The following is a 57,671-nucleotide window of genomic DNA, read 5'->3' as shown; positions in this document are numbered from 1 at the left end:
GTTGCAGCGCTACTTCGGCGGCGACTTCGAGGTGTTCGAGACCGCGGCTTGACCCCTCGACGTCACTTTCGTTGGGGCGCAACGCACCACGCGGGCGTGGCGGTGCTGTCGTAGTCTTCGGTCGCGGACTGGGGAGCGGAGGCGAGTCATGGAGTTTCGGATTCTGGGGCCACTGGAGGTCTCCGACGGCGCGGCTTCCGTGCCGATTCGCGGACGTCATCACCCCAAGGTGCTCGGCCTGCTGCTGAGCGAGGCCGGGAAGGTGGTGCCCGCGAACCGTCTGATGGAGGGCCTGTGGGACGACACGCCCCCGGAGACGGCGTTCTCCCAGGTCCAGAACATCGTGGGCGCCCTGCGGCGGCAGCTCGGTGTCGGCGGGGCGCTGGTGGAGACGGTCGGACAGGGCTATCGGATCGCCGTCGAGTCGGAGCGGCTCGACGCGTCCCGGTGCGAGCGGTTCATGGCCCGGGCCCGCCGTGACCGCGCGGACGGGAAGCCTGAGGAGGCGCTCGCCCAGGTGCGGGCCGCGTTGGACGAGTGGCGCGGTCCCGCGCTGGCGGGCCTCTCGGGGCGCATGATCGAATCGATAGCCGCTCGGCTGAACGAGTACCGCGTCGCCATCGTCGAGGAGCGCGTCACCCTCGAACTGCAGCTCGGCGAACAGCGGGGTCTCGTCGAGGAGCTGACGGGTCTGATCGCGGAACACCCGCTGCACGAGGGACTCCGGGGCCACCTCATGCTCGCGCTGTACCGGGCCGGCCGGACGAGTGACGCCCTGGCGGTCTACAACGACGCGCGCGAACAACTGTCGCATATGGTCGGTCTTGATCCGGGGCGTCGACTGAGCGACCTCCAGGGGCGGATCCTGCGGTCCGACCCGACGCTCGACGAGTGCCGGAGAGCGACGGCCGTCCCGCAAACCGACACCGAGTCGAGCGCCGCCGACGGTTCGCGCCCGCCGGACTTCCTGCCGAGCGAGGTGAGCCAGTTCGTGGGCCGGGACGATCAATTGGCGAGCCTCGACGGACTCCTGTCCGCGCACGGCACCGGATCGGCGATCATCACCGCCGTGTCCGGCGGCGGGGGAGTCGGAAAGACCGCGCTCGCGGTGCGCTGGGCGCACCTTCCGCACGTTCGGGCGAATTACAAGGACGGAAGCCTGTACGTCCAACTTCAGGGCTTCTCCGCGCACACCCCGATCACGGCGGAGGACGCGGTCGACCAACTTCTCAGGCAGCTCAACGTTCCTGGATGGTCGAACCCGTCGAACCTCGACGAAGGCCTGTCCCTGTTGAGAAGGAGCCTGGACGGGCGGCGAATGTTGATCCTGCTCGACAACGCCCGCAACGCCGAACAGGTCCGTCCACTATTGACTGCGCTACCGTCCTGTCTGGTGGTCGTCACCAGCCGCGATCGCATGACCGGGCTGGCGGTGCGGGAGGGTGCGCATCAGATCTTCGTCGACAGACTCTCCATGTTGGAATCGATCGAACTGATCAGGGAACTGTTCGACGCGGACGTCGCCACCCGCAACCCCGAGGCCATCCGCGAACTGGCGGCGGTCTGCGCGAGGCTGCCCCTCGCCATCAGGGTGGCCGCGGCCGGATACCGCAACACCCATCCCGACACCCCACTGTCGACCTATGTGGAGGACATCGCAGCCGACCGGCTCGGAACCCTCGACGCCGACGGCGATCCCGACGTCGCGCTGTCCGCCGTACTGTCCTGGTCGCTGTCCGGCCTCGCCCCCGACGTCATCACCGCGTTCCACGAGCTCGGCCTCCATCCCGGCCCCAGCCTCGACCGTACCGCCGCCGCAGCCATCATGGACACCACCGACGTCGCGGCCGCCCGCATGCTCCGACGTCTACAGGCGGCGAGCCTCGTCGAGGAAGCCGCACCCGGGCGATACGTCATGCACGACCTGCTTCGCGACTACTCCCGTGAACACACGACCCTGCCCGAACCCGACCAGACCGTCGCCCGCGACCGTCTACTCGACCACTACTCTCGAGCTCTCGGCAGCGAGATCGTCACCGCCAACGCTACCCGTGCCGAAGCGAACTGGTTCAGCGGGGAACACGCGGCACTCATCGCGTGCCTCGCCATCCCCGGCACCGTCGGCCACAGAGTCCGATTCGCGCTGCGCCTCGGATACCAGCAGAAACTGTGGAACTTCAGCCTCGACTGCCGACCCACCTACGAACACGCCCGCGACCTGGCCACCCCCGGCACCGTCGAATACTTCCGCGCCGTCGCCGGCATCGGAAACGCCGCGACCTGGACCAGCGACTGGGACACCGCGTCCCGATGCCTCAACGAGGCACTCGGAGGCTTCACCGCCCTCGGCGACCTGAACCAACAAGGCTGGGTACTGCGCGACCTGACCGAACTGTCCACAGGGCGCGGCGAATACGCCGCGGCCCTGGAGTACGGCCACCGCGCGCTCACCGTGTTCCGCGAGGCGAAGGACCTCGGCGGCGAAGCCGACGCACTCGTGTCCCTCGCGTCTCAGGAACGAACCGCCGACCGCTGCGAATCGGCCCTCGAATACGGCACGCGGGCCGTCGAACTCGCGCAACGCCTCGGCCTGCACGACATCGAGGCCGAGACCAGATCCGTTCTAGCCGACAGCGAACTGAAACTCGGCCACGTCGAAGCCGCCCGAGAACACGCACTCGCCGCGCTCGCCATCAGCCGACGACGAGGAGAACGCGCGACCCAGGCGTCCGCGTGCCGCAGGTTGTCACGCGTCGCGTTCGCGATGCGGGACCTCGACGCCGCCCTGTCCTACAGCAGTGAAGCCGTGCGGCTGTTCGGGGAACTCGGGGACCGGATGGGACAGGGCGTCGCCTGGCATGATCGAGGCGAAATGCTATTCGCGCGCAAGGACTTCCAGGGCGCTCGGGAATGCCACGACCGGGCGAGGGACATCTGTCGCGAGCTCGGCAATCGCGTCGGAGAGGCGTCGACCGGCAAGGCGCTGGGGGACGTGCTGCTGGCCGAAGGCGACTCCGCGAAGGCCATGGAGTGCTACCGGGCGGCACTCGATCGGCTCGGAGAGGTGACGGTTCCCCGCCTACGAGGCAGAATCCACACCGGACTGGGTCGCGCGGCCGCAGCCGCCGGAGACGTTTCGACGGCGACCCGGGAACTGCGTCGGGCTCTGGAGATCTTCGAACAGACCGACGCCACCGACGCGATCGACGTACGCGAGGCGCTCGCCGAACTCACGTGTGCCGATTGATGGGTGCTCGCGTTTTCCGGCTTGGTGGGTCTCCCTTTCCGTTTCTGCGGAGCGCGTTCGTCTCGTACGCCGCCCCACCAAGCCGAAGGTGGTTGTGTTCGGGCGGAACTCGCGCGGTTCCACCAAGCCGAAGGTGGTTGTGTTCGCGCGGAACTCGCGCGGTTCCACCAAGCCGAAGGTGGTTGTGTTCGGGCGGAACTCGCTCCGGCCGCCGCAGGAGTTCGCCTGTCGGAAGACATGGAACGGGACGGCCGGGACGCCCCAGCGGGGTGTCCCGGCCGTCCCGGAGAGGAGTGTCGTCAGAGGACGTGCTTGAACGTCGCCCAGCCGTGTCCGATCTGGATGGGGCTGCTCAGGCCGGAACCGTTGTGCGGGTAGTACCAGAGCTTTCCGGTCGAGTCGACGCCGAGCACGTCGGCTTTGCCGTCGCCGCTGAAGTCGGAGGCGATCACGTGCTTGAACGCGCCCCAGCCGTTGCCGATCTTGGCGGGGCTGCTCAGGCCACTGCCGCTGTGGGCGTAGTACCAGAGGTCGCCGTTCGCGTCGACGCCGATCACGTCGGCCTTGCCGTCGCCGCTCCAGTCCGCGGCCACGACGTGCTTGAACGCGCCCCAGCCGTGTCCGATCTGGACGGGATTGCTCAGGCCGTTTCCATTGTGGGGGTAGTACAGGAGTTTCCCGGACGAGTCGACGCCCAGGACGTCCGCCTTGCCGTCGCCGCTCCAGTCCGCGGCCATGACGTGTTTGAACGTTCCCCAGCCGTTGCCGATCTGCTGAGCCGCCGACAGCTTGTAGCCGTTGTTCGGGTAGTACAGGAGTTTCCCGGATGAGTCGACGCCGAGAACGTCGGCGGCCCCGTCACCGCTCCAGTCGGCCGACATGACGTGTTTGAACGTTCCCCAACCGTTGCCGATCTGCTTGGCGGTGGACAACTTGTTGCCGTTGTTCGGGTAGTACCAGAACAGTCCGGACGAGTCGACGCCCAGCACGTCCGAGTGGCCGTCGCCGCTGAAGTCGGACACGCGCTCACCGTCGGCCCCGCGCCCGGCGCTGGCCTCGGCGATCATCGCGCGGGCCTTGGCCTCGGCCTGGTCGTAACGGTCGGGGTAGGCGGACCGCTGGACGCTCTGCGCGAGTCGGCCCGCGGTGTAGCCGGGGTTGTTGCGGTCGTTGGGAATCGCCTGGTCGAGGAACCTGTTCGTCGCGTGGTTGACGTCCAGGCACAGGGAAGCCGGGTCGCACCAGCCTTGGCTGGGGCGCTGCTGGAACACGCCGAGGGAGTCGCGGTCACCGCAGTTGAGGTTCTGCATGTGCGACTCGACCCAGCCGGCCTCGAACGTGGCGAGCAGGACCTTCGCGGTGACGCCACGGCTCTGCGCGATGTCGTAGATCTGCCGGATGATCGCGGGGTCGTGGTTCGGTGGGACGGCGCACTGGATGTCGAAGAACTCGGCGTTGGCGACTTCCGGCGCCGGTTCATTCGACGGGTCGGCCGTTGCCGGTGGGGCGCCAAGGCCGAGAGCGATGACCACGGTCGCCGTGGCCGCGACGGTGAGGGCACGTAGTCGGGCTTTGCGGCTACGAAGTGACATGGTGAATTTCCTCCAGGGGATGGTGGAATGCCGGGACTGCGGCTCGTGGCGTGAGCCGATTGACCACCGGTCGGCCGGGGCACCAGATACGGGCACCCCGGCCTTTCGGTCACATGACGTGCTTGAACGTCGCCCAGCCATGCCCGATCTTGACGGGCGTGCTGAGGCCGCTTCCGTTGTGCGGGTAGTACCAGAGGTTGCCGTTGGCGTCGACGCCCAAGACGTCGGCCCTGCCGTCGCCGCTCCAATCGGAGGCCATCACGTGCTTGAACGTTCCCCAGCCGTTACCGATCTGGACGGGGGTGCTGAGGCCGTTTCCATTGTGGGCGTAGTACCAGAGCTTGCCCGCCGAGTCGACGCCCAGGACGTCCGCCTTGCCGTCACCGCTCCAATCGGCCGCCATGACGTGCTTGAACGTTCCCCAGCCGTGCCCGATCTTCGCCGGGCTGCTGAGGCCGTTTCCATTGTGGGCGTAGTACAGCAGGTCGCCAGAAGAGTTGACGCCCAGGACATCGGCCTGGCCGTCGCCGCTCCAGTCGGCGGCCATGACGTGCTTGAACGTTCCCCAGCCTTGTCCGATCTGGCTGGGGGACGACAACCTGAGGCCGTTGTTCGGGTAGTACAGGAGTTTCCCTGATGAGTCGACGCCGAGGACGTCGGCGTGGCCGTCGCCGCTCCAGTCGGCGGCCATGACGTGCTTGAACGTTCCCCAGCCTTGTCCGATCTGGACGGGAGTGCTCAGGCCGGCGCCGCTGTGCGGGTAGTACATGAGCTTCCCGGCCGAGTCCACACCGAGGACGTCGGAGGCACCGTCGCCGCTGAAGTCGGACACCCGCTCGCCGTCGGCCCCGGGAGCGCCGCTGGACAGCCTGTTCTGGCTCACCGGCGCGTAACCGGTCGGATAGCTGGTGCCGGTCTCCACCGAGTTGGCGATCTCGCGGCTGATCTGGCTGTTGCAGTAGACGATGTTCCAGTGCAGGTGCGGACCGGTCGAGTTTCCGGTGCTGCCGGAGGTGCCGATCTGCTGGCCCTGAGCCACCCGGTTTCCGGTGTTGATGATCGTGGTGTTCAGGTGGGCGTACTGGCTGCACCGGTTGTTGCCGTGGTCGATGAGCGCCATGATGCCGCCCCCGCCGCTCGTCCACCCTTCGAAGTAGACGGTTCCGGCGGCCGAGGCGACGATCGGTGTCCCCGTGGGCATGGAGAAGTCGACCGCGTGCCGGTTGTAGTCGTCGTTGTGCGAGAAACCGCTACCCGGCGTCTGGGTGATCGTGTACGCCGATCCGGCCCGGTAGGGCAGCTTGAACGGCGCGCCGGGGGCCGCGTTCGCGGTTCCCAGCGGGACCATGATGCCGAGTCCGGCGAGAAGCAGGGCCAGGCCGACTGCGATTCTTCGACGCATGAGCGCCTCCTTGCTGGGTGGGGCGGGAGGTGTTCGGGCGAGTTACCGACAGCGCGAACCCACCTCCATGAGGGACAGACCGTCGGGCGAACGGATTGACATCAGAGAATGTCCCAACATGCCAGAGAATGTCAATAGAGCCATTGATCCACTTCACTGCCACTTAACAACGGCATTCAATTCGGACGTCGATCGACAGTTTCTCGGCGGAGCCCCGATGGCGAATACCGGTCGTTCGGGTCGCCTTCGGATTCGCCGGGACGACACGGCCGTGGCGGTCGGCGAGACGAGGCGACCTCCACATAGGTCTGGTGATGGACCTTCCCGAACGCGGCGATGACCTCGGTCAACGGCACGGTTCTTCCGTTGCTCGGTTCGGGCCCGGTCTCCAACGGTGGGCGGGTGGCGGACCGTGACCTATCCTCATCCATAGTGGGCGAAATGACGCTTTCGAGTGCCTCGCGCGGATAGGCCGCGTCGACCTCGCGTCGCATTCGTCCAATGCGTCGGGAAGCGCTTCGACGAACGCGGATCTCTGGTAGCCGACGTCGGGCCAACGCTGCTCGACGTCGGCCACGCTGAACTCGGAACGCCGCCACGTCGATTCGCGACGACAACCGACACGCGACGACCACCCCGGGCGGCCGGATCGGACTCAACGGTGGCGCCATCCGGGACCCTCATGCCGCCGCGACGTCGGAAGGCCCGGACCCCAACGGCATGCCGCCGGAACGGGGCCTCAGTCCGTTGGAACGACTGGGATCGCGGCTACCCGGTAGCCGTTCGGGTCGCGGAGGTAGGCCGGTTCGTTCGGTTCGGTGGGGCGTCCGCCCGCCGCCTCCCCGAGTCGGAGCGCGCTGACCCAGTCCCACGCCGCGGCGGCGTCCGACACCTGGATCCTGAGAACCGTGAACGCGTCGACGGCGCTCCTCGTTCGTTCCGCGGTGGACTCGACGAAGGTGAGCTCGTCGGAGATCCGCAGTTCGTCGTCGGACGGCCGATGGACCTTGAGCCCCAGGACCTGGTCGTAGAAGTCGGCCGTTCGAGCGAGGTCCTGTGCGGGAAGGCGCAACTGGACCGTCGCGACCGGCGGCGACGAGGGGTCGACGGTCGCGCGTGAGGGCGTCACGGGTTTCGGAAGGCGCACGTCGATGACCGCCGTCTGTCCATCATCGATGGTGACGGTCAGGCGTCGAACCTTCGAGGACAACGGCGAGACGGTCGCGATCGTCGCCGTTCGCCCGTCCGGTAGCCGAAGCGCGTCATCGGCGTCCATGTCCGCCGCCGAGTTCAGCAACGCGGACGCGAGGCGTCCGGCGTCTCGGGCGTCGCTCGCCGTCGTCGTGAGGTCGGGGAGGGTCGGGTCGTCGGCTTCGCCCTGTCGCCGTCGGCGGACACCGTCCAACGCGCAGGCCAAGGCATCGAGATAGGCGGAATCCTGGACACCCTCGGAGAGCGGCGTCGGCCAATCGTCGTCGGAGGTGAGGGCCGCCAGCGCGGCGGTCATCGACGCCAAGGTGTCGGTATCCGCCCCGACGAGGAAAGCCGAGCGCGCCAACGCGTCCACCGGAGATTCCGCTCGGGTGGCGCAATGGACGGCCGCTACTGCCGTGACATGCCCCGCGCCGTTGCGCGTCGGATCGAAGCAACCGAGTCCCGTCAGCACGGAACGGTCGGTGTCGACGCTCGACGGGCCGGCGGTCGCGACATGCCGGAGCAGGTCCCGTGTCTCGGTCCGTGCCTGCCCCCACACGTCCCGGAACGGCTCGCCGGTGACGTCCCTCCAGGTCTTGTACCACTGCGGATGAAAGGCTCCCATGGCGATGTCCATGTCGGACCAGACGGAGTCCTCTTCCAATGCTGCCACGAGCTCGGTCGACTCGACTCCCGTCAGCAGCGACCTCAGCGCGGCGGCGTACAGGGTCGCGCCGATGAGCGCGCGCGGATGGCCGTGGGTCGTGAACCCGTCGCGAAGGACACGGTGCGTCAGTCGATGCGGGTCGGTCTCCACTATGGCGTGGGGCAGGATTCGCATCGCGACGCCGTTCGCCCCCGCGTTGGCGTACTGGCGCACCTGCTTCGTGCGCGTCGCCGAGGTCGGCGGCTTCCACGGGGGGACGCCGGCCGACCAGCTCCGCGCCGCGGCGAGGACCGCGCGGCCACCGCCTCGCTGATGTAGTGGCCACGACGGTAGTTCGCTCGCCGTCCATCGTTGCCACCAGTCGTCGCCGAGGCAGGCGCGCCCCACCGCCGCGAGCAGTTGGGTGTCGTCGCTGTAGGAGCCCGCGGCGACCGGATCGTCGTAGCGGTGAAACCGGGACCCCGCCTGACGCGTCCACGCGAGGAATCCGGAGGTCGTGACGTTCGGAGTGGTGCCACGGCGGACCCGTTCCCACGGCCAGCCCATGGCGTCACCGATCGCGGCGCCGAGCACGGCGTTCCGGATCCTTCGGCGGTTCGACTGGCTCTCAGCGGTCGTCATGTCGCGCTTCCCTGTGGCATCCAATGTTGTTCCGGGACACGGCGTCCCGACCGAATCGCCGCCGTCAGCGGCTTCGCCTCGAAGAACTGTGGGGCGACGATCCACGGTGCCGGGCCGTCCACCCCGATCATGTTCAGCCGGGTGCGGAGCTTGACCGCCTCGGCGTCAGACCCGACGACTATCCCACGGATGTCCGACACCGATATCGATCCGGGTACCAGCACCTCGGCCTGGAGATCCGTTGGCGCGGAGGGCAGGTGCCGGGGACCGCGCGTGGATTTCCCTACCGTAGGGGCAAAGCAGGCGCGCAGGCCCTCCGCGCCGGGCTGGAGCAGGGCGCCGCGTTTGGTGGCGGCGTTGAGAGGGCTGAACAGTACTCCCGGGCGTGCCGCCAGCTCCGGATCGAGAAGGAGGCACACCCAACCCTCGTAGTTCTGGTGGTCGGGGCGCGTCTTCGCGGTGTTGAAGTAGAAGGCGTTCGGGTATTCGATGGAGCAGCACGTTTTGTCGCGGTGGCCGTCGTAACGGTTTCCGTCGGTGGGGGAGAACGTGCCGGAGGGCTCGGCTTCCAAAGCGGAGCGACTGCGTATCTCGCCGACGATGAGAATCTCGCCGAGAGCGCGCCTCGGAGTGAAATGGACGAGTCGCGTCAACCCGAGCCGCCGGATGTCGGCGAGGACGAAGAGATCGAGTGTCACTAGTCGGCACCCACCCGTCGATAGAGGGATTCATCGGCGGGAAACAGGGGCGACAGTTTCCCCGAGTACGTCACGAGGAGACGCGTTCGGGCCCGGGTGATGCCGACATAGAGCTTCTTGAGCTCGCGGCTCGTGAGTTCGTCCTCCTCGGAGGTGCCGACGCCGACCCTGACGTTGCCCTCCCCCCACAACGGCATGATGACGGTATCGAACTCGAGGCCTTTGGCAGAATGATAAGTGCCGCACCAAATGCCGGTACGATGTGTCCATATAGCCTTGTCCTTGAGGTGGCGCGCCTCCGGCAAGCTCTCCTTGATGAGTTCGACTTGTCGCTTGGTATGGGCAAGCACGACGACGCTCTCGCGGTTCCCGCGGGCCCTAGCGGCCTTGGCCACTCGCTCCAACTCCGCATCGAAGTTCGCTTGACGCAACACGATCGGCAGTCCGCCTTCGCGTTTGGGCTCAACGGGTTCGACGAGTTCGTCCTCCGTTCCCGCGAACGTCGGGTGCTTCGCCACCGCGACCGCCAAACGGGCGATCGGCGTGCTGTTACGAAAGTTGTCGGCGAACCGTTCGACCCGACGGTTCCCCAGATTGATGCCGCACGATCGCCAGGACAGATGACTCCCGTACATCTGCTGCGCATAGTCGCCGAAGAAGGTGATCGAACCGTCCGGACGAACCATGTTCACCAGCGCCCGGATCTCTTCGGGTTGCAGGTCTTGGCCTTCGTCAATGACGATGTGTTGCCACGGACGGTCGTTCGGGTCGTGTGGAAGTTGATCCCGGACGGCACACCCGACCAAACTCAGATCGAGGTCGAGGCCTCTCGCCTGTCGGTATCTCAGGTACTCGTCTCGGGCCGCCCAGACGGTCTCCCGTTGTGGTTGCCCCAACGCCGTTCCACGCCCGGTGCGTTCGATCCTCAAGTACTCCGAGAGAGTACGGACCCCGTTGCCGCCGATCCAATCGAACTCCTCCCGGAAGAAGCGCATGGGGCGGTCGGAAAGGTTCGTCCGTGTCTTGGAGACGACCGCGGTCGCCTTGGCGATGAGAGCGTCGCGTGTCTTTGGATCGCAGGAGCGGCCAGTGATCCCGCGGGCTTTGAGGTATCCCATTGCGGCCTTGTGGAAGGTCGACGTGGTGACGTTGACCGGGTCGATCCGGCTCGATGCCTCACGCGTGAGGTGGTCGAGATAGTTGACCAGGGAGTTCGCGAAGGTGACGAGGAGAACCGGTGAGGGTTCGCCTCCGAGCATCGCGGCGCCGTCTCGGGAGAGGGTGACGGCCCGTACGACCGCCATGAGGGACTTTCCGGTGCCGGCTGTTCCGAGGACGACGACGTGTCCCTGGGATCTGAGGTCGACTACCTGCCGTTGACGTGGGTTGAGTGGAGGCAGCATGGAGCCCTTCGGGGTGGGGGGCAGAGCGTGACCACTCGTGATCACAGCGAACATGTTACCGACTCAAGACGCGAAAAGCCATATCGGACGTATATCCGATATGGCTTCGAGCGTTGACATCCACGACGGCGGTCAGGTGTCGCTTATGGAGCGAAGCTCCGGTTCGGGCGGTCAGTCCGTGCGCGGGTCGCCCGTCTTCTTCTTGGCGGCGGCCCGCTTCGCGGCGGCCTTCTTCACCGTCTTCGTGGTGGTCGTCTTCGAGCTCTTCTTCGTGGCGGCCTTGGCGGCGGTCTTCTTCGTCGCCGTCTTCTTGGCCGTGGTCTTCTTCGCCGTGGTCTTCTTGGTCGCCTTCTTCGCGGTCTTCTTGGCGACGGGGCCCTTGGAACGGCGTTCCGCCAACAGTTCCGACGCGCGGTCGATCGTGATGTCCTCGATCGTGTCGGTCTTGCGCAGCGACGCGTTCGTCTCGCCGTCCGTCGCGTAGGGACCGAAGCGGCCCTCCTTGATGACCACGGTCAGTTTCGTCGCCGGGTCGACACCGAGATCCTTCAATGGCGGCTTCGCGGCGCGACGCCCACGCTGCTTCGGTTGAGCAAGCAGGGCCTTCGCCTCGTCCAACGTCACCGTGAAGAGCTGCGGCTCGGACTCGAGTGAGCGATAGTCCTTGCCCTTGACGACATACGGACCGAACGGACCCAGGCCCGCGAGGATGTCCGTGCCGTCATCGTCCTTGCCGATGAGGCGCGGCAGCGAGAGCGCCTTCACCGCGTCCTCGATGGTCAGGTCGTCGACGGTCATGTCGGACAGCAGTGACGCCGTCCGCTCTCCACAGGTGACGAACGGGCCGTAACGACCGGTCTTCACCGTGATCATCTCGCCGGTCTCGGGGTGCGGTCCGAGTTCCCGCTCGCCGGTGCCCTGTCGGTACAGCTCCGCGACCTTCTCGGGTGTCACCTCGTCGGGCGCCATCGACTCAGGGATCGACACACGTTCGCTGGGGGTGTCCGCGTCGTCGTCCGGGTGCGAACGCTCCAGGTACGGACCGAACTTGCCGACCCGCGCGACGATGCGCCGCCCCTCGTCGTCGGTGAACAACGGGATCGAGTTGACGCCGCGGGCGTCGATCCGGCCCAGCTCCTCGGCGACGAGATGCCGCAGGCCACCGGCGGCGGCGACCGAGCCGTCGTCGCCCTCACCGCCGAAGTAGAAGTCCCGCAGGAACTTCAGCGACGCCGCGTCGCCCGCCGCGATGTCGTCCAGTTCGGACTCCATGCCGGCGGTGAAATCGTAGTCGACCAACTGTCCGAAGTGCTTTTCGAGCAGGCCGACGACGGCGAACGCGAGGAACGCCGGGATCAGCGCCTGACCTCGCTTGAAGACGTACCCGCGATCCTGGATCGTGTGCATGATGGACGCGTATGTGGACGGACGCCCGATGCCGCGCTCCTCCAGCGCCTTCACCAGCGACGCCTCCGTGTACCGGGCGGGCGGCTGGGTCCGGTGGCTGGCGGGCTCCAAGGTGTCGGCCGTGAGCGCGTCGCCGCGCTCCAGCTGAGGCAGGCGCCGCTCCGCGTCGTCGGCCTCGCCCTCGTCGCGAGACTCCACATAGGCCAGAAGGAAGCCGGGGTCGGTGATCGTCTTACCCGACGTGCCCAACTCGCAGGCCTCGCCCGTCGTCGTCTCAACACCGATGCGGACCGACGTCGAGTTCCCGACCGCGTCCGTCATCTGCGACGCGATCGTCCGACGCCAGATCAGCTCGTACAGGCGATGGTCCTCAGTCGACAGTTCGCCCTTGAGTTGGTCGGGAGTGCGGAAGACGTCGCCCGCCGGACGAATCGCCTCGTGCGCCTCCTGGGCGTTCTTCACCTTGCGCGCGTAGCGACGCGGCTCCGCCGGAACGTAGCGCTCGCCGTACAACTGGCCCGCCTGTCGGCGAGCCGCCGCGATCGCCGTCTCCGACAGGTTCGTCGAGTCGGTGCGCATATAGGTGATGTACCCGTTCTCGTACAGGCGCTGCGCGATCCGCATGGTCTGCGCGCTCGACTGCCGCAGCTTCCGCGACGCCTCCTGCTGAAGCGTCGACGTCATGAACGGCGCGTACGGCCGCCGACGGTACGGCTTGTTCTCGACCTTCGTGACCGTGTACGGGCGATCGGTCAATCGCGCGGCGAGACCGCGCGCCCCCGCCTCGTCCAGGTGGACGACGCCCGCCCGCGCGCGCCCGGTCGCGGAGTCGAAGTCCTTGCCGGTGGCGACGCGATCCCCGTCGAAGGTGATCAGGTTCGCGGTGAACTTCGCGCTGTCCTTGGTGGACATGTGCGCGGTGATGCCCCAGTAGTCGGCGGTGACGAACTTCATCCGGGCGCGCTCGCGCTCGACGACGATGCGGGTCGCCACGGACTGGACTCGGCCGGCCGAGAGCCGGGGCATGACCTTCTTCCACAGGACGGGGGAGACCTCGTAGCCGTACAGGCGGTCGAGGATGCGCCGCGCCTCCTGGGCGTCCACAAGCGATTGGTGGATCTCGCGCGGATTCGCGACGGCCTGCTGGATCGCGGACTCGGTGATCTCGTGGAAGACCATCCGCTTGACGGGGACCTTGGGCTTCAACGTCTCCAACAGGTGGTGGGCGATCGCCTCACCCTCGCGGTCCTCATCGGTGGCGAGGAACAGTTCGTCCACTTGCGCCAACGCGTCCTTGAGGACCTTGACGTGCGCTTTGCGGTCGGGGTTGACGACGTACAACGGCGTGAAGTCGTTGTCGACGTCGACACCGAGCCGCGCCCACTTCTCCTTGGCGTACTTGGGGGGCACTTCCTTGGCGTTGCGTGGCAGGTCGCGGATGTGGCCGAGGCTGGACTCGACGATGTAGCCGTCACCGAGGTAGCCGGCGATGGTCTTGGCCTTCGCCGGAGACTCGACGATGACCAGGCGTTTGGTCGAAGCCACTGCTGTACATCCCACTCGTCAGATCAATAAGGTCATGGCCGATTGTGCCCGGACCAGTCGTTAAACGTAACGTTTCACGCGTGATCCGGGTTGCGCCCCCCGTCACGAAGGGGACCCCACGCCCGGTGGTGACGCGTCGCGGGCGACGCCGCGTCACCTCGCACCTTATATCTAAGGTATCGACGCGTCGGCATGGTGAGTCGAATGTGAGCCGCTGATCAGACGTCGCGCCGTCCCCCCGGCGCGAGTGTGACCCGCCCACGGACGTCGGTCGACGGCGCTGCGGGAGTCCGCGCATCCCGGTCGCCTCAACGCATTCCGCGCGTCTACGGCGTCGCGATGGGCGTTCGCAGGGGCCAATGACGGACCGACCGGGAACATGTCGGATTCGTCGCCGATTTCCCGACGGCCGGACACGCCCCGTCGTCAACGACACGCGTCGACGTCGGCGAACGCGGCCTCCAGCTCGGCCGAGTTGAGTTCCGCGACCTGCGGGATCGCCGCATACGCCGTGTTGAGGTCGGCCATCACGTTCGCGACCTCCTCATAGAAGTCCGCGTTCCCGGCCGAAAGCGCCCGCAGCGCGTCGTGCGCCTCGCGGTACGCGTCGCGGGTGGCGCGCAGCGAGTCCGCGAAACGCTCCGCGATGGATTCTCCATTGTCGACGTCGGGGATGCCCGCGCGTTGCACGTCCCGCAATGCCGACTCGGTCGACTGGGCCGCGCCATTGAGGAGCGCCAGGAGTTGGTCCTTGGTCTCCTGCGGCGTCGACGTGTCGCTGATCGCCTCCCCGGTCTCCGCCGCGAGCGTGTCGATCTCGGTGCGCCACGGATCGAGCGCGACACAGACGTCTGAGGCCCAGTCGGTCGCGTCGGCGGTCGAGCTACAGCCGGTCAACGCGAGAACGACGGCGGCGGAGATGAGTGGACGGACGCGCATGCGCCAAGGATGACAGGGGCAGGCAAACGGCGGACGCGCCTCGCTTGAGGCACGCCCGCCGTGAGTCGAGCTTGAGAGCGGTCCCGTTCCCGCGGGCCGCGAAGCGATCCGCGGGAACGGGGATGGGCCTTTAGGCCTCCGCCTTCACCTTGTCCGAGGTGTCGGCGCCGTTGTCGCTGGCGTCGACCGTGACCGGCTTGCTGCGGCTCCACGCGACGGCCGCGACGATCACGACGGTCGCGGCGACGGCGATGCCGACGCGGATACCGGTGTTGGCGGTCTCGCCGACCGAGAACATGACCACGGCGGGCGCGATGAGCAGCGCCACCAGGTTCATGACCTTGATCAGCGGGTTGATCGCCGGGCCGGCGGTGTCCTTGAACGGGTCGCCGACGGTGTCACCGATGACGGTGGCGTCGTGGGCGTCGGAGCCCTTGCCGCCGTGAGCGCCGTCCTCGACGGCCTTCTTCGCGTTGTCCCAGGCGCCGCCCGAGTTCGCGAGGAAGATCGCCATGAGGACGCCCGACGCGATCGCGCCGACGAGGTACGCCGCGAGCGGGCCGACACCGAGACCGAAACCGACCGCGATCGGCGCGAGGACGGCGAGGAGACCCGGCGTGATGAGCTCGCGCTGGGCGTCGCGGGTGCAGATGTCGACGACGCGGCCGTACTCGGGACGCTGCGTGCCGTCCATGATGCCCGGGAACTCCCGGAACTGGCGGCGGACTTCGTAGACGACGGCGCCGGCGGAGCGGGACACGGCGTTGATGGCGAGCCCGGAGAACAGGAACACCACGGCCGCACCGATGACGACACCGATGAGGTTCGCCGGGTCGGCGAGGTTGAGCATGCTCAAGACCTCGGCGGACACGTCCTTGATGCCGGAGTCGGCGAGCGCCACCTTCATGGCGTCGGTGTACGAGCCGAACAACGCGGTCGCGGCCAGAACGGCCGTGGCGATCGCGATGCCCTTGGTGATGGCCTTGGTGGTGTTGCCGACGGCGTCGAGGTCGGTCAGGGTGCGAGCCCCGGCCTCGTCGATGTCACCGGACATCTCGGCGATGCCCTGCGCGTTGTCGCTGATCGGGCCGAAGGTGTCCATCGCGACGATGACGCCGACGGTGGTCAGGAGGCCGCAGCCGGCGAGCGCGATGGCGAAGAGCGAGACCGTGATGGTGCCGCCGAGCAGGAACGCGCCGTAGACGCCCGCCGCGATGAGCAGCGCCGAGAATACGGCCGACTCGAGGCCGAGCGAGATGCCGGACAGGAGGACGGTGGCGGGCCCGGTGAGCGACGTCTTGGCGACGTCCTTGACGGGACGCTTGTCGGTCTCGGTGTAGTAGCCGGTGAGCGCCATGATGGCGGCGGCGAGGACGATGCCGAGGATGACGGCGCCGATCGCGACGGCCTGCGGGGACAGCGCGATCTGGCTGATCTCGTCGGCGGTGAGGCCGGAGCCGGTGAGGGACTTCCAGTCGGCGGGGACGGCCCACATGATGGCACCCGCGGACAGGACCGCGGCGATGACGGCGCTGATGAAGAACGCGCGGTTGATGGCGGTGAGGCCGCTCTTGTCCGAGGCGCGCAGCTTCGTGATGACGACGCCGATGATCGCGGTGACGACGCCGACGGCGCCGATGATCAGCGGGAGGACGAGTCCGGTGTCGCCGAAGGCGGCCTTGCCGAGGATCAGCGAGGCGACGAGGGTGACGGCGTAGGACTCGAACAGGTCGGCAGCCATGCCGGCACAGTCGCCGACGTTGTCACCGACGTTGTCGGCGATCGTCGCGGCGTTGCGCGGGTCGTCTTCGGGGATGCCCTGCTCGACCTTGCCGACGAGGTCGGCGCCGACGTCGGCGGCCTTGGTGAAGATGCCACCGCCGACTCGCATGAACATCGCGAGCATCGCGGCGCCGAAGCCGAAGCCTTCGAGAACGGTCGCGGCGTCTCCCTTGTAGAGGAAGACGACGACGGACGCGCCGAGCAGACCCAGACCAACGGTGAGGAAGCCGACGACGCCACCGGTGCGGAACGCGATCTGCATGGCGCCGGTGCGGCTGCCCTCACGGGCGGCGGCGGCGACGCGCAGGTTGGCGCGGGTCGCCAACGACATTCCGGCCCAACCGATGAACGCCGAGAATCCGGCGCCGACGACGAAGAAGGCGCTTCGGCCCAGCTTGACCATGGTTTCGTTGTCGGTGCCGTGCACCGGCAGCAGCCACAGAAGGATGACGGCAACGACGACGAAGATCCCGAGGGAGCGGAACTGGCGCTTCAGGTAGGCGGACGCGCCTTCCTGGACCGCGCCGGCGATCTCCTGCATCTTCGGGGTGCCTTTGCCGGTGGCGAGCACGGCTTTCACCAGTGCCGCAGCGAACCCGAGGGCTACCAGCGCGAGCGCGGCCGCGACGACCACGTAGCTGATCTCCACATTGGTCGCGCTGCTGTCGCCATCGACAAGCAACGTGTGAGACATTTATTCTCCTGGAATTTTCGATCCCCGATGAGCATGGGGAGATAACCAGCGGAGTGTAACCAGATTCACCTGGTGCTACGTCCGGGGTTCGATGCGGTGACCGCTACCGGGGCCAGGTCATCCGGATCGTCGTTCCGTCGCCCCCGGGGGCCACGATGACCTCTAGATCCTCGACGAGACCGGCGAGGAGGGCGAGGGCGACTTCCTCGGTCAGGGCGTCCTCGTCGGGCATGTCCTCGGTGAGGTGCGTGTCATCGGTCACCGACGTGCGCAAGGAACTGCTCGAAACCGGAGCAAAATCCGCAACTTCCGTCACAAAGCTTTCACCGATTGACAGCTTCATTCTCACAAGTTGAGTGATCCCGTGCCGACGGTGGCGGGCGACGGCACGCGAACACGCCTCGCCCGCGGCTTGGCGCACCTCGCTGAGGGTCTCCCCCGACAACCCGGCCCGTTGTGCGACGGCGGCGGCCACGAGTCGGGCCGTTCGCACGTGCACTGGCGCGGGCGTGAACCCGAATCGAACCGTGCGCGGGTCCATGCCGTCAGCCGTCCGAGGGCTCGGCCGGGGTGATGTCGAAGACTTTGTGCAGTCCGGTCAGCTGGAAGATCTTCATCAGCTGGTGCCGAACCGCGATGATCTTCATCGATCCGTTGACTTCACGGAGTCGACGAAGGATGCCGATGAAGACGCCCAGCCCGGTCGAATCGCAGAAGTCGACGCCGCCGACGTCGACGGTCAGCTCGGTGACCCCGGACGACAACAGAGCCGACAGTTGTTCCCGCAGTTCAGAGGCGGTGTACATGTCGATCTCGCCGGTCACGTGCACTGTGGCGCACGAGTCGACCACCTGCGTGCGAAAAGTGAGTTCCATTCGCGTTGTTTGCCCAACCCTCGACATCGCTGACGTTATGACGACAGCCTAACCGCCGATCGCCGCCGGGGTGCCCGTCGGTGGTGGGACCGCGCTCATGTCAGCCCTCAGAGACCGTCGTGTCGACGATGGATCGGCGTCGGAACCCCAACGGTCGCGTCGTCGAACCACCGCACCGTGCTCCGGACAAGGGGCGTCGAACACCGGGATCGGGGAACTTCTTCCGCTTGGCGGACTCCCCGACCCGCGCCTGGCGGCACGGACACGACGATTTCCGGAGACTCGCGCGGCCGGCGACTCGGCCGCGTCGACCGGCCGCGCGGGCCGAAGCGCCGTCGGTACCGGCGTGTCGGATGTGGGACGAGACCCCGCCGTGCCGTCGGCGTGTTCGGCGGCTCCGTGGGCCTCCGGGTCACACGGACGCGATCGTCACCGAGCGGATCGTGTGCAGCGCGATGGTGTGCAGCATGTCGGTGCGCTTGTCCTCGGCCCGCAGGTAGCCCGACCCGATCGACACCGGGCGGAGCAGCTTGCGGACCATCTCACCGTGCTTGGCCTCGTACTCGACCCAGACGAGACGACGCTTCGGCAGGGCCTGTCGCAGGAGCTCGACGAGATCGTCGGCCGGTCGCGGCGGTGCCGGTTCGGCGCGTTCGTCGCCGGTGCGCAGCTGGTCGATGATCGCGTGCAACGGAGCACCGTGCAGGCGGGGCGTCGGATCGGCCGGTACCTCGGGGCGGGAGGCGGTCGGGGCGCGAGGCGTCTCGGTCCGGTCGGCGATGATCGCTCCGGTCGCGTCCTCGGCGACGGGTGCGTGTCCACCGCGTCGCAGCAAGGTCATCACCTCCGTCATCGACAGGGGGGACACGAGCACCGTGTCGGAGAGGCGACGAAGCCGGGCGGGGGCGAGTCGACGGTCGGCGAGGATCGCGGTGAGCGCGGCCGTGTCGTCGCCGCGCAGGTACGAACCGACCTCCCCGACCCTCAGCCCGCCGTGCCGCCTCCACACGTCGGCGATGAGGTACGTCAGCGCCTGTGGCAGCGGCGTCAGCGAGCGGCGCGTGAACACGCCCGTTATGTCCTCGCTGGAGTATCCGGCGTCCATCGCTCGGCGCAGGCTGTCCGGCGACACCCGGTACGTCGTGGGGGACTCGGCGTCGGCGAGGACCGCCAGCTCCGACGTCAACAGCGGCGACGGGTGGCCCGGGACGATCACCGTGAGATCACTTTGGACTATGAGTTCCTCCGTGGCCGGAGGCAGGACGTCCCGCAGCGCCTCCTCGACCGGGTCCGGTTCGTCGGCGCGCACCCCCAATGGATCGTCCGCTCCGGCGTCGAGCAGTCGCCGCCCGAACGTCGACAACGCGTCCCGTGCCGTGATCCCGAGCAGTGACGCCTGGGCGAGCGCCGCGCGGACGCCGTCCTCGGTGTGTCGACGCGGCGTCCGCCACGCCAGGATGGCGACGGCCGTGTCCTCCGGCACCGGCGTGCCCGGAGCGTATTCGGCGAGCAGTCCCAGGGCGCGGCGCCGATATCGGGGCGCCGACAGGGACGTCAAATCGGGGCCGAGCACCGTCGCGCCCCGACCCGAGGCCGTCCGGTTGCCGACGAGCCGCGCGTCCCGCGGGGCGTCCAGCCAAGCCCTGGCCAGGCGCGTCCACCGTTCCTCGACGGTCTTCGACCGCCACGCGTCGAACGCCAGGGACGGCAGCCACGCGCCCGGCGAACCGAGCAGTCCAGCCGCGTACGCGGCCTCCAGCAACGTCGCCGCCTGTGCCAAGGTCACCCCGACGGTCTTCACGATCCGTTGCAGCCCTTGCATTCCCATGCCGCCCGCTTTGACGGACGTGACGGGTTCGACGGCGAGCGTCGTCAGCAGCTCCTCCGTCAGTCGGACCGCCTCGATCACCTGCGCGGCCGCGTGCGGGTCGACGTCGCCGGGAGACAGTCGCCGCGTTCCGTCCGGTTCCGGCTGGCGCGGCAGTCGCCCGAGCGGGCCGTCGTCCCGACGTAGCAGCCGCCCGACCTCGCCGGGGAGTTCCACCGTGTCGTCGTCGACCGGCACGAGGAGACCACGCGCGATCAACCACCGCACGGGTGTCTCGGGCTCACGTTCGTAGGCGCCCGCGACCGTTCCGATCGGCGGCCCCTCGGCGAGCCTGTCCAGCACCGTTCGCGCCTGCGGCGGCGCCGCCATGACGGCTCGCCGCAGCGCCGCCGGGTCGGCCACCAGCCGAGCGGACTCCTCGCTCAGTTCGGCCGCGTCCCGACCGAGGCCCGCCGGGTAGGGGCCGGCGGCTTCGGCCACACTCGACGGATACCGCAGCGCCTCGTCGGGCCCCCAGACGAGCGCGAGCGCGCGCATACGGGCCACGGCCGCGTCCACTCCGGATCGGTCGGGCGTGATCGTGGCGAGGCGGCCCACGTCGGCGACACCGTTCACCGCGATCAGACGCAGGCCGTCCAGGACTCGCAAAGTGAACGCGTCCAACAGATCAAGCGCCCGAGTCACCGACAAGACGGTGCGGGCGCGGTCGGCGAGCTCATCGAAACCGACCGGCGCCGGGACCACCAGGTCCGTGCGTCGTTCGGCGAGCTCCGCCAATGCCTCGTTGGTCCACGAACGTAGGGTCGCCGCCAAAGACCCAGAGGTCGCGGATGAGAAGGATCGCGCTGCCATTACGTGCAACGGTACGTGGTGAACCGTCCATCCCTGATCATCCGTCCGGGTGTCCCGCGCCGAGCCCAGTGAGACGCAGGGCATGCACGCGTAAGGCATGATGAACGCGGTGACGATGGGGCCCATGCTGTTTCCCGTCGCCAAGCCCCGGTTCGTTGTGCGACCAAAGTGAGAAAACATGAATGACGACGTTCTTGGCTGTGCCGCCTGTGGCGAGATCGGCGCGGAATCCTGTGACACCTGCGGCTGCGAAGGCGCGTGTACGGGCTTCGGCATCGGAGGGCCCTGCGACGACGCTTGTGGTGGCGGCGCCAGCAGTCCCGACAGCGTCCCGAACAGCTACTACATGCTGGCCAGCGTCCTCATGCTGTCTCCAGCCGCGCTGCGTCCTCGTCCTCGCCGTCAACGGACGTGGCGGCTCATGTCTCTGCCGTCGACCTTCGGCCTGTGGCTCATCACGCTCTACCAGCGTCACATCTCGCGCCGCCTGCCGATCGTCTGCCGGTACGAGCCCTCGTGCAGCCACTACGGCAAGGCCGCCGTCGATCGGTACGGTCTCGTGAAGGGCGCTCGCCTTGCGGCCCTGCGGATCATGCGCTGTCGCGCCGACGTGCCGCACGGCACGGTGGACGAGCTGAAATAATCGCGATCATGACGAAGACGCGACCGAGCAAGACCAAGCAGGTAAAGGCCGGACACCTGCCGATCGCTGAACTCCATTCGCCCCTCGTGGCCGCGAGTTCGCCGTTCGGCGACAACCTGGAGTTCCCGTTGCCCGTCGACCTCATTCACTACGAGTCGTCCTCGCCGGTGCCTCCCCGCATCGACTCCGAGGCCTGACGTCCCGCCGATGGCTCGGCCCGCCGGGGCCGAGCCATCGGAAATTCGCTGGCGTGAACGGGCCGATCGGCGTTGTCTGGGGGCCACCGAGCGAAGGAGCCCCCGATGGCAGATGACAGATTCGAACCCCTGACCGCGACATTCGACGGGCTGGTGCTGCGTCCGTTCGTCGCCGCCGACGCGCCGCTCGTCGCCGAGGGCTGCAATGACCCGCAGACGCAACGCTGGGTGCCGCTGCCCTATCCGTACACGATGGACCACGCGATCGACTGGACGACCGTCGCGTCGCACGCGCTCCGCGAGGACGGTGATGGACTCCACCAGGGACTGTTCACTGTCGACGGACAGTTCATCGGTGCCATGTCGTTGGTGCGCACCAACTGGCGATACCTCAGCACCGAGATCGGTTACTGGGCGACGCCCGCCGCACGCGGGCACGGCCACATCACCACCGCGACGATCTTCCTCTCCCGGTGGGCCCTCGACAACGGCATGGGACGTGTCGAACTGTGCGCCGAACCCGAGAACACCGCGTCCCGGCGCGTCGCCGAGAAGGCCGGGTTCACGTTCGAAGGCGTCAAGCGCAGCGCCGGAGTCAACGCCGACCGGCGCGTCGACCTCTGCCTGTACTCCCTGATCCGATCCGACCTCGACCAGTCCGAGTGACTCGTCCGCACCCAAGCCACGGGAGACCCCACATGACGAACTTGACCCTCCGGGCGGGCTCGGTCGCCGACGCGCCCGCCGTCATCGGCCTGCTCGACAACGCCATGCGGTGGCTCATCGCCGAAGGCAGAACCGATCAGTGGGGTGAGACCCTCGCGTCCAACATTCCCAGCCGCGTAGCCCACATCACCCGATACACCGACGGAGGCGACTGCCACATCGCGCTCGCGGGAACGGACGTGGTGGGGGCGCTCGTCGTGGGTGAGGCCATCTCGTACGTCCCGCCGGCGACGGAGCCCGAGCTCTACGTCAAGTTCCTCGTCGCCGATCGTTCCCGCCCCGGCCTGGGCGTCGGCGGCCTCCTGCTCGACCATGCCGCGACGCTCGCCCGTCAGCGGGGCCTGAGCCTGCTCCGGGTCGACTGCTTCCGCTCCCCGGACCGCTCGCTCATCGAGTTCTACGAACGCCACGGCTTCACGTCCACCGAGGAGTTCACCGTCGACGACGGCAAGTGGGCCGGTCAGGTCCTCGAACGTCGACTCGACTGACCACGGGGCCGCCCGCCTGCGGTCGTGACCGCTCGCACAATGCGCTTGCGGGGCCGTTCGGCGATGGCCTATGCTCGTCAGCGTCCTGTTCCCGACGGAAGAGCCCTCCCTTGAAGCACTGATCGCGGACACCGCGCACGCCACGTTGATGTACATCCGTGGTCGTTGGCGCCCGCGATAGTGCTGAGGTGACTGGGCCCGTCGGTCTCGTTCCCGCAGTGTTGTCCCATTCGCGTTCTCCGCGCGGTGTCTCCTCATCCCGATGACACGACCACTGTGGAGGAGAACACCATGACCGCGTCCATTTCCCTCAACCATCTCGGTTTCGCCTGGCCCGAGGGCGCCCCCGTGTTCGACGGGATCGACGGCGCCGTCACCGGCGTCACCGCTCTCGTCGGAGACAACGGTTCCGGCAAGACCACCATGCTCCGGCTGATCGCGGGCGAGCTGACCCCGACGTCGGGCGCCGTCGACGTGCGCGGCGAAGTCGCGTACCTGCCGCAGGACCTGCCGATTCGAACAGAGTCGACCGTCGCGGAGCTGCTGGACATCGCCGACCGGCTCGACGCCTTGCGCGCCATCGAGGCCGGTTCCGTCGACGAGGCGCACTTCGCCACCGTCGGCGACGACTGGACCGTCGCCGAGCGCGCGCGGGCCGAACTCGACCGACTTGGACTGGAACACGTCGACCTCGACCGGACCGTCGGCTCGCTGTCCGGCGGAGAGTCCATGATGGTGGGACTGGCGGGTCGCCTGCTGCTCTCGCCCTCGGTGCTGCTGCTGGACGAACCGACGAACAACCTCGACCGCTCCGCGCGGGCCCGGTTGTACACGGCCGTCGAGGAGTTCGCCGGAACCGTCCTGGTCGTCAGCCACGACCGAGAACTGTTGCGACGCGTCGGCACCGTCGCCGAACTTCGCGACCGCCAACTGCGCGTGTTCCACGGCAACCTCGACGTCTACCTCGAGGCGATCGGTGTCGAACAGGAGGCCGCGCGTCGGGCCGTGAAGACGGCCAAGGCCGACATGAACAAGCAGAAACAGGAACTCATCGACGTCCAGGTCGTGCTCGCGCGGCGAAAGCGCTACGGGCAGAAGATGTTCGAGACGAACCGCGAACCACGGATCGTCATGCGCGCAAGGAAACGAGCGGCCGAGGTCAGCGCCGCGAAACTGAAGATCGGCCATCAGGAGGATCTGCGGGAGGCACGTGAGCGCCTCGACGACGCGGAGGAACGCGTCCGCGGCGACGCCTCGATCCGGATCGACCTCCCCGACACCGAGATACCGGCCGGGCGGGACGTCCTCAAACTGTCCGGTGTGAACGCTCGCGGACTGTTCGCCGACGGCGTCGACCTGCACGTGCGCGGGCCCGAACGCGTCGCGCTCGTCGGAGACAACGGCTCCGGCAAGACGACGCTGCTGCGGATCATCGCGGGCGAACTCGACACCGACGCCGGCGTGTCCACTGTCGCCGTTCCGTTCCAGTACCTCTCGCAGCGACTCGACCATCTCGACGAGACGGCGACCGTCTACGAGAACGTGCGGCGCCTGGCGCCCACCCGGCCCGACGCCTTGCTGCGCAACCGCCTGGCGCGGTTGGGATTGCGGACGTCGAGGACGGGTCGCCCCGGCGAGTTCCGATCGACCCACGCCGGTCAACCCGTCGCGGAACTGTCGGGCGGCGAACGACTGCGGACCGCGCTCGCGGGCGCGTTGTCCGCGGAACCGGCGCCGCAACTGCTGATGTTGGACGAACCGACGAACAATCTCGACATGTTGAGCGTGACGCAGCTGGAGCAGGCGTTGCAGGCGTATCGGGGCGCGCTGATCGTCGCCAGCCACGACCTGGACTTCCTGCGGGAGTTGGGGATCGATCGCTGGTTCCACGTCGAACGCGGCGCGGGAGTCGTCGAGATCGCCGAACCATCCGACATGGAGTGATTCGCCCCCGTCTCCCCCGGAGCGNGAGCTCCGGGGGAGACGNACCCCGCCGGTCGGGGCACGGCGGGTCGCGCGCGGAGACGGTTCGGCGTGTCAGGATGAGGCATGAACATTCCGGGAAGCGGACTGGCCAAGGGCCTCGCCGTCACGGTGAAGCGGATGGTCGCCCCCGCGCACACCCAGCAGTACCCGGACGAGTCGCCCCCGTTGCCCCCGCGCAGTCGAGGCGTCATCGCCTTGCTCGACGCCAACTGCACCGTCTGCATGCTGTGCGCCAGGGAGTGTCCCGACTGGTGCATCTACATCGACTCGCACAAGGAGACGGTGGAGGTGCCGGGCGCGGCCCGCGCCCGGCAGCGCAACGTCCTGGATCGCTTCGACATCGACTTCTCGCTGTGCATGTACTGCGGGATCTGCATCGAGGTGTGCCCGTTCGACGCGTTGTACTGGTCCCCCGAATTCGAGTACGCCGAGCACGACATTCGCGACCTCCTACACGACCGGGACCGGCTCGGCGACTGGATCGACACCGTTCCGGCCCCGGCCGCGCACGACCCGATCGGGGCTCCGGCCAAGGAGGAGTCGACGGTGACGAAGCGGCAGGCCCGATGACGATCACCGACGCCCTGCTGATCGCGTTCGGCGCGTTGACCGTCGGCAGCGCCCTGCGGGTCGTGACGACGGCACACCTCGTTCGCGCGGGCCTGTGGCTCGTGATGGCACTCGGTGGCCTGGCGGCGTGCTTCCTCGTGTTGACCGCGGAGTTCGTCGCGTGGGTCCAGGTATTGATCTACATCGGAGCGATCGTGGTGCTCCTGCTGTTCGCGGTGATGCTGACGAAGGCGCCGATCGGGGCCAGCACGGAACTCGATCGGCGGCGCCTCCCGGCCGCGCTGTGCGGCGCGGGCGTCGGCCTCGGCTTGTCGGCGGTTCTGGTCGACGCCTTCGGGTGGCGGCTCGTCGACATGGCGGTCGTCGAGCCCGGGTCCGCGGAACAATTGGGGCGCAGCATCTTCGGCGAATGGGTGCTTCCGTTCGAACTGCTGTCGGTGCTGTTGCTGTCGGCGCTGGTCGGCGCGATCGTGGTGTCGGCGAAGTTGCCGCGTTCACCTGGCCGCTGAAGGCTGTCCCGACTTCAACGCCGATCGGGGCCGAAATTTCGGGGATCCGATCTCACAAAACGACGTCGGCGAACGTTTACCTAATGAGAAGGCCCGAACCAGGGGTGGTCGCGGAGGCGCTGCTCGGCGGGGTGGGTGATGCCCACCGCCGGAACCGCGGAGTGGTCGTGAACGGGGCCCATCGGGCGAACGTCAACGTTGAAAGGGGAGTGGATGATGGAGGTGATGCCGTGACACGGCGAAACAGCACACGCACCCGTGAGGGCGGCGAGGTCGTGAGCACCGATGCTCAGCTGGAGCGGGCCACCATGTAGTCGCAGATGCCGAGGAGCGCGTCCCGTGCCGGGCACTCGGGTAGCCCGAGCGCGATCGTCTTGGCGTCGTTGCAGTAGGTGTCGAGCACCTCGCGCGCCCGATCCATCGCGGAGGACTCGCGCAGCAGTCGCAGGGTCTCGGCGAGGTCCTCCTCGGCGACGGGGCCGGAGAGCAGTTCCCGGAGTCGTTCCGAGGTGTCGTCGCTCGTCCGTGCGAACAGGACCGGCAGCGTGGGAATGCCTTCCATGAGGTCGGTTCCCTGGGTCTTGCCGCTGGTGTCGCCGTCGGAGGCGATGTCGAGCAGGTCGTCCGACAGTTGGTACGCGACGCCGATGATCTCGCCGAACTCGGCGAGGGCTTCGACGACTTCGCTCGGGGCCTTCGCGAGTTGCGCGCCGAGCCGGGCCGCCGTGGCGATGAGCGAGCCGGTCTTCTCCGCGAGGACGTGCAGGTACCACTGGATCTGGTCGGCGTCTTCGGGAGCTCCGACGGTCTCCGAGATCTGGCCGTGGACGAGCCGGGCGAACGTCCTCGCCTGGGTTCGGACGACGTCGGCGCCCAAGTCGGCGACGAGCTCCGACGCGATCGCGAAGAGGTAGTCGCCGGCGAGGATCGCGATGGCGTTGCCCCACCGGGAGTTGGCGCTGGGGGCGCCGCGACGCATCGCGGCCTCGTCCATGACGTCGTCGTGGTACAGCGTCGCGAGGTGGGTCAGTTCGATGACGAGCGCGGATTCCGCGATGCCCTCGGCGGCCGGATCACCGAAGTGCGCGGCTGTGAAGACGAGCATCGGCCTGAATCGCTTGCCACCCGCCTTGAACAGGTGCGAACTCGCTTCAGTGAGGAACTCGTCCCCCGTGTCGACGACTTCGTACAGCCGCCGCTCCACCATGTCGAGTCCGTTCGTGACGGACTGCTCCAAGGACGGGTCGACGAACTCCAGAAGGGTTCTGCGCTGCGCCAAGCTCACCACGCCACCACGATACTTGTCGAGTTCGGTAACGGTGTCGCCCCGGCCGTGATTATGGCGTGGCGCGCAGCAGCAGCTGACGGCCGATGACGGTCGTGACGGCCGCGATCGCCATCAACACGGCCATGGACATCCACGCGACGGGGAAGCTCCACAGTTCGACGATCGCGCCGAAAGCCAACGGTCCCAGGCCACCGCCGAGGTAGACGCCGGTCTGAGTGATGCCGGTGGCCGCCGCCGGAGCCTCGGGGTGTCGTCGGGAGATGGCGAAGTTGAGGAGGCCCGGCCACGCCCAGCCGAGGGCGAAGCCGATCGCGGTGCCGACGGGGATGGTCCACACCGTCGGAGCGGCGAGCAGGGCGAGACCGACCGCGCCCGTGGCGAGCATGACGGCGACCATGGTGAGGCGTCCACCGGTGCGTCGGTCGGCGAGCCAGCCGACGCTGATGCGGGCGATGAGGCCCGCGAAGCCGCCGAGCGTGACGGTCAGGCCGGCCGTCGCCTCGGACAGTCCACGGTCGACGCCGTACTCGGCGATGAACGAACCGAGCGGATTGGCGGCCGTCGCGCCGAGGGCGGCGGCGACGGTCACGACGATGAGACCGGTGCTGGGCTTCGCGCGGCCCGGCGCGGGCGTGTTCGCGGAGTCGGTGGCGCGCGGTGTCGCCGGGAGCACCGGCAGCGCCGTCAGGGCGAGGGCCGCGGCCAGGACGAACGCCCACTGCCAGCCGAGCGTCAGCGCGACGACGGGAACGGCGATACCCGCCAGGGTCGTCGAAAACGGGACCGCGGCCTGTTTGACACCGAACATGAGGCCTTGCCGGTGGGCGGGGACGCGTCGCGCGAGCAGCGCGTTGGAGGCGAGTTGACCGAGGCTGTTGGCGGGGCCCGACAGGACCATCCAGGCGATGAGGGTCGTCAGGTTCGTCGACGTTGCGATACCGAGGAGCGTGACGGCGGACAGGATGATCGCCGCCCGTCCGGCGGTGCGGGCGCCGACGCGTTCCACCAGCCGTCCGGTGTAGACGCTCACGATGGCGCTGGCGGTGAAGTACAGGCCGACGACGAGGCCGAGCCCGGCCGCGGTGATGCCGAGGTCTCCGGTGATCTGGACGCTGAGGCCGCCGACGAGGAACACCGGGCACACGGTCGCGACGGTGGTGGTGAGCGCTGCGGTACCGGCGCGGAACGGTGTGGGTTGCGTTGATGGCACGGGCAGACACGCTACTCCGCCGTCTTGCGGGCGGTGGCGAGGTGAGATCGGCGTTCACGCCGGAAGAGAGAGGAGTGGATGCCGCGGCGGGAAGGTTTGGTGGGGTGAGGAACCCTCCCGCCGCGGCGTACGGCGAGTGTTGGTGGGAAACGACTCGCCGTTGGTTTTGGATGATGTGCAGGTGGGGCAACATCCGAAAACCGGGTGTTTCTAGTCCGCATCACATGGACATGAGCAACTATCGCCCGTGGTGAGGCGATCCGCCACCCGCTCGATTTCAAATAGCGATAACGCCGGGTCCGGTTTTCTGAATTCGAGGGGTTGATCGGGGCAAGGCCGCGTCCGGGGGCCGTCGCGATCGTTCTACTTAAGAGAGATGACGCGCCGTTGTACTGCCGATACGCCTCCGCGCTTCGATTCGCCTATCGTTTCGTGGGAGACGGTGGGGCGTCCATCCTCGAGCGGCCAGTTGAGTCGAACCTGTTGATGCGGTTTGCACAGGCGTCTAGTCAACGCGGGAAATGACGCATATGCTGCCTGCAAGCCAACCGCCACAACGGTTGTTACTCGGCGCACCTGGCGAAACAATCAAAATGGCCGGTGCATCGTGCAGCGATCTAACTGGAGGACACCTCGCCGATGGCGGTGATGACGATGAGATGATGTGCGGCCGTGACGTGGTGGACACTCGGGCCGCGCATGCGATACAAGTCAACGAAAACAGATCACGCGTTCAAGGCACGGGGAGTGACAGAGAAGGTGGGAATGACAAGATGGCTGGGGGCCACGTTAAACGCTCGGCGGCTACGCCGGGCGGGAAGAAGCCTGAACCTACGGACCTGATCCAAAGCGTTCGTCGTGCGCTGCGTGTCATGGAGACGATCGGATCGACGCCCTCCGGGATGTACGCCAAGCAGATCGCGCGGGCGTGTGAACTGACGCTTCCGACGACGTACCACCTGGTGCGGACGTTGACGTACGAAGGCTATTTGACGAAGACCGACGACGGACGATTCCAGGTGGGCCTCAAGGTCTCCGACCGTTACGCCGATCTCGCGGCGGCCATGCGCGGTCCGGCCACGGTGTCGGAAGTGTTGCGCCGCACCGCCGGTGACACCGGGTACAGCCATTACCTGGGTCGCATGATCGACGGCCGTGTAGCCATCACCGCTGTCACGGAAGGCACCCGATCCCCGCATGTGGAGGATCTGATTCTCGGTTTCGACGAAGGCGCCCATGCCACCGCCCTTGGCAAGGCGCTGCTGTCGACGATGACCGGCCCGGAACGCAAGCGAAACCTGGCACAGACGGGCATGCGGCGTTACACCTCGTCGACGGTGATCGAACCGCGTGAACTCGAATACGACCTCGCCCGGTTGGCGACTCGCGGGGTCTACACAGAGGTCGGTCAGTTTCGCGAGGGCGTCGGCTGCGCCGCGTCGGTCGTCCGCGATGACCCCGACCAGCGCTACCGCACCGTCATCGCATGCACCATGCCACTGGCGGAGCTGCGGATCTTCGGTGCTCGGGTCAAGAATCGCCTCGAACGCGCCGCCGAGGAACTGCAACCACTGCTGTGAACCGGTGCCCGGCGCGCCAGGGCGCGTCAGGCACCGGTTTCCGGTCCTGCTTATCGGCCGATCCGCGCGCCGTCGAGCCGCCACACGCACACCACGCCGGGTTTCGCGTAATCGCCGTTCGGCCACGTCGACGCGGGATTGTCCACTGTCGCCCCATCGACCTCGCCGGGGTGTTGGACCGCGACGAAGACGCTGAGGCTGTCGTCGGTGACGAACGGACCGCAGGTCTCGGCGCCGGTCGGAACGGTCAGGAACTGCCGCAGCCAGCCCCGTTCCGGCCCACTCAACGGCACCGCGAACAGGCCGTCGTTGGCGCCCAAGGCGTTGCCGTCGGTCGACACCCACAGGTTCTTCCCCGAAGCGTCGAACGCGACGTTGTCGGGGCAGGAGATCGGCGAGACCTTCGTTTTGCCGAAACCGGCGAAGAACGTCGACGGCTCGGCCGGGTCGCCGCACACCATGAACAGGTTCCACGTGAACCGCGTCGCCGCCGCGTCGTTGCCCTGCTCGGTCAGCTCAAGGACGTGACCGTGCTTGTTGGCGTTGCGCGGGTTCGCCTCGTCCGCCCCCGGCTTCCCGTCGGTGCCGCGGGCGGTGTTGTTCGTCAGGGCCGCGTACACCTTGCCCGTCACCGGGTTCGGTTCCACGTCCTCGGGCCGGTCCAGCTTGGTCGGTCCGACGGCGTCCGCCGCGAGCCGCGTGTGGATCAGCACCTCCGCCGCCGTGAAACCATCCACGAAGGACGTCTGGTTCCGCACCAGCGGAATCCACTCGCCGGCGCCGTCGAAGGCGCCGTCGGACGGCAACCGCCCGGAACCGTCGATCTCGTCGCCCGACGTGAACGACAGCTTCGCGACGTACAGGGTGCCCGTCTCCAACAGCGTCAGATTGTGCGCGCGGTCCTTCGCGGAGTCGCCCTCGCGCATCTTCTTGTCCGACACGAACTTGTACAGGTAGTCGAAACGCTCGTCGTCGCCCATGTACGCGACGGCCCGGCCGTCGTCGGCGATGATGACGTTCGCGCCCTCGTGCTTGAAACGACCGAGCGCCGTGTGCTTGCGGGGCGTCGAGTCCGGGTCGAACGGGTCGATCTCGACGATCCACCCGAACCGGTTGGCCTCGTTGGGGTGCTTCGACAGGTCGAAGCGCTCCTCGGCGCGGTCGAAGCGCCGGTTGTCGTCGCCGTGGTGCGAGGCGACGTCGAAGCCGTACCGTTTCAGTGCTGGTTTCGCGTCGTCCGCGACGCCGTCACCGCCGACGAAGTACTGGTTGAAGTTCTCCTCGCCGGAGAGGACGGTTCCCCAGGGGGTCCGTCCACCGGCGCAGTTGTTCAGGGTGCCGATCGGGCGAGTCCCGGCCGGGTCGGCGGTCGTTCGCAGCAGTCGATGACCCGCCGCGGCCCCGGTGAACGCGAACTTCGTGCCGAGGTGGATACGCCGATTGTCCTTGCCGTAGGAGCCGTCGCGCTCCATCGTCGTCGTCCAGCGGCCCGTGTCCTTGTCCTTGACGATCTCGACGACGGACATGCCGTGCGCGGCCATCGCCACGCGAATCTGCTCCAGCGGGGCGGCGTCACCGCCGAGGTATTCGCGGAACATCAGGTTCTCGTTGGTGTACTCGTGGTTGACGACGAGCAGCGCGCGCGTGCCCTTGCGGTTCAGGGGGAGTACGCCGACGTAGTCGCAGTTGTAGCCGAACTGTCCACGTTGGGCCTTCTCGGTCTGGGCGTCGATGTCGAAACGTGGGGCGCCGCGCGTGATGGGCGTGCCCCAGTCGATGATCACGTTGTGGTCGTATCCGTTGGGGACGACGACGGTGTCGAGCGTGTTGGGCGGGACGGGGGAGAAGCTCAGCTCCCCGGTGGCGTGGGATCGATCGGCGGTCGGCCCCGCCACGGTCGAGTCGTCGACTTCGGTGGCGCCGGCCGCGCCGGGCGACGCGAGCGCTCCGGCGCCGACGACGAGCGCCCCGACGGAGCCGGCCCGCAGCAGGTTCCGCCGCGACGCGGCGAGGTCGCCGAAGTACGTGTTGGTGGAGGTGTTGGGGACCGGGTGATCGCAGGCGTTGCCGCAGCGGAACCGGCAGGTTTCGCGGCTGCGATTTCCGTGGCGGATGGAGCTGTCGAGCAGTGGTAGGCGTCGCCGTTGGTGTGTCACGTCCGTGTACTCCTCGCGAGTCGTGTGTGTTGCGGCTGCGAGACGGACGTGGAAGGTTGTCCCGTCACCTCAGCCGAGTTGCCGGGTTACGGGACAACCTTGAGGTCCGCCGACGGCCATTCGGCGGACCCAGGGTGACACGGGGATGAACGGGTGGTCGCGAAGTCGCGTTACTTCTTCTTTTTCTTCTTGTCGCTCGGGTCGGGAACGACGAGGTTCAGAACCCAGCCCACGACGGCCACGACGATCGCGCCCAACAGCGCGTACCAGAAGTTCTCGATGTGGAACGGCACGCTGAACTGGTCTCCGATGACGTCGACGAGCAGGAACAGCGCGGCGTTGACGATCAGTCCGAACAGGCCGAGCGACGCCGCGTAGAGGGCGCAGCCGATGACCTTGATGATCGGTTTGATGATCGCGTTGACGAGGCCGAAGATCAGCGCGACGATCAGCAGCGTGCCGATCTCGCCGCCGACGCCGTCGGCCTGAACGTCGATGTTGGGGGCGAAGATCAGCGTGGTGACCCACAGAGAAATCGCGGTGACCACGATCTTGAGGAGATAACTCATGCGCCCAATCGTGCCAGAGTCGGTGGATTCCTTGAATGTCAAGGAATCCACCGACTCGGACAAAAGGGATCATTCGCAGTGGTCAGTAGTAGTAGGGCCGGGAGCTCGCGTTGATCATGCCGAGGCACATTGCCAGGAAGACCAGGATGAACACCGCGTAGATGGCGATCATCAGGCCGAGTCCATTGTAGGGCTGTGGCGCGGGGCCGAGGCTTCCCGGTGAGAACACCCAGATCGGCGCGCGGTACTCCACGTCCGTCGCTTGTCCTGGATGGACGGTGATCCACTGTTCGACGCGACCCGGTTGCGCGGGGAAGAGCCACGGGAAGTACATGAGGACATGGTGGGTTCCCGCGGGCAGCGTCAACGTGTTGAGCCCCCACTGGGTGTTCGGCATCTGCTGACCGTTGACGATGATGACCGGTTTGACGAAGAACAGCACCCAGGCCATCCAGAAGAACTTCGCGTCGATGCGGAGCCAGCCGGTGGACCCGGCATCTGGATACTGTGGATATCCAGGCTGCGGGGTCGGTTGCTGGTGGCCGTACGACGGCGGCGTTTGTGGGTATCCGTAGCCGGGCTGCTGCCCGTATCCGCCCTGCGGGGGATAACTCATGATGGTCCTTATTCCATGATGGCGATGGTTGTGGGCAGCGCCGATTATCGCTTGCCTGGTCAACGAATCGGAGAGCGAGGTTCCCCACCCGCCTCATCCGCCTCACCTCCGCCCCGGGGAAGGAAGCGTCGGGTTCCCGCCCGCCGCTCCTCACCGCCGGGATCGCGCGAGACCGAGCCGCCACGTCGACGCGGCGCGACGGACGCGGGCACCCCCGATGCGATCTCCGCGACAGTCCACGCCGACCCTCGCCGAGTGGTCGAGGAGAACCGGAGGTCGCGACACCGGTCTCCCCTTCGCGATCGATACGAACTCGGTAGGCGGTGTGACGCACGCGTCGCAACCGATCATGGGTTCGGCGCGTGTTGTGCTCAGATAAAACGCGCGTAGTCGACACGTGAGGAGACAGGCGATGGCGAGCACGTTCGCTCTCGGCGGAGCCGTGCCCATCGGCATCGATTACCCCCCTGCCCGTACCTCGCCCAAGGCGGCAGGGAAAATGGGACCTGCCGCGACCCGCGAACCCGCAGGTGCGGCGGATCGTGTGTCGATACGTGACGGAGTGCGCGTGCAGTCGGAAGCGGAGTTCATCGCGCTCTATGAGTCGCGTTTCTCCGAACTGGCTGCCCAAATCTATGCCTACACCTCGGATTCGAGTGAGGCCCAGGACATCGTTCAAGAAGCGTTCCTCCGAGCCTGGCAACGCTGGGACACCATCGGTGACTACGACGAACCCCTCGCCTGGGTCCGCCGTGTCGCGTGGAACCTCGCCACCAGCCGACACCGCCGCGTGGCGGTCGCCAGACGCTTCCTCCAACGCAGCTCCGCGCCCGAGCCGCACCCCGGCATGAGCCCCGACCACGTCGCCCTTGTCGAGGCCCTCCGCAAGGTCCCCGAGAAGCAGCGGCGGGCCGTCGTCCTGCACTACCTCGGTGACATGTCGATCGCCGACATCGCCCGACAGACCGGAGCCAAAGAAGGCACCGTCAAGTCGTGGCTGCACCGGGGCAGGACCGAACTGGCCCAGTACCTCACCGAAAACGAGGAGCCCGAGACCACCCGCAGACCAGGGGAGGTGTCACGCCGTGCCTGACCCGTTCCGGCAACGCCCACGACCGAAGCCGGCACCCGAGGACATCGTGACCTCGGCGTTCGCGGCCTACCGCGCAGAAGCCCCCATTTCGTTCACCCCGCCATCGGCCACCGCGCTCATGGCGCGCGCCCCCCGGCGTCCCCGGCGGCGCGCCCTGTCGGTGTCCGTCGCCGCGCTCGCGTGCACCGGACTCATGCTGTCCGGCGTCGCGATCACGCAGACGATGACGAGTTCACCGAGCGGCAACGTGGAAGCGATCGGCTCGGACGAGTCGAGCGCGCCCGACACGCTCAACCAGTCGAGCACCTCGACGGACTCGGCCCCGGGAACCGACGTGCCCGCGAGCCCCGACCCGGTCGAGGCGGAACTACTCGCCCGGACCGTGTCCCTGCCCGCGTGGCCCGGCGAACTCGGCGAGCAGTGCCCCGCCGGGGAATTCCGGTTCACCCCGCCGGACGACGACGACCCGCACTCGCTCCCCCCGATCACCGACTCCCCGACCCCCAACGGCGCGTGGGTGCTGCTCCCCAACAACACGCACGCCAAGTCCACCAACCTCGACGGCGTCGACGGCGACGAGGTGATCGTCCCCGTTGCGTGCGGCGACGTCCCCGGCGTCATCGCCTTGTCGCAAGAGGACGACCAGTTCACGTCGGTCGCGTTCGTCTACGCCGAAGAGGAACCCGGCGAGGCGATCGAGGTGAAGGACGCGCAGGACACCGTCGTCACGCTCAGCATGGCCGACGGCGGCCAGGACAAGAAGAAGATCCGCCACTTCGCCTTCGACGGCGAGGAGTTCACCGAGACCACCGGACCCGGAGACGGCACCAGCCCGCCACCGACAGACCCTGGCGGTGACGGCAGCGCGTCGCCAGGTGAGGAATCACCAGACCCACCTGGCGACACCTCGACCCCCCAGCCGAACGAAGACCGGACCAGTCCACCACCGGACGGCCCGAGGACGCACGACCCGGACGACTCCGAGCCGCAGGACTAGAACCCGTACGCCGTCACGCGTGCGGTTTTGTCGTATCCCGACGAGGACACCCCTACTTGGGGCGTCGTCGTCGGGTCGCCGTGCGCCCCAACACCCCCACGACACGGGACGACACCGTCTCGACGTGTTTCAGAAGCGTTACGGCCCTTGGTTCTCAGCCCCGCGATGGGTGTCACCCGTCCCACATCGTTCGGATCCCCAGTGTCGCGACGTACGATCGCGAGTGTAAGAAGGGGCGGGCAAAGTCCGTCGCCGTCCGGTCGGCAATGAGCCCGCCAAGGAGAGTGCTTAAAGGTGAACACCGTCCGGCAGTTGGATCGGGTCGTCATTCGGTTCGCGGGTGACTCGGGCGACGGCATGCAGTTGACCGGTGACCGGTTTACGGCAGAAACCGCCAAGCTCGGCAACGATCTATCCACTTTGCCTAACTTCCCGGCCGAAATTCGCGCACCAGCGGGCACCCTCCCCGGAGTGTCGAGCTTCCAGATCCACTTCGCCGACACCGACATCCTGACCCCCGGCGACGCCCCCGGCGTCCTCGTCGCGATGAACCCGGCCGCGCTCAAGGCCAACATGGGAGACCTGCCGCGCGGCGCGACCATCGTCGTCAACTCCGACGAGTTCACGCCACGCAACCTCAAGAAGGTCGCGTACGCGTCGAACCCGCTCGAAGACGGCAGCCTCGACGACTACCAGCTGCACGCGGTTCCGTTGACATCCCTGACGATCAGCGCGCTCACCGACTTCGACATCGGCAAGAACGAGGCCGCCCGCGCGAAGAACATGTTCGCGCTCGGCCTCATCTCGTGGCTGTACTCGCGACCGATCGAAACGACCATCTCGTTCATCGACCGCAAGTTCGCCGCCCGCCCCGAGATCGCGCGCGCCAACGTCGCCGCGCTGAAAGCCGGGCACGCGTACGGCGAGACCACCGAGACCTTCGCGGTCCGGTACGAGGTCCCGCCCGCGACCCTCGCCCCCGGCACGTACCGGAACATCACCGGCAACCTCGCGCTCGCGTACGGGCTCGTCGCGGCCGGCGTTCGATCGAAACTGCCCGTTTTCCTCGGCGCGTACCCGATCACGCCCGCGTCGGACATCCTGCACGAACTCAGTAAGCACAAGCGCTTCGGCGTGACGACGGTCCAGGCCGAAGACGAGATCGCCGCCGTCGGCGCCGCCCTCGGCGCCTCCTACGGTGGAGCGCTCGGCGTCACCACGAGCTCCGGCCCCGGTATCGCGTTGAAGTCGGAGACGATCTCGCTGGCGGTCGCGCTGGAACTGCCGCTCGTCGTCGTCGACGTGCAGCGCGCCGGCCCGTCGACGGGGCTGCCGACGAAGACCGAGCAGGCCGACCTCATGATGGCGCTTCACGGCCGCCACGGCGAGGCCCCGATGCCGGTTGTTGCGGCGCAGTCCCCGTCGGACTGCTTCGACGCCGCCATCGAGGCGTGCCGGATCGCGCTGACCTACCGCACCCCCGTCATGCTCCTGTCGGACGGCTATCTCGCGAACGGCTCCGAGCCGTGGCGCCTGCCGTCGGTCGCGGACCTGCCCGACCTCACCGTCGAGTTCGCGACGGAACCGAACCACGTCGAAGCCGACGGCACGAGCGTCTTCTGGCCGTACAAGCGCGACCCGGAGACGATGGCCCGACCGTGGGCAGTCCCCGGCACGCCGGGCCTCCAGCACCGCATCGGCGGCCTGGAGAAGAAGGACGGCACCGGCGACATCTCCTACGACCCGGACAACCATGACTTCATGGTTCGCACGCGCGCGGCCCGCATCGCCGCGATCGACGTGCCGGACCTGCTCGTCGACGACCCGGGCGAGACCGCGAACGTGCTCGTCCTCGGTTGGGGTTCCACGTACGGGCCGATCGGCGCGGCCGTTCGCGCCGTTCGCGCCAGGGGCGTGTCGATCGCCCGCTCGCACCTGCGGCACTTGAACCCGCTGCCGAAGAACCTCGGCGAGGTGCTCGCCTCCTACGACAAGGTCGTCGTCCCGGAGATGAACCTCGGCCAGTTGTCGGCCGTCCTGAAATCCACGTACGACGCCGACATCGTCGGCTACAACCAGGTCCGAGGACTGCCGTTTACATCCCAGGAACTCGAAGCGGTCCTGGAGGAGGTCGTGAAGAATGTCTGAGCCCGTCAAGTTGACGCTCAAACCGAAGGACTTCAAGAGCGACCAAGAGGTCCGGTGGTGCCCGGGCTGCGGTGACTACGCGATCCTCGCCGCCGTCCAGTCGTTCCTCCCGGAACTCGGACTCGAACGCGAGAAGATCTGCTTCGTCTCCGGCATCGGCTGTTCCTCCCGCTTCCCGTACTACCTCAACACCTATGGGATGCACTCGATCCACGGCCGCGCGCCCGCGATCGCGACGGGCCTCGCCACCTCCCGCGACGACCTGTCGGTCTGGGTCGTCACCGGCGACGGTGACGCGTTGTCGATCGGCGGCAACCACCTCATCCACGCGCTGCGTCGCAACGTCAACCTGAAGATCCTCCTGTTCAACAACCGGATCTACGGCCTGACGAAGGGCCAGTACTCGCCGACGAGCGAGGTCGGCAAGGTCACGAAGTCGACGCCGGTGGGTTCGGCCGACGCGCCGTTCAACCCGCTGTCGCTCGCGCTCGGCGCCGAAGCGTCCTTCGTGGCGCGGACGCTCGACTCGGATCGCAAGCACCTCCAGCAGGTCCTGCGCGCGGCCGCCGAACACGAAGGCAGCGCCTTCGTCGAGATCTACCAGAACTGCCCGATCTTCAACGACGACGCCTTCGAGGTGCTCAAGTCGCCCGAGTCGCGGGACGCGTCGCTGATCCGTCTCGAACACGGTCGGCCGATCACGTTCGGAGCGGACGGCCAGTACTGCGTCGTTCGCGCGGGCTGGGGCATCGAGGTCGCCGCGACGGCCGACGTCGACGCCGCCGACATCGTCGTCCACGACGCGACCGTCACCGACCCGTCGTACGCGTTCGCGTTGTCGCGTCTGTCCGGTGAGAACCTCGACCACACCCCGATCGGGGTGCTGCGTTCGATCACGCGCCCGACCTACGACTCGGTCGTCCGGTCTCAGGTCGCCGCCGCGTCCGCGACCGTCGACGACCGTGAGGACGCGCTCGGGGCGCTGCTGGCCGGCTCGGACCCCTGGACGATCCTGTAACTCGTGAGTCGCCTCCCCCGTATCGACGGGGGAGGCGCACCCGCCCCTCTTTCTGATGCCGGACGGGGCCGTTCGTCTACCGACATTCGTTGTTCCGGTTCTCCTTGGGGCTCAAGGTTTATCGCCACTTTTAATCCCTTGTGGTGACTCATCGGGGCCTCCGGCCTCCTCCCCAAGGTCGACGCTACCCGCCAACCGCTGAAGCCACGCTTAAGCCGCCTGAACGCGACTTCAGGCACGTGGCCGCGCGCGAGTCCCCTGTGGCGGCGGAGGCGACGCGGCCGAGCGGGGGAGTTGCCCAGGGTGAGGGCAGCCTCTAGGCTTCGGGGCATGGGCACCACTTTTCTCAGCGGGTACTCCGCGTTGGGCCTGATGATCGTTCTCGGGGTCCTGCTGTCGGTGGCCGCGTTCGCGGCGAACCGTCTGCTCCGGACGCAACGTCCGTCCCCCGCGAAGGCGACGACCTACGAGTGCGGCCTCGACCCGGTGGGCGGCGACTGGGCGCAGGTGCAGGTCCGCTACTACGTCTACGCGTTCCTGTATGTACTGTTCGCTGTGGAGAGCCTGTTCCTGTTCCCGTGGGCGGTCGTCTTCGACGCCCCGGGCTTTCGACTGGTGACGGTCGCCGAGATGGCGGTCTTCGTCGGCGTCCTCGTTCTCGGATTGGCGTACGCGTGGCGCAAGGGTGGTCTGCGATGGGTGTGAATCTCGGGATGCCCGCCGTCGGTGACGAACCGCGCGGCATCGGAGGCGTGCTCGGCGAGCCGATCCGTTTCGTCCTCAACTGGGGCCGCCGGTACTCGTTGTGGGTCTTCAACTTCGGTCTGGCTTGCTGCGCCATCGAGTTCATCGCCGCCTCGATGGGGCGACACGACTTCATGCGACTCGGGGTCATCCCGTTCGCGCACGGCCCCCGTCAAGCCGACCTGATGGTCGTCTCGGGCACCGTCACCGACAAGATGGCGCCCGCGATCAAACGCCTCTACGACCAGATGCCCGAACCGAAGTACGTCATCTCGTTCGGCGCGTGCAGCAACAGCGGCGGCCCGTACTGGGACTCGTACTCCGTCACCAAGGGCGTCGACCAGCTGATCCCCGTCGACGTGTACGTCCCCGGCTGCCCGCCCCGGCCCGAGGCGCTTCTGCACGGGATCCTGCGCTTGCAGGAGAAGATCGCGGGGGAGGCACCCGGAATCGGCGGGCTTCGCCGGGACTCCGCGTCTCTGACGTCAGGACTCGTGCCCCCTCCAACCGGAACGGACCTGCCCCATGTGGACTGACGAGGTGGCGACCGCGCTGCCCGACGCGACCCTCGGGTCCGCCGAGAACCGGGTCGTCGTTGACGTGGATCCGTCGCGGTGGCGCGTCGCTGTCGGCATCGCCCGTGACGTCCTTGGCCTGAACTACTTCGACTGGCTGTCGGCCGTCGACGAGGCCGAGGATGGGTTGCGGATCGTCGCGCACCTGTGGTCGGTACCCGATCGGCGCGGTGTCCTGCTGCGATCCCTGATCGACGGTGCCACCATCGAATCCATTGTCGATCTCTACCCGGGCGCGGATTGGCACGAGCGTGAGACTCACGAGATGTTCGGCGTCGTGTTTCCCGGGCACCCGGGGCTGACGCCGCTGCTCCTGGCGCCCGAATTCGAGGGGCACCCGCTGCGAAAGGACTTCGTGCTCGCCTCGCGAGTCGCCAAACCCTGGCCCGGGGCGAAGGAACCAGGCGGTGATCACGGTCCGCGCAAGCGTCAACCGATGCGGCCGCCAGGTGTACCGGCCGACGGTGAGTGGGGACCGGCCTGATGTACACATTCGACTTACCGCGACCGGTTCGCGGACGTCCCGACGACGTCGATCCCGGGCGTGCGACGCGATCCGAACACCGGTCGGCCGTGGCGGTGATGGACCGGCGATGTCCTTTCGGTCTAGGCTGACGCATGCCCTTCTGGCTTGACGTCGCGATTCGTGTTCTGGCGGTAGTTGTCGCGTTCCTCGTGCTGCCGCTGGTCGTGGGCCAGACCGAGCACAAGGTCATGGCGCACATGCAGGGCCGTCTCGGTCCGATGTACGCGGGCGGCTATCACGGTTGGGCGCAGCTGATCGCGGACGGCGTCAAGTTCGTCCAGAAGGAGGACATCACGCCCGCGGCGGCCGACAAACCCGTGTTCAAACTCGCCCCGCTCATCGCCCTGCTGCCGTATCTGCTGGCCCTGCTGGTGATCCCGCTCGGTCCCGACCTCGTCGCGCTGCCGCTCGACGTCGGGCTGTTCATGGTCCTGGCGATCGTCGGGATCGGCATCATCGCGGTCCTCATGGCGGGCTGGGCGAGCGCCAACAAGTACACGTTGATCGGTGCTCTGCGCGCGGCGGCGCAGTTGCTGGGTTACGAGCTGCCGTTCGTCCTTGCCGCGGCGAGTGTGGCGATGGCGGCGGGAACCCTGTCCCTGCCGGGGATCGTGGAGGCGTGGAATCCGTGGTGGTTGCTGTGGCAGGCGCCGGCGTTGGTCGTGTTCTTCACCGCCGGTCTGGCCGAGATCCGTCGGCCGCCGTTCGACGCCCCGATCGCGGATTCGGAGCTCGTCTTCGGTTACATGACGGAGTACGCGGGCCTGCGCTTCGCGTTGTTCCTGCTCGCCGAGTACGCGGGGATCGTTGTGATCGCCGCGTTGACGACGGTGCTGTTCCTCGGGGGCTGGAAGGGGCCGTTCCTGTCGGCCGAGCTCGGTTGGTTGTGGACACTCGCGAAGGTCGAGATAGTGTCCTTTGTGGTTATCTGGTTGCGGGTCTCGTATCCGCGGCTACGCGTCGACCAGTTGCAGCGTCTGTGTTGGACGGTACTCGTCCCGGTGGCACTGGCGCAGCTGATCCTCACGGCCGCAGTGAAACTCGCCTGACCTCATAACCAAGTGACAATGGATGGCCGACCGCCGTCATCGGTGAGGTCGGGGCGTGCCTGATCGGCTCATCGCCGGTGCGAGACGACGCCGTCGCGCCTTGCCGATCAAGGTCGACCGGGGTATATATCTATCTTCACGATCGCCGAGATCGTGGCCCTGCACGGTATCCGGCCACCGTGGCATGTTCGGGACTACCAAGGGAGTCGGCGTGGGCCGAAGTGAACAGCCGCTCGGTATCGCGGCCAGTCCGGTCGAACGGTTCGCCTTCGACCTGCGTCGGGCCAGGGACGCCGCCGGGAGACCGACCTTTCGTCGCCTGTCGGCGGTGACGGGCTACTCCATGTCGACGCTCTCGGACGCGTTGTCGGGGCGGCGCCTGCCGACGTGGCCCGTCGTCGAGGCGCTGCTCGAGGTGTTTCCCGACGTCGACGTTCCCGGGTGGCGGCGACGCTGGTTGTCGGTCTCGAACGGGCGGTCACGACCGCAGGAGGAGTCGCGGTTGCCCGGTTACGCCACGGCGTTCGTCGGGCGTCAGCGCGAACTGGCCGACATCGCGGGGGCGATGGGAACCGACCGGCTCATCACCGTGGCGGGCCCCGGGGGCGTGGGCAAGACCCGCCTCGCCCGCCAGGCCGCCACCCTCGCGCGGTCCGGCTTTCGCGACGGCGTCCACTGGGTTCAGTTGGCGGAACTGTCCGATCCCTCCCTCATTCCACAGGTGACGATGGCGGCCCTCGGGGTGCCGGTCGACCCGACTGTCGCCCCGGCGGCGGCGCTGCGCTCGGCCGTCACGCACATCCACGCGCTGATCGTGTTCGACAACTGTGAGCACGTCGTCGCCGAGTGCGCCGCCGTGATCGAGACGATCCTGTCGGCCGGGTCCGGCGTCACCGTGTTGACGACGAGCCGTGTGCCCCTGGTCCTCGACGGGGAGCGGCTCGTTCCCGTCGGACCGTTGCCGACGGAGGTCGCCGTCTCGATGTTGCGCGACCGAGCCTGGACGATCGGCGTGATCCTTCCCGAGTCCGGGGAGGACGCCGACGCGGCGGTGCGCATCTGCGAACGGCTCGACCGGTTGCCGTTGGCGATCGAGATCGCCGCCCGCAAGCTTCGGGACCTGTCCCTCGGCGCGCTCCTGTCGGAACTGGACGAGCTCTCCCGTTTGCTGGACGACCCCGGCGACGACGGCCACCGGCACGGGTCCCTGGCCGCCATGCTGGACTGGAGCTACCGACTCTGCTCCCCATTGGAGCAGCGAGTGTGGCGTTGGCTCGCGGTCGCCATCGGTGAACCGTCCATTGAGATGGCGGTGGAGCTGTGCGCGACCGAGGACGATCCGCCGAAGGCGGTACGCGCCGCCGTCATGCGGCTCATCGACCGATCCGTCCTGGTCGGATCGGTCGACACCCCCGGTCGTTTCCATGTGCTGGAGACGATCCGCGCGTTCGGCACGCGCCGACTCGCGGAGGCCGGCGAGACCGACCGCGCTCGGACTCGGCACGCCGACTGGTGCCTACGCCTCGCCGTCGACTTCGACACGCACTGGTACGGGCGTCGACAGGTGGAACTGATCCGCCGAGTCCGCCGGGAGCTTCCACAGCTGCGGGTCGCGATGGAGTACGCGGGTTCCGTCCCCGACGGCGGTCGGCACGCCGCCACCGCGCGACGCCTGGTGTGGTTCTGGATCGCGGTGGGCTCTCTCGACGAGGGTCGTCGCTGGTTGGCAGCCGCCGCCGACCTCAGCCCCGACGCCGAGACCCTGTGGGCGCTCGCCTACGTGACCTTGCTGCTGGGACACGCCGAGGAGTCCGAGCGCCTCACCGCCCGCGTCGGCGCGTTGTCGGAGGCCGACTCGCCGTCGGCGGTGTGGGCGACGCTGATCGACGGGCTGCGTCTCGTCCAACAGCGCCGCTTCGACGACGCCGAGCACGCCACGACGACGGCCCTGCGCCGCTTCGACGACCTCGCGCTCCCGTACGGGGCGCAGCAGGCGCTCAGCCAGCGCGGCGTCATCAAGACCTTGCGGTCCGACGACGTCGGCGCCGCCGAGGACTTCGAGACCGCTGACGTCATGGCGCGGCGGTTCGGGGAACGCTGGCACAACTCGTACACGGTGTGGTCGCACGGACTGTTGCTGCACCAGGGTGCGGACCTGGCGAACGCCTTGCCGATGCTGCGCCGCGCCGCCGCCGCGCAGGCCGAGTTCGGAGACCGCCGGGGCATGGCGGTGACCCTCTCGACGATCGCTTGGGTCGCCGTCGACCGGGGCGCCCCGTTGGCGGCGGCGACGCTGATGGGCCACGCGTCGGCGATCTGGCCGAGCAGCGAGGAGCACATGTTCGGGTTGCCGTACTTGACCGTTCGAAGCCGCCGATACGCCGACCGGCTCCGCAACTCGTTGGGGCCCAAAGTCTTTGACCGGGCGTTCGCCGCCGGGACCGTGATGGAGACCGCCGAGGCGCTCGCCCTGATGCGGACGTTCCCGCGGTGAGGTCGGGCCCGCGTCGTTGCGATCGACGTCGATGGGTGGTAGCAAGGGCGCATGACGAACGACCCCGTACGCAGTCGGCATGACGGTCCCGTGAACCGGTGGTTCATCCGTGTCGTCTGGTCCTCGGCGGCTCCGCTTGCCCGGATCACCTGGGCGTCGCTGGCACCGTTCGGTGTCCTGTTCGCGGTCATCGCCGTCGTCGCGACCACGCCGGTCGCCGACGCGTGGGGGATGACCGAGGGCGATCGGGAGTTCTTCCCGTTCATCGCGGTCTTCTTTCTCGTCCTCGCGCTACTCGCGGCGTTGACCGATCTCGTCAAGACGATCATTCGTCGTGCTCGCGCGTGACCTCGCGCCGGACGGAAGCACGATGATCCATAGTGCATGATCGCTCTCCCGCGTCGCTGCTTCGCGACCGACGCGGCGCGAGTCGCGGTGTTCGGCCCCGGATCCCCTGCGGTACCCGTGATCGAGCGCCATCTCAGGGCTGATCCAGGCCCACATGTCGTTGGCGGCCTGCCCGAGGTCGGGGGCAGGCCTGGCGGAAGGTCCGAACTCGTCACCGCGCACGGGCGGCGATCGGTCGGCCAAGGCGAGGCGAGGCGTTCGTGTTCGGGGATGACACGGAGGCTCGACCCGCCACCGATGCCCTCGAACCTCACCACCCGCCGCGCAACCCGGATGCGCGATCCCGTGTTTCGCCGTCGTGCCACCACCCGAGGGGTGGACCCGAATCCGACGGGGCGACCGGGTCTTCCCGGCCACCACCCAACCCACCGGCGTTCTCTCATCGCACGAACAGGGACATCGTTCCGTCGGCGCCCGAGGCCGCCTCAGTTCATGCTCGCACGCGTGGCAGCGGCGCGCCCCGAGGCCGAAAGGGCCCGTTCGCCTGCGAGGACGCCGACGCGCTCCTTCGTCTTCCCGCGTCGTCCGCGAACCGCCGCTGATCGCCGTATCCATGGTGGATCGATCGGTTCCGTTGGGCCGTTTCACTTCTCGGGCTCATTTGTTTCATCGTGTCCGCTCCGTCGTTCATCGACCTCGTGTTCGATCAGAGTGCGTGATTGAAATAGGGATTATCGAGCAGTTCACCTGATCGAAACTCGTGTACGCTGGCCGGCATGTGTGGAATCGTGGGATACGTCGGCGCCCGTCCGGCGATAGCTGTCGTCAACGAGGGGCTTCGCCGCCTCGAATACCGGGGGTACGACTCGGCCGGAGTCGCCTTGATCGACGGGGACGTCGTCATCACGGAGAAACGCGCCGGAAAGCTCGCCAACCTGGAGGAGGCCGTCACCGCGCGCGGTGGATTGACGGGGCCGACCACCGGCATCGGGCACACCCGCTGGGCGACCCACGGGCAACCGAACGACCGCAACGCGCACCCGCATGTGTCCGTCGACGGCCGCACCGCTGTCATCCACAATGGCATTATCGAGAACTTCGTGCAGCTGCGTGGTGAGTTGGAGGCCGAGGGCATCGAGTTCTCGTCCGACACCGACACCGAATGCGTCGCCCACCTGCTGTCGGCCGAACTGCGTCGCACCGACGACCTCGCCGAGGCGATGCGCGTCGTGTGCCGCAGGCTTCAGGGCGCCTTCACGCTGCTGGCCGTCGACGCCGCGCACCCCGATGTCGTCGTGGGCGCTCGCCGAAACTCGCCGCTGGTCGCCGGCATCGGGGACGGCGAGTACTTCCTCGCGTCCGACGTCGCGGCGTTCATCAGTCACACCCGAAGCGCCGTCGAGCTGGGGCAGGACCAGGTCGTGACGATCGACGCCAGCGGCCTCACGATCACCGACTTCGACGGGGATCCCGCCGAGGGCAAGCCCTTCGACGTCGACTGGGACGCCTCGGCCGCCGAGAAGGACGGCTACGAGTACTTCATGCTCAAGGAGATCGAGGAGCAGCCGCGCGCCGTCGCCGACACGCTGCGGGGTCGTTTCACCGTCGGCGGCGAGATCACCCTCGACGAGGTGCGAATGTCCGATCAGGATTTTCGGGATGTCGACAAGGTCTTCATCGTCGCCTGCGGCACGTCGTACCACGCGGGAATGGTCGCCAAGTACGCCATCGAGCACTGGGTGCGCCTCCCCTGCGAGGTCGAACTCGCCAGCGAGTTCCGGTACCGCGACCCGGTCCTCGACCGGTCCACACTGGTCATCGTCATCTCGCAGTCGGGCGAGACGATGGACACGTTGATGGCCCTGCGGCACGCGAAGAACCAGAAGGCGCGCATCCTCGCGATCACGAACACCGTCGGTTCGACGATTCCCCGCGAATCCGACGCCGTGCTGTACACCCGCGCCGGCATCGAGGTCGCGGTCGCGTCGACGAAGGCGTTCCTGACGCAGCTCGTCGCGTGCTATCTCGTCGGTCTGCACCTCGCGTCGGTGCGCGGCATCAAGTACGCGGACGAGGTCGCCGCCGTCCTCACCGAGCTCGCCACCGTGCCCGACATGATCCAGAAGGTCCTCGGCGAGATGGAGCCGGTGCGGCTGCTCGCGCGGCACATGGAGAACGCGGACCGCGCGTTGTTCATCGGCCGTCACGTCGGCTTCCCGATCGCGTTGGAAGGCGCGCTGAAGCTCAAGGAGCTCGCCTACATGCACGCCGAGGGCTTCGCGGCGGGCGAGTTGAAGCACGGCCCGATCTCGCTGATCGACGACGGTACACCAGTCGTCGTGGTGGTGCCGTCGCCGCGCGGGCGCAGCCTCCTCCACGACAAGGTCGTGTCGAACATCCAGGAGGTCAAGGCGCGCGGGGCGACCGTCATCGCGATCGCCGAGGAGGGCGACGTCGTCGTTCCTCCGCACGTCGACCACACGGTGTTCCTGCCGCGCGTCTCGACGCTCCTCGCGCCGCTCCTGACGGCCGTCCCGATGCAGGTCTTCGCCTGCGAGCTGGCTGCCGCCAAGGGCCACGACATCGACCAGCCGCGGAACCTCGCCAAATCCGTGACAGTCGAATAAGGACAGATGAGACGGGATCGGCGTCGGGGCGACCCGGCGCCGATCCCGTCTCATGGTCGGCGCGGACTCCGTGTCCGCGTGCGGCGTCCCGTCACGGCACGCGTGGCAGGTGTGACACAGTGGCAGGCGTGATTGTCGCTGTCGGAATAGACGTCGTCCTCGTCGAGCGCTTCGCCAAGGCGCTCACCAGGACCCCGTTGCTCGCCGCCCGGTTGTTCACCGACGCCGAACGCGTCACGGCCAGCGGCAACCCACGGTCGAGCGAGTCACTCGCGGCGCGATTCGCCGCCAAGGAGGCCGTCGCGAAATCCCTCGGAGCTCCGGGCGGTCTGCACTGGCACGACTGCGAGGTCGTCACGGATCCGGACGGTCGGCCGTGGCTGACGACGAGCGGCACGGTCGCCGCGGCCGCCGCCGAGCGCGGCATCGAACGTTGGCACCTGTCCCTGTCACACGACGGGGGCATCGCCTCGGCGATGGTGGTGGCGGAACGATGAGGAACGGCGTGTGGCGCGTCGAGCAGGTGCGCGCGGCGGAAGCGGCGCTCATGGCGACGCTGCCCGAAGGCACGTTGATGCACCGCGCCGCGACGGGGCTCGCGTCCCGGATCGGGCGGATGCTCTCACAGACGCGGGGCTGTTACGGCTCGACGGTGACCCTGCTCGTCGGCGCGGGCGACAACGGAGGCGACGCGCTGTACGCGGGCGCTCAACTGGCGCGCAGGGGTGCGCGGGTCCTCGCCGTCGAGGTCTTTCCCGGCCGGTCTCATCCCGGCGGAGTCGCCGCCCTGCTCGACGCGGGCGGACGTCTGGTCGACGAGCCGCCGGCGGAGACCGATCTGGCCGTTGACGGGATCTTCGGCATCGGCGGGCGTCCGGGCCTGCCCGCACGCGCCGGTGAACTGGTCACCCGGCTCGCGGGCGTTCCCATGATCGCCGTCGACGTCCCCAGTGGAGTCGATGTGGACACGGGGGCCGTCAACAGCGACGCGGTGCGCGCCGACATCACGGTCACCTTCGGCTGCCGCAAGCCCGCGTTGATGGTCGGCACCGCCGCCGAACACGCCGGCATGATCGACCTTGTCGACATAGGACTCGATCCCTACCTGCCGGAGCCGTACGCGCTCATCCCCGTCCTCGACGACATCGCGCGCTGGTGGCCGCGTCCACACGCGTGGGACAACAAGTACACGCGCGGCGTCCTCGGCGTCTGCGCCGGATCGTTCCGGTACCCGGGTGCGGGCGAACTCGCCGTCGCGGGCGCGCTCGCCGGCCCGGCGGGGTACATCCGATACGCGGGCACGGCGGCGCGGCACGTCCGTTACCGATACCCGGAGGTCGTGACGAAGGACCGCGTCGCGGACGCCGGTCGCGTCCAGGCGTGGGTCGCCGGTCCCGGCATGGGGACGGACTCGGTCGCCGACTCGCAGCTGCGCTCCGCGTTGGCGGCGCCGGTGCCGATGTGTCTCGACGCCGACGCGTTGACCTTGGTCGCCCACGATCCGTCCATGTTGGTGGGTCGTCGACATGGGACCGTCATGACGCCGCACGACCGGGAGTTCGCTCGCCTGTCGGGCCACGCGATCGGGGACGACCGGATCGGCGAGGCGGTCGCGTTGGCGAAGCGTCTCGAGTGCGTCGTGTTGTTGAAGGGGTATCGGACGGTCGTCGCCGACGCGTTCGGCAATGTCCACGTCAACCCGACGGGGGACCCGGCCTTGGCGACGGCGGGAAGTGGCGACGTGTTGGCGGGTCTCATCGGGTCGCTCCTGGCCGCGGGGCTGTCGCCGGTGCGTTCGGCGGTCGCGGGCGCGTTCCTTCACGGACTCGCGGGTCGCCACGCGGCGCGCCAGGGACCGGTGACGGCGACGCGCATCGCGGACGCGTTGCACGACGTGGTCGCGGAGCTCTCCTAAGGACTGTCCCGTAAGTGATCTGCGGGTCGGTGTGACGTGCTTGTTCATTGCTGGCCGGCTGCCTATCCGGCGAGAAGGAGGTTGTGTAGTCGGGCGATGCCGAGCATGGCGTGGTGGACGCCGTCGCCTTTGAGGCGGCAGTCGCGGAGGATTCTCCAGATCTGGGTGCCGTCCACAATCAGCACGGCGTCCTTGGCAAACCGCTTGCGGGGCTGGAGCGCGAGCATCGGCCCGAGGTGGTCGATGATGCGGTCCGCGGCTGATTTGGACACCCGAACGGCAAGGCGAGCTGGCGCATCGTCAAGTTCGTCCGCCAATAAGCCGCCAGCAGCAACACCCGGTCGGCCAGCGGCGGGCCCCACGGCCGACCCTTGCGGGCCGTATCTGCACCCTCGTGTCGCAGCACGGTCACCGGCTTGCCGAACGGGCGGGGACTCAACCCGGTGAACGGGGCTATCCAAGTCGGCCCTGACGCTGTGATTACACCAGCCACAACAAGATCATTTCACCGTCGGCCCATCAAGAACCGTATGCTCGCACCACGAAAATCAAGCGACACTGCCTGGCACACCACCGAGGATGCCTGTTTATGAATGAAGATCTGGTGAGGTTCCTCAAGGCGCGGCTGGATGAGGAAGCCGATCTGGCCCGACGTTGCGACGGTGATGGTTGTGGAACGTGGTCGGCTCGTGGGCACACGGTCGACTTCTGTCAGGTGAACCTATCAGGTTTCCACCCCGCGATCGCTTTGCATGTGGCTCTGCACGACCCGGTCCGCGCTTTGCGCGAGATCGACGCCAAACGACGCATCCTGGCCCGTCACGCCCTCAGCCCGGCAGCGGGAGATCCGGAACTACCGTGGGACGACCGCGATGACTGCCAATTCGATGGCGAACCCTGGCCATGCGACGACTTGCTCGACCTCGCCTCGCCCTACGCCGACCATCCCGACTTCCCTCGGCGGTCCTGAAACGGCAATACCCGGAGCAAAGCGCCCGATGGGCGAAGCACGCTCTCGACCGGGCCCGCCAACCGGAAGCCCGTTACGGGACAGCTCTTAGCGTCCCAAAGGATGGACGTCGGCTCGGTCCTTCCGGGCGTCACCGAGTTCCGGCAGGTCGGCCGAAGGTCGCATACCCGGAATTCGCCCGGGTGGTCGTGGCGGTGTGCGCACGGGTGGGGGCCGTGAGGGCGGTGTGACGCTGATCGCCGCCGCGTGCCGCATGGGTGACGGCGTCATTCCACGTAGTCTGGATGACATGTCTTTTCAGGCCGAAGCGGTGGTGAATCTGGAGGCCATCGCGGCGAATGTGGCGAATCTGGCGCGGCGGACGTCGGCAGAGCTGATGCCCGCCGTGAAGGCCGACGGGTACGGACACGGCCTGATCCCGGCCGCTCGGGCCTGCCTCGCGGGCGGGGCGACCCGGCTCGGGGTCGCGACCCTGCCCGAGGCGATGGCCTTGCGGGCGGACGGCGTGACCGTCCCGATTCTCGCGTGGTTGGCGGCGCCGGGTCTCGACCTGGAACCGGCGATCGAGGCGGACGTGTCGTTGGGCGCGTCGTCGGTGGCGCAGTTGCGGGAGTTCGTCGCGGTGCGGGCGTCCCGGCCAGCGAAGGTCCACCTCGAGGTCGACACCGGCATGGGCCGTGGCGGCGTCGTCGAGGACGAGTGGGGTCGCTTGTGCGAGTTCGCGGCGAAGGCTCAGGCGGACGGCCTCATCGAGCTCGTGGGCGTGTGGAGCCACATGGCGTGCGCCGACGAACCCGAGCATCCGGCGAACGCGGCCCAGAAGTCCGCGTTCGAGCGGTTCCTCGACGCGGTCTCGGCGGCGGGGCTCGACCCCGCGTACCGCCACTTGGCGAACTCGGCGGCCCTGTTGACGGACCGGTCCACGCACTATGACGTGGTGCGGCCCGGCATCGCCGTCTACGGTTACTCGCCGATCGTCGGGCAGGACTACGGCCTGCGCCCCGCCATGAGCGTGCGCGCGCGGCTGACCCAGGTGAAGCGCCTGCCCGCCGAACACGGAATCTCTTATGGACACACGTATGTGACGGACCGGCCGACGACGGTCGCGGTCGTCCCGCTCGGTTACGCCGACGGCATTCCCCGCTCGACGTCGAACAAGGCCGAGGTGCTCATCAACGGCGAGCGCCACCCCATCGTCGGGCGCGTGTGCATGGACCAGGTCGTCGTCAAGCTCGGCAAGGCGAAGGCGCACCCCGGTGACGTCGCCGAGTTCTTCGGCGATGGCGAGATCACCGCCGACGACTGGGCGATCTGGCACGACACCATCAGTTACGAGATATTGACGTCGATCGGCGCCCGGGTCAGACGTCGATACGTAGGGAACCCGTAATGAGCAACCTCCCCTCCACCCAGAGCCGCAAGAAGCGTCGCGCTGGCGTCATCAGCGCCATCGCCGGACTCGCCGCCGCAGGTCTGGCGGCCGGAGTAGCCGCGGAGCGTTATGTGATGAACAAGGCGAGGCGAGACCCGGACGACCCTTACCACGACGAACCCTTCGGGCGGCTGCACGCCGATCGGATTCGCACCGTCGCGTCCTCGGACGGGGTGTCCGTGCACGTCGAGACGGTCGGCACCCGTTACGAGCCCGGTGACGGCGGCGCCGACGCGCCGACCGCGACCGTCGTGTTCGTCCACGGTTACTGTCTCGACCAGGGCACCTTCCACTTCCAGCGGCGGGCCCTCACCGAGTCGACGCTGCCCGTCCGCGCGGTGTTCTACGACCAACCGGGCCATGGACGCTCCAGCGAGATACCCGAGGCCGAGCACGACATCGACTCGCTCGCCGAGACGCTGTACGCCGTCATCGGGCAGACCGCGCCGTCAGGTCCGCTGATCCTCGTCGGACATTCGATGGGCGCCATGACGATCCTGGCGTTCGCGCGCCGTCACGCGGAACTGTTCGCGTCCCGGGTCACGGCCGTCGCCTTGCTGTCCACATCGTCCGGTGGGCTTTCGGAGGTCACGTTCGGAGCGCCCCGAGTCCTCGCCCGCGCCCGAAGGGTCGTGTTGCCCGTCCTCGGTCGAGCCGCCGCGTTGACACCCGGCGCGATCGACCGGACCCGCAAGATCGTCGGCGACCTCGCGTGGATGCTGACCCGGCGGTACGGATTCGCCACCGAAAGACCGTCCCCCTCCCTCGTGTCCTACGTGGAGGAGATGAACACGAACACGCCGATCAGGACCGTCATCGGTTTCAGTAGGACACTCCTCGAACACGACGAACGCGGCTCGCTGCGCGGCCTCGCGAACGTGCCCGTCCTCATCATCAGCGGCAGCGACGACCAGTTCACGCCCGCGGCCCACGCCGTCGAACTCGCCGAAGCGCTCCCGCACGCGACGCTCATCATCATCCCCGACACCGGGCACATCGCGTTGTTGGAGAAGCCCGCCGACACGACCGAACCCCTGCTTGGCATGATCGCATCGGTCGTCGACACCATAACCGCCAACGCGGTCGACGAGTCGACCCCGCGCCGCAAACCGTGGCGCCGCAAGAAAACCGAGAACGGGAACGAACGGTGACTTTTCTGCTTCCAACGGTCGCGGACACGAAACGCCTCGGCGCGGACCTGGCGCGCCTGCTGCGCCCCGGTGACCTGCTCATCCTGACGGGGCCGCTCGGCGCCGGAAAGACCGCGCTCACCCAGGGAATCGGTGCCGAACTCGGCGTCGCCGGACCGATCACGAGCCCCACCTTCATCATCGCGCGGGTGCACCCGCCCGACACGGGAACGATCCCCCTCGTCCACGTCGACGCCTACCGCCTCGGAAGCCTCGACGAACTCGACGACCTCGACCTCGACGCGTCCATCGAGGACTCCGTCACCGTCGTCGAATGGGGCGCCGGGGTCGTCGAACAACTCACCGACTCCCACCTCGAGATCCGCATCGACCGCCACGACAACGACGCCCGCGAAATCGAGCTCATCGGTCATGGCGGCGACTGGGACACCCGACTGAAAGCACTGACAGAGGGCACATGCTGACGCTCGCCATCGACACCTCGACCCCCGCCGTCACCGTCGGCGTCGCCGACCTCGGCGAGACCGTCACCATGCGCGCCACCCGCGCGCACGTCGACGCCCGCGCCCACGCCGAGCAACTCACGCCGCTCATCGCCGCCGCGCTCGCCGAAGCCGACGCGACGCCCGCGGACCTCGGCGCGATCGTCGCGGGTCTCGGGCCGGGACCGTTCACGGGCCTGCGGGTCGGCCTCTCCACCGCGGCCGCGATGGGGCACGCCCTCGACATCCCCACCTACGGCGTCTGCTCCCTCGACGGGATCGGCGCGGCCGTCACGACCGCGACCGGGCCGTTCCTCGTCGCGACCGACGCGCGCCGCAAGGAGGTCTACTGGGCGCTGTACGCACAGGATGGACAGCGGGTCGACGGTCCGTCCGTCGACAAGCCCGCCGACCTGGCCTCGAAGACCGCGCCCGGCACCGGCGCGCTCGGCGCGGGAGCCCACCAGTACGCCGACATCCTCGGCCTCGACCTCATCGACGGCCCCCAACACCCCGACCCCGCCGCGCTCCTGCGGCTCGCCGCCGAACGCGTCCGAGACGGCGCCCCCACCGAACAACTCACCCCGCTCTACCTGCGCCGCCCCGACGTCCACGTCAACGGCCAGCGCACCCGGGCCTGACGTGACCTGGTCCATCGAACGATTTCGATGGTGGCACATCCCGGACGTGCTTCCCATCGAAGCCGAGTTGTTCACCGTCGACGCCTGGACCGCGGCGATGTTCTGGTCCGAACTCGCCGCGGGCCACTACTACCGCGCCGCCCTCGACGGCGACACGCTCGTCGGTTACGCCGGGCTCGCCCTCTCCGACGACGAGGCGTGGGTCAACAACATCGCCGTCGCGGGCGCCCACCAGCGGCGCGGCATCGGAGCCGCGCTCCTGCGCGACCTCCTCGACCACGCCGTCGACAACGGCGTAGGCACGGCGCTCCTCGAAGTCGCCACGGACAACGGTCCCGCCCAGGCGATGTACGAGGCGTTCGGTTTCGACGGGATCGCGGTCCGACGCAACTACTACGCCGCCACCGGCAAGGACGCCCTCATCATGCGGGCCCGACTCGGCCGCTGACGACGGCCGCCTCTCACCGGCCACGTCCCATTCCCGCGAAGAGACGCCCTCAGACCGGCGCGGCGTCGCACAGTAGCGCGACATGACGATCCCCGTCCCGAGTCACGATCAAGGTCGCCTCGTCGGCACCCGACAACCGCAGCTCCCGGCGCAACTTGTCCGGCGACACGTCCGCGCCGCGCTTCTTGATCGTCAACCGCCCGATACCGCGCTCCCGTAGCACTCCTCGCAGCTTCTTGACGTGGAACGGAAGCACCTCGCGGATTCGCCAACCGACCGCCAGCGGCGTCGTCGCCGGCGCGTCCCGATACAGGTAGGCGATCGTCGGATGCGCCAACCGCGCTCCGATCAGGTCGCCGAGTTCCGCGACCAGGCGCGCCCGGATCACGGCCCCGTCCGGTTCGTACACGTACTCGCCCAGCCCACCGACGTCCGCGTCCCGCCGACCCGTGCCGGTCAACTCGATCGCCTCCCCACCTCGGAAGACGACGGCGGTGCGGTTCGCCTGCCCGGCACGTCCGCGCCACAGGGCCGCCTCCACGACATCGCCGTCGACGGACACCCACTCGGCGGCGGCTCCGTCCGGGATCGCGTCGTGCGCGATGCCGGGCGCCACCTTGACGGCGGTCAGGCGCGGCCCGGCCGCGCTCCACACGGCGTCCAGGGGCGGGGAATAGTCGCGCGGGTCGAAGACGCGGCGGCCGTCCTTACGCCGGGCCGGATCGCAGAAGACTGAATCCACGGCAGACAGATCGAAGTGGAGCGCGTCGCCGTGATGGACGCGAAGGCGATCGGCCAATCCGATCGCGGAGGCGTTCGCGGCGGCGAGGGCGGCGGTACCGGCGTCGGCGTCGACGGCCTCGACGTCCAACCCGACCCGGGCGAGCGCGAACGCGTCCGCGCCGATGCCGCAGCACAGGTCGGCGACGACGCGGGCGCCGTTCTCCACGAAGAGCCGGGCGCGGCGGTCGGCGACGACGCGGCGACTCGCCTGCTCCAGGCCGTCGCGGGTGTAATACAGGGCGGCGGCGTCGGGTCCGAACTTCGCGACGGCGATGCCGCGCAGTTGAGCCTGCGTCAGGGCGAGCGCGCGACGGTGCGGATCCTCGACGACGCGGGCGAGGGCGATCCCGGCCCGGTCGGGGTCGTCGTCGAGCAGGCGGGTCGCGATCGCGATGGTGTCCGCGCCGTCGGTACTGGTGAGCCACTCGACGTCCATGCGGTTATTGTGCGTGGACGCCGACGGGGCTCGGTTACCGGTGTCCCGGGTGAAGTCCCCTGTGTACTGAGTGGGTCCGTGACGCGCGTGCGCCGCGCCCGGGAGGGGCGCCGAACGTTCGCGTCGGCTCGGAAGGCGAACCGCCGCGCCGTCCATTCGGGGTCGTTCCGGGGTGGATTCGGCGGCCGAAACACCCGCCGAAAGCCCGTGATTTTCGTCGCGAACAGCCCGATCCGAGGCGTCGTGGCGTTCGCGGGCGGCCGCTTCTCACGTCGATGACCTGCGTTGGCGCTGACCGAACCCGAAGTGGGGTTAGCACTCTCAGGTTGAGATTGCCAGCGGTTACACTAAGGCTGGCACTCTCGCCTCGAGGGTGCTAATTTGGGCGGCGGGCGTGATGACGCGACAACCCGCGACGACGCGACATCGCCACCGCCCACGAATCGTCAACAGCGTAAAGACCGAAGGGTAAGCCACATGGGCACCGCGACGAAGGTTGCGATCAAGCCGCTCGAGGACCGCATCGTGGTCCAGACGAACGAAGCGGAGACCACCACTGCCTCTGGCATCGTCATCCCCGACACCGCCAAGGAGAAGCCGCAGGAGGGCACCGTCCTGGCGGTCGGCCCCGGCCGCGTCGACGACAAGGGAAACCGGGTTCCCGTCGACGTCAAGGTCGGCGACGTCGTTCTGTACTCCAAGTACGGCGGCACCGAGGTCAAGTACGCCGGGGAGGACTACTTGGTTCTGTCGGCGCGTGACGTGCTCGCCGTCATCGAGAAGTAATCGATCCATTGACACCGCCCCGGACTCAACGTGTCCGGGGCGGTCTCATGAGGAGGGAAATCAATGCCAAAGATCCTCAACTTCGCCGATGACGCCCGCAGCCACATCCAGCGCGGGGTGGACCACCTCGCCGACACGGTCAAGGTGACCCTCGGTCCCAAGGGCCGCAATGTGGTGCTGGACAAGAAGTTCGGCTCGCCGACGATCACCAACGACGGCGTGACCATCGCCAAGGACATCGAACTCGACGACCCGAACGCCAACCTCGGCGCGCAGCTCGTCAAGGAAGTCGCCACCAAGACCAACGACGTCGCCGGTGACGGCACCACGACCGCGACCGTGCTCGCTCAGTCGATGGTCCACTACGGACTTCGCAACGTCGCTGCGGGCGGCAGCCCGATCGCGCTGAAGCGCGGCATGGACGCCGCCGCCAAGGCGATCAACGACGCCCTGCTGAAGAAGGCCACCCCCGTCTCCGGCAAGGAGTCGATCGCGCAGGTCGCGACCGTCTCCGCGCAGGACGGGCAGATCGGCTCGCTCATCGCCGAAGCCTTCGAGGCCGTCGGCTCCGACGGCGTCATCACGATCGAAGAGGGCTCGACCCTCGCGACCGAACTCGACGTCACCGAAGGCATGCAGTTCGACAAGGGCTTCATCTCGCCGCACTTCGTGACCGACGCCGAAGCACAGGAAGCTATCCTCGACGACCCGCTCATCCTCATCACGAGCGGGAAGATCACCAAGATCGAAGAACTGCTGCCGGTCCTCGAAAAGGTCCAGCAGTCGGGCAAACCACTGCTGATCATCGCCGAGGACGTCGAAGGCCAGGCACTGGCGACGCTCGTCGTCAACGCCGCCCGCAAGACGTTCAAGGCCTGCGCCGTCAAGGCCCCCGCCTTCGGAGACCGCCGAAAGGCGATCCTCGAGGACATCGCGGTCCTCACCGGCGGCCAGCTCGTGTCCGACGAGATCGGACTCAAGCTGGACCAGGTCGGACTCGGCGAACTCGGCACCGCCCGCCGCGTCGTCATCACCAAGGACGCGACGACCGTCGTCGAAGGCGGAGGCGACGAAGCCGCCGTCAAGGGCCGGGTCGACCAGATCCGCGCGCAGGCCGAAGCCACCGAATCCAGCTGGGACCGCGAGAAGCTCGAAGAGCGACTCGCGAAACTCGCGGGCGGCGTCGCGGTCATCCGCGTCGGCGCCGCGACCGAGGTCGAGCTCAAGGAGCGCAAGCACCGCATCGAGGACGCCGTGTCCGCCACGCGCGCCGCGATCGAGGAGGGCATCGTGCCCGGCGGTGGCGCCGCGCTCGTGCAGATCCGTGAGGCGCTGCGCGATCTCGACGTCGACGACGAGGCCGCCGTCGGCGTGTCCATCGTGTCGCGCGCGCTCGCCGCGCCGCTGCACCAGATCGCGTCGAACGCCGGTGTCTCGGGCGACGTCGTCGTCTACAAGGTCGCCGACCTCGACTGGGGTCACGGCTACGACGCCGCGCTCGACTCCTACCTGGACCTTCTCGGTACGGGAATCGTCGACCCGGTGAAGGTGACGCGTAACGCCGTCACCAACGCGGTCAGCATCGCCGCGTTGACGCTGACGACCGACGTGATCATCGTCGACAAACCCGCGGAAGAGCCCGCCCAAGGCGGGCACGGGCACTCGCACTAGGAACGATCCGAGGACGCGGTCATTCCGCGTCCCAGGGGACGGGGCGTCATCCG

General features: G+C 68.0%; 48 protein-coding genes and 1 pseudogene (1 of these 49 running past the window's edge). 31 read left to right on the top strand and 18 right to left on the bottom strand.

All coding sequences use genetic code 11. The features are described from left to right. Window positions 1-52: the final stretch of a hypothetical protein gene (locus ACM9NP_RS15340; RefSeq protein WP_415647369.1), read on the top strand. Its footprint begins 1,022 nt before the window's first position; 52 of the gene's 1,074 nt are visible here — the last part of the coding sequence; the start codon falls outside the window, past its left edge; the stop codon is at window positions 50-52. A 96-nt stretch (window positions 53-148) separates the two neighbouring features. Further along, window positions 149-3,247 carry an AfsR/SARP family transcriptional regulator gene (locus tag ACM9NP_RS15335; RefSeq protein WP_415647368.1) on the top strand — a complete coding sequence of 1,033 codons (3,099 nt, stop codon included), beginning with the start codon at window positions 149-151 and terminating at the stop codon, window positions 3,245-3,247. Window positions 3,248-3,546: 299 nt separating this feature from the next. Here the strand turns inward: ACM9NP_RS15335 and ACM9NP_RS15330 are convergent, their stop codons facing one another. From ACM9NP_RS15330 to ACM9NP_RS15280, 11 genes are all read right to left on the bottom strand, one after another. Further along, a complete protein-coding gene (locus ACM9NP_RS15330; protein ID WP_415647367.1) occupies window positions 3,547-4,839 on the bottom strand; it encodes an FG-GAP-like repeat-containing protein in 1,293 nt (430 codons plus the stop codon). 109 nt (window positions 4,840-4,948) lie between these two features. Further along, complete coding sequence (locus ACM9NP_RS15325) at window positions 4,949-6,241, bottom strand: FG-GAP-like repeat-containing protein (RefSeq protein ID WP_415647366.1); 1,293 nt, start codon at window positions 6,239-6,241, stop codon at window positions 4,949-4,951. A gap of 739 nt (window positions 6,242-6,980) precedes the next feature. Continuing rightward, window positions 6,981-8,723: an ADP-ribosylglycohydrolase family protein gene (locus tag ACM9NP_RS15320; RefSeq protein WP_415647365.1), complete on the bottom strand. Its 1,743-nt coding sequence runs from the start codon at window positions 8,721-8,723 to the stop codon at window positions 6,981-6,983. Beyond that, window positions 8,720-9,421, bottom strand: coding sequence for a DarT ssDNA thymidine ADP-ribosyltransferase family protein (locus ACM9NP_RS15315; RefSeq protein WP_415647364.1), 702 nt, complete (start codon window positions 9,419-9,421; stop codon window positions 8,720-8,722). The genes ACM9NP_RS15320 and ACM9NP_RS15315 overlap by 4 nt, the downstream gene beginning before the upstream one ends. Beyond that, entirely contained in the window at window positions 9,421-10,869 is a 1,449-nt protein-coding gene (locus tag ACM9NP_RS15310; RefSeq protein ID WP_415647363.1) for a 3'-5' exonuclease, read from the bottom strand. The genes ACM9NP_RS15315 and ACM9NP_RS15310 overlap by 1 nt, the downstream gene beginning before the upstream one ends. 126 nt (window positions 10,870-10,995) lie before the next feature. Further along, complete coding sequence (gene topA / locus ACM9NP_RS15305) at window positions 10,996-13,776, bottom strand: type I DNA topoisomerase (RefSeq protein WP_415647362.1); 2,781 nt, start codon at window positions 13,774-13,776, stop codon at window positions 10,996-10,998. A 426-nt stretch (window positions 13,777-14,202) separates the two neighbouring features. After that, a complete protein-coding gene (locus ACM9NP_RS15300; RefSeq protein ID WP_415647361.1) occupies window positions 14,203-14,715 on the bottom strand; it encodes a hypothetical protein in 513 nt (170 codons plus the stop codon). Window positions 14,716-14,845: 130 nt separating this feature from the next. Next, window positions 14,846-17,191 carry a sodium-translocating pyrophosphatase gene (locus tag ACM9NP_RS15295; protein WP_415647360.1) on the bottom strand — a complete coding sequence of 782 codons (2,346 nt, stop codon included), beginning with the start codon at window positions 17,189-17,191 and terminating at the stop codon, window positions 14,846-14,848. 103 nt (window positions 17,192-17,294) lie between these two features. Then, window positions 17,295-17,732 carry an ATP-binding protein gene (locus ACM9NP_RS15290; RefSeq protein ID WP_415647359.1) on the bottom strand — a complete coding sequence of 146 codons (438 nt, stop codon included), beginning with the start codon at window positions 17,730-17,732 and terminating at the stop codon, window positions 17,295-17,297. Between the two features lie 4 nt (window positions 17,733-17,736). After that, window positions 17,737-18,066 (bottom strand): STAS domain-containing protein, encoded by a 330-nt coding sequence (locus tag ACM9NP_RS15285; protein ID WP_415647358.1) that lies wholly within the window; start codon window positions 18,064-18,066, stop codon window positions 17,737-17,739. A gap of 412 nt (window positions 18,067-18,478) precedes the next feature. Beyond that, window positions 18,479-20,746 carry a helicase-associated domain-containing protein gene (locus ACM9NP_RS15280; protein WP_415647357.1) on the bottom strand — a complete coding sequence of 756 codons (2,268 nt, stop codon included), beginning with the start codon at window positions 20,744-20,746 and terminating at the stop codon, window positions 18,479-18,481. Between the two features lie 178 nt (window positions 20,747-20,924). On the opposite strand from ACM9NP_RS15280, the gene yidD reads away from it, so the two are divergent. The 7 genes from yidD (at window position 20,925) to ACM9NP_RS15245 (ending at window position 25,865) form a co-directional block, all read left to right on the top strand. Beyond that, window positions 20,925-21,389, top strand: a complete 465-nt coding sequence (gene yidD / locus ACM9NP_RS15275) for a membrane protein insertion efficiency factor YidD (RefSeq protein ID WP_415647356.1) — start codon at window positions 20,925-20,927, stop codon at window positions 21,387-21,389. A gap of 8 nt (window positions 21,390-21,397) precedes the next feature. Further along, window positions 21,398-21,586: a hypothetical protein gene (locus tag ACM9NP_RS15270; protein ID WP_415647355.1), complete on the top strand. Its 189-nt coding sequence runs from the start codon at window positions 21,398-21,400 to the stop codon at window positions 21,584-21,586. A gap of 105 nt (window positions 21,587-21,691) precedes the next feature. After that, the gene (locus ACM9NP_RS15265; RefSeq protein ID WP_415647354.1) at window positions 21,692-22,252 is read left to right on the top strand and encodes a GNAT family N-acetyltransferase; all 561 of its coding nucleotides are present in this window, start codon (window positions 21,692-21,694) and stop codon (window positions 22,250-22,252) included. A 32-nt stretch (window positions 22,253-22,284) separates the two neighbouring features. After that, window positions 22,285-22,800 carry a GNAT family N-acetyltransferase gene (locus ACM9NP_RS15260; RefSeq protein ID WP_415647353.1) on the top strand — a complete coding sequence of 172 codons (516 nt, stop codon included), beginning with the start codon at window positions 22,285-22,287 and terminating at the stop codon, window positions 22,798-22,800. Between the two features lie 291 nt (window positions 22,801-23,091). Further along, window positions 23,092-24,744 (top strand): ABC-F family ATP-binding cassette domain-containing protein, encoded by a 1,653-nt coding sequence (locus ACM9NP_RS15255; RefSeq protein WP_415647352.1) that lies wholly within the window; start codon window positions 23,092-23,094, stop codon window positions 24,742-24,744. Window positions 24,745-24,849: 105 nt separating this feature from the next. Continuing rightward, entirely contained in the window at window positions 24,850-25,356 is a 507-nt protein-coding gene (locus ACM9NP_RS15250; RefSeq protein WP_415647351.1) for a NuoI/complex I 23 kDa subunit family protein, read from the top strand. Then, on the top strand, window positions 25,353-25,865 hold the full coding sequence (locus tag ACM9NP_RS15245; RefSeq protein WP_415647350.1) for an NADH-quinone oxidoreductase subunit J family protein: 513 nt from the start codon (window positions 25,353-25,355) through the stop codon (window positions 25,863-25,865). Before ACM9NP_RS15250 ends, ACM9NP_RS15245 begins: the two co-directional genes overlap by 4 nt. Before the next feature lie 289 nt (window positions 25,866-26,154). Here the strand turns inward: ACM9NP_RS15245 and ACM9NP_RS15240 are convergent, their stop codons facing one another. Both ACM9NP_RS15240 and ACM9NP_RS15235 read right to left on the bottom strand, forming a co-directional pair. Next, window positions 26,155-27,072 carry a polyprenyl synthetase family protein gene (locus tag ACM9NP_RS15240; protein WP_415647384.1) on the bottom strand — a complete coding sequence of 306 codons (918 nt, stop codon included), beginning with the start codon at window positions 27,070-27,072 and terminating at the stop codon, window positions 26,155-26,157. 130 nt (window positions 27,073-27,202) lie between these two features. Then, window positions 27,203-28,363: an MFS transporter gene (locus ACM9NP_RS15235; protein WP_415647349.1), complete on the bottom strand. Its 1,161-nt coding sequence runs from the start codon at window positions 28,361-28,363 to the stop codon at window positions 27,203-27,205. 773 nt (window positions 28,364-29,136) lie between these two features. Between ACM9NP_RS15235 and ACM9NP_RS15230 the strand changes: the two genes are divergently transcribed. Next, entirely contained in the window at window positions 29,137-29,943 is an 807-nt protein-coding gene (locus tag ACM9NP_RS15230) for an IclR family transcriptional regulator (RefSeq protein ID WP_415647383.1), read from the top strand. 50 nt (window positions 29,944-29,993) lie between these two features. Here ACM9NP_RS15230 and ACM9NP_RS15225 read toward each other — a convergent pair whose 3' ends face one another. The 3 genes from ACM9NP_RS15225 to ACM9NP_RS15215 form a co-directional block, all read right to left on the bottom strand. Further along, a complete protein-coding gene (locus tag ACM9NP_RS15225) occupies window positions 29,994-32,099 on the bottom strand; it encodes a PhoX family protein (protein ID WP_415647348.1) in 2,106 nt (701 codons plus the stop codon). 170 nt (window positions 32,100-32,269) lie between these two features. After that, entirely contained in the window at window positions 32,270-32,668 is a 399-nt protein-coding gene (locus ACM9NP_RS15220) for a phage holin family protein (RefSeq protein ID WP_415647347.1), read from the bottom strand. Window positions 32,669-32,750: 82 nt separating this feature from the next. Next, window positions 32,751-33,284 (bottom strand): hypothetical protein, encoded by a 534-nt coding sequence (locus tag ACM9NP_RS15215; RefSeq protein WP_415647346.1) that lies wholly within the window; start codon window positions 33,282-33,284, stop codon window positions 32,751-32,753. A gap of 568 nt (window positions 33,285-33,852) precedes the next feature. Between ACM9NP_RS15215 and ACM9NP_RS15210 the strand changes: the two genes are divergently transcribed. The 13 genes from ACM9NP_RS15210 (at window position 33,853) to ACM9NP_RS15150 (ending at window position 48,818) form a co-directional block, all read left to right on the top strand. Beyond that, window positions 33,853-34,377, top strand: a complete 525-nt coding sequence (locus ACM9NP_RS15210) for a SigE family RNA polymerase sigma factor (protein WP_415647345.1) — start codon at window positions 33,853-33,855, stop codon at window positions 34,375-34,377. Then, the gene (locus tag ACM9NP_RS15205; RefSeq protein ID WP_415647344.1) at window positions 34,370-35,374 is read left to right on the top strand and encodes a hypothetical protein; all 1,005 of its coding nucleotides are present in this window, start codon (window positions 34,370-34,372) and stop codon (window positions 35,372-35,374) included. Before ACM9NP_RS15210 ends, ACM9NP_RS15205 begins: the two co-directional genes overlap by 8 nt. 294 nt (window positions 35,375-35,668) lie before the next feature. Further along, window positions 35,669-37,522, top strand: a complete 1,854-nt coding sequence (locus ACM9NP_RS15200; protein WP_415647343.1) for a 2-oxoacid:acceptor oxidoreductase subunit alpha — start codon at window positions 35,669-35,671, stop codon at window positions 37,520-37,522. After that, window positions 37,515-38,540 (top strand): 2-oxoacid:ferredoxin oxidoreductase subunit beta, encoded by a 1,026-nt coding sequence (locus tag ACM9NP_RS15195; protein WP_415647342.1) that lies wholly within the window; start codon window positions 37,515-37,517, stop codon window positions 38,538-38,540. Before ACM9NP_RS15200 ends, ACM9NP_RS15195 begins: the two co-directional genes overlap by 8 nt. Window positions 38,541-38,870: 330 nt before the next feature. Beyond that, window positions 38,871-39,245, top strand: coding sequence for an NADH-quinone oxidoreductase subunit A (locus ACM9NP_RS15190; RefSeq protein ID WP_415647341.1), 375 nt, complete (start codon window positions 38,871-38,873; stop codon window positions 39,243-39,245). Window positions 39,246-39,253: 8 nt separating this feature from the next. Beyond that, entirely contained in the window at window positions 39,254-39,820 is a 567-nt protein-coding gene (locus ACM9NP_RS15185) for an NADH-quinone oxidoreductase subunit B (protein ID WP_415647382.1), read from the top strand. Then, window positions 39,810-40,343, top strand: a complete 534-nt coding sequence (locus tag ACM9NP_RS15180; RefSeq protein WP_415647340.1) for an NADH-quinone oxidoreductase subunit C — start codon at window positions 39,810-39,812, stop codon at window positions 40,341-40,343. Before ACM9NP_RS15185 ends, ACM9NP_RS15180 begins: the two co-directional genes overlap by 11 nt. A gap of 134 nt (window positions 40,344-40,477) precedes the next feature. Then, window positions 40,478-41,434, top strand: a complete 957-nt coding sequence (nuoH, locus tag ACM9NP_RS15175) for an NADH-quinone oxidoreductase subunit NuoH (RefSeq protein ID WP_415647339.1) — start codon at window positions 40,478-40,480, stop codon at window positions 41,432-41,434. Window positions 41,435-41,645: 211 nt separating this feature from the next. Then, window positions 41,646-43,928: an ATP-binding protein gene (locus tag ACM9NP_RS15170; protein ID WP_415647338.1), complete on the top strand. Its 2,283-nt coding sequence runs from the start codon at window positions 41,646-41,648 to the stop codon at window positions 43,926-43,928. Window positions 43,929-43,979: 51 nt separating this feature from the next. Beyond that, on the top strand, window positions 43,980-44,276 hold the full coding sequence (locus ACM9NP_RS15165; RefSeq protein ID WP_415647337.1) for a hypothetical protein: 297 nt from the start codon (window positions 43,980-43,982) through the stop codon (window positions 44,274-44,276). 776 nt (window positions 44,277-45,052) lie between these two features. Beyond that, window positions 45,053-46,903 (top strand): glutamine--fructose-6-phosphate transaminase (isomerizing), encoded by a 1,851-nt coding sequence (gene glmS, locus ACM9NP_RS15160; RefSeq protein ID WP_415647336.1) that lies wholly within the window; start codon window positions 45,053-45,055, stop codon window positions 46,901-46,903. Window positions 46,904-47,031: 128 nt separating this feature from the next. After that, entirely contained in the window at window positions 47,032-47,400 is a 369-nt protein-coding gene (locus ACM9NP_RS15155) for a holo-ACP synthase (protein ID WP_415647335.1), read from the top strand. After that, window positions 47,397-48,818: an NAD(P)H-hydrate dehydratase gene (locus ACM9NP_RS15150; RefSeq protein ID WP_415647334.1), complete on the top strand. Its 1,422-nt coding sequence runs from the start codon at window positions 47,397-47,399 to the stop codon at window positions 48,816-48,818. The genes ACM9NP_RS15155 and ACM9NP_RS15150 overlap by 4 nt, the downstream gene beginning before the upstream one ends. 62 nt (window positions 48,819-48,880) lie before the next feature. Here the strand turns inward: ACM9NP_RS15150 and ACM9NP_RS15145 are convergent. Next, window positions 48,881-49,311: pseudogene (locus tag ACM9NP_RS15145) on the bottom strand (helix-turn-helix domain-containing protein). 96 nt (window positions 49,312-49,407) lie between these two features. Here ACM9NP_RS15145 and ACM9NP_RS15140 point away from each other — a divergent pair. The 6 genes from ACM9NP_RS15140 to rimI all read left to right on the top strand — a co-directional run bounded on the left by ACM9NP_RS15140 (window position 49,408) and on the right by rimI (window position 53,942). Next, window positions 49,408-49,788, top strand: a complete 381-nt coding sequence (locus ACM9NP_RS15140) for a DUF6221 family protein (protein WP_415647333.1) — start codon at window positions 49,408-49,410, stop codon at window positions 49,786-49,788. Window positions 49,789-50,077: 289 nt separating this feature from the next. After that, window positions 50,078-51,178 (top strand): alanine racemase, encoded by a 1,101-nt coding sequence (alr, locus tag ACM9NP_RS15135; protein WP_415647332.1) that lies wholly within the window; start codon window positions 50,078-50,080, stop codon window positions 51,176-51,178. Continuing rightward, window positions 51,178-52,371, top strand: a complete 1,194-nt coding sequence (locus ACM9NP_RS15130) for an alpha/beta fold hydrolase (RefSeq protein WP_415647331.1) — start codon at window positions 51,178-51,180, stop codon at window positions 52,369-52,371. The genes alr and ACM9NP_RS15130 overlap by 1 nt, the downstream gene beginning before the upstream one ends. Further along, entirely contained in the window at window positions 52,368-52,835 is a 468-nt protein-coding gene (gene tsaE, locus ACM9NP_RS15125) for a tRNA (adenosine(37)-N6)-threonylcarbamoyltransferase complex ATPase subunit type 1 TsaE (RefSeq protein WP_415647330.1), read from the top strand. Before ACM9NP_RS15130 ends, tsaE begins: the two co-directional genes overlap by 4 nt. Next, on the top strand, window positions 52,829-53,494 hold the full coding sequence (tsaB, locus tag ACM9NP_RS15120) for a tRNA (adenosine(37)-N6)-threonylcarbamoyltransferase complex dimerization subunit type 1 TsaB (RefSeq protein ID WP_415647329.1): 666 nt from the start codon (window positions 52,829-52,831) through the stop codon (window positions 53,492-53,494). The genes tsaE and tsaB overlap by 7 nt, the downstream gene beginning before the upstream one ends. 13 nt (window positions 53,495-53,507) lie before the next feature. Next, window positions 53,508-53,942, top strand: coding sequence for a ribosomal protein S18-alanine N-acetyltransferase (gene rimI / locus ACM9NP_RS15115; RefSeq protein ID WP_415647381.1), 435 nt, complete (start codon window positions 53,508-53,510; stop codon window positions 53,940-53,942). A 49-nt stretch (window positions 53,943-53,991) separates the two neighbouring features. Here rimI and ACM9NP_RS15110 read toward each other — a convergent pair whose 3' ends face one another. Continuing rightward, entirely contained in the window at window positions 53,992-55,161 is a 1,170-nt protein-coding gene (locus ACM9NP_RS15110; RefSeq protein WP_415647328.1) for a class I SAM-dependent methyltransferase, read from the bottom strand. Between the two features lie 477 nt (window positions 55,162-55,638). Between ACM9NP_RS15110 and groES the strand changes: the two genes are divergently transcribed. Together groES and groL are read left to right on the top strand one after the other, a co-directional pair. Next, window positions 55,639-55,947 (top strand): co-chaperone GroES, encoded by a 309-nt coding sequence (groES, locus tag ACM9NP_RS15105; RefSeq protein WP_415647327.1) that lies wholly within the window; start codon window positions 55,639-55,641, stop codon window positions 55,945-55,947. 63 nt (window positions 55,948-56,010) lie between these two features. Further along, window positions 56,011-57,618: a chaperonin GroEL gene (gene groL, locus ACM9NP_RS15100; RefSeq protein ID WP_415647326.1), complete on the top strand. Its 1,608-nt coding sequence runs from the start codon at window positions 56,011-56,013 to the stop codon at window positions 57,616-57,618. Window positions 57,619-57,671 lie beyond the last annotated feature (53 nt).

It is taken from the genome of Stackebrandtia soli, from assembly GCF_965137155.1.
GTDB lineage: Bacteria > Actinomycetota > Actinomycetes > Mycobacteriales > Micromonosporaceae > Stackebrandtia > Stackebrandtia soli.
This window is presented reverse-complemented; position numbering and strand designations above follow the sequence as displayed.

What these genes read in the sequence shown, in the direction of transcription:
- ACM9NP_RS15335 (WP_415647368.1), top strand. Translation starts at nt 149, where the DNA reads ATGGAGTTTCGGATTCTGGGGCCACTGGAGGTCTCCGACGGCGCGGCT.
- ACM9NP_RS15330 (WP_415647367.1), bottom strand. Translation starts at nt 4,839, where the DNA reads ATGTCACTTCGTAGCCGCAAAGCCCGACTACGTGCCCTCACCGTCGCG.
- ACM9NP_RS15325 (WP_415647366.1), bottom strand. Translation starts at nt 6,241, where the DNA reads ATGCGTCGAAGAATCGCAGTCGGCCTGGCCCTGCTTCTCGCCGGACTC.
- ACM9NP_RS15320 (WP_415647365.1), bottom strand. Translation starts at nt 8,723, where the DNA reads ATGACGACCGCTGAGAGCCAGTCGAACCGCCGAAGGATCCGGAACGCC.
- ACM9NP_RS15300 (WP_415647361.1), bottom strand. Translation starts at nt 14,715, where the DNA reads ATGCGCGTCCGTCCACTCATCTCCGCCGCCGTCGTTCTCGCGTTGACC.
- ACM9NP_RS15295 (WP_415647360.1), bottom strand. Translation starts at nt 17,191, where the DNA reads ATGTCTCACACGTTGCTTGTCGATGGCGACAGCAGCGCGACCAATGTG.
- ACM9NP_RS15290 (WP_415647359.1), bottom strand. Translation starts at nt 17,732, where the DNA reads ATGGACCCGCGCACGGTTCGATTCGGGTTCACGCCCGCGCCAGTGCAC.
- ACM9NP_RS15285 (WP_415647358.1), bottom strand. Translation starts at nt 18,066, where the DNA reads ATGGAACTCACTTTTCGCACGCAGGTGGTCGACTCGTGCGCCACAGTG.
- ACM9NP_RS15280 (WP_415647357.1), bottom strand. Translation starts at nt 20,746, where the DNA reads ATGGCAGCGCGATCCTTCTCATCCGCGACCTCTGGGTCTTTGGCGGCG.
- yidD (WP_415647356.1), top strand. Translation starts at nt 20,925, where the DNA reads ATGAATGACGACGTTCTTGGCTGTGCCGCCTGTGGCGAGATCGGCGCG.
- ACM9NP_RS15270 (WP_415647355.1), top strand. Translation starts at nt 21,398, where the DNA reads ATGACGAAGACGCGACCGAGCAAGACCAAGCAGGTAAAGGCCGGACAC.
- ACM9NP_RS15265 (WP_415647354.1), top strand. Translation starts at nt 21,692, where the DNA reads ATGGCAGATGACAGATTCGAACCCCTGACCGCGACATTCGACGGGCTG.
- ACM9NP_RS15260 (WP_415647353.1), top strand. Translation starts at nt 22,285, where the DNA reads ATGACGAACTTGACCCTCCGGGCGGGCTCGGTCGCCGACGCGCCCGCC.
- ACM9NP_RS15255 (WP_415647352.1), top strand. Translation starts at nt 23,092, where the DNA reads ATGACCGCGTCCATTTCCCTCAACCATCTCGGTTTCGCCTGGCCCGAG.
- ACM9NP_RS15250 (WP_415647351.1), top strand. Translation starts at nt 24,850, where the DNA reads ATGAACATTCCGGGAAGCGGACTGGCCAAGGGCCTCGCCGTCACGGTG.
- ACM9NP_RS15245 (WP_415647350.1), top strand. Translation starts at nt 25,353, where the DNA reads ATGACGATCACCGACGCCCTGCTGATCGCGTTCGGCGCGTTGACCGTC.
- ACM9NP_RS15240 (WP_415647384.1), bottom strand. Translation starts at nt 27,072, where the DNA reads ATGGTGGAGCGGCGGCTGTACGAAGTCGTCGACACGGGGGACGAGTTC.
- ACM9NP_RS15230 (WP_415647383.1), top strand. Translation starts at nt 29,137, where the DNA reads ATGGCTGGGGGCCACGTTAAACGCTCGGCGGCTACGCCGGGCGGGAAG.
- ACM9NP_RS15220 (WP_415647347.1), bottom strand. Translation starts at nt 32,668, where the DNA reads ATGAGTTATCTCCTCAAGATCGTGGTCACCGCGATTTCTCTGTGGGTC.
- ACM9NP_RS15215 (WP_415647346.1), bottom strand. Translation starts at nt 33,284, where the DNA reads ATGAGTTATCCCCCGCAGGGCGGATACGGGCAGCAGCCCGGCTACGGA.
- ACM9NP_RS15195 (WP_415647342.1), top strand. Translation starts at nt 37,515, where the DNA reads ATGTCTGAGCCCGTCAAGTTGACGCTCAAACCGAAGGACTTCAAGAGC.
- ACM9NP_RS15190 (WP_415647341.1), top strand. Translation starts at nt 38,871, where the DNA reads ATGGGCACCACTTTTCTCAGCGGGTACTCCGCGTTGGGCCTGATGATC.
- ACM9NP_RS15185 (WP_415647382.1), top strand. Translation starts at nt 39,254, where the DNA reads ATGCCCGCCGTCGGTGACGAACCGCGCGGCATCGGAGGCGTGCTCGGC.
- ACM9NP_RS15180 (WP_415647340.1), top strand. Translation starts at nt 39,810, where the DNA reads ATGTGGACTGACGAGGTGGCGACCGCGCTGCCCGACGCGACCCTCGGG.
- nuoH (WP_415647339.1), top strand. Translation starts at nt 40,478, where the DNA reads ATGCCCTTCTGGCTTGACGTCGCGATTCGTGTTCTGGCGGTAGTTGTC.
- ACM9NP_RS15165 (WP_415647337.1), top strand. Translation starts at nt 43,980, where the DNA reads ATGACGAACGACCCCGTACGCAGTCGGCATGACGGTCCCGTGAACCGG.
- glmS (WP_415647336.1), top strand. Translation starts at nt 45,053, where the DNA reads ATGTGTGGAATCGTGGGATACGTCGGCGCCCGTCCGGCGATAGCTGTC.
- ACM9NP_RS15150 (WP_415647334.1), top strand. Translation starts at nt 47,397, where the DNA reads ATGAGGAACGGCGTGTGGCGCGTCGAGCAGGTGCGCGCGGCGGAAGCG.
- ACM9NP_RS15140 (WP_415647333.1), top strand. Translation starts at nt 49,408, where the DNA reads ATGAATGAAGATCTGGTGAGGTTCCTCAAGGCGCGGCTGGATGAGGAA.
- alr (WP_415647332.1), top strand. Translation starts at nt 50,078, where the DNA reads ATGTCTTTTCAGGCCGAAGCGGTGGTGAATCTGGAGGCCATCGCGGCG.
- ACM9NP_RS15130 (WP_415647331.1), top strand. Translation starts at nt 51,178, where the DNA reads ATGAGCAACCTCCCCTCCACCCAGAGCCGCAAGAAGCGTCGCGCTGGC.
- tsaB (WP_415647329.1), top strand. Translation starts at nt 52,829, where the DNA reads ATGCTGACGCTCGCCATCGACACCTCGACCCCCGCCGTCACCGTCGGC.
- ACM9NP_RS15110 (WP_415647328.1), bottom strand. Translation starts at nt 55,161, where the DNA reads ATGGACGTCGAGTGGCTCACCAGTACCGACGGCGCGGACACCATCGCG.
- groES (WP_415647327.1), top strand. Translation starts at nt 55,639, where the DNA reads ATGGGCACCGCGACGAAGGTTGCGATCAAGCCGCTCGAGGACCGCATC.
- groL (WP_415647326.1), top strand. Translation starts at nt 56,011, where the DNA reads ATGCCAAAGATCCTCAACTTCGCCGATGACGCCCGCAGCCACATCCAG.